We start from the raw sequence: 57,671 nt of genomic DNA, 5'->3' as shown, positions 1-57,671 counted from the left end.
AGATGGAGAGACTGATTTTGGTGCCTCTTCTGGTTCTCGGTCTAAGGGTGACTCGAATAACGATGTATCCTCTGTCATCAAATCTGCACAGACCAAGGGATACCCGGTGTATACGATTGGCCTGAACCATGATGGCACGGTAAACCGGCAAGAACTCGAACGGATCGCTTCTCAAACGGGAGGAGCTTCTTTTATTACGAGTAGTGCTGAGGATCTGCCGGAAATTCTGAATCGTATTTTTGCCAGTCAAATTCGCTCCAAGCTCGTTCCAGTTGCTGCAATTACGACCACTGGCGAGATGCAAGAATTAACGGTGACTCTACCGGACTCTAGTATGGAGGAAGCCAATCTGGTGCTTTTGTCGGAGCATCCCCTGCTGGAAACCCAGCTATACTCCAATTCAGAAAATGTCCGTAGGTACAAGTCGAGCCGATATGCAATTTTGAAAATTGAGCATCCACAAGCAGGTAAAGTGAAGTTGAAATTACGGGGCATACGCGGAGATTTGGTTAAAATCAATTTACTTGGCAGCTACCGACTGGAAGCTGAAGCTACTATAAGAGGAACGCAAACAACAGCAACTCATGGCGGCAAGCCTATGCAATTGCTGAAGGGACAAGCGACACCATTTCAAGCTCAGCTCCTATTACCGGATGGCCAAAATCTTACAGATGAGGCCGTATATACATCTCTTCAAGCCCATATTATAGTTACCCCTGTAAAAGGCGGTACAGCTAAAAAGGTGCCTATGACCTATAAGTCAGGAGCCTTTCATACCGAATATGCGTTCCCACAAACGGGTGATTATACATGGCAGCTATCTCTGGATAGTCCGCAGTGGTACCGTAAGGGAATTGTACATAAAGTTCACGCCACCAATGCAGCACCACAAGCTTTAAACGACCTGACGATACATCTGGTAAAAGAAGACGGTGATTCCCGTCGAAGTTTAGAGGATTTTATTGTTGATCCCAATCATGACAAGCTGAATTATAAGCTGGATTCAGGAGCCTCTGAGGATACAATTAATGCCGAGATTAACGGTAATGATCTGCTGCTATCTAAGCTTCACACAGGTGACACGAAGCTAAAGATTACCGCTACCGATCCAGAAGGTGCATCCAGTAGCGCTACACTGACCGTTTCAGTCCAATCCCGGTATACAGCCATTAAATGGACGGTAGCCATCAGCATTGTGATAGCTGCTCTTCTGTATTGGTTCTTGCGACCGAAGCCGCAGTTTGCTGGAAGAATCGAAGGATATTTTCTCGCTACAGCGAGTGGACAGGAGATTCCGGTAAAATCTTGGCCGCTGACCTCCTTTCCGGGTCATAAGGTCAGCTTGCAGGAGTTATTCCGTACGCTTGACGTTCACGAACCATTACCAGAAGCGGAACGAATCCTATTTTCCGCAGGTAAAAAAGGAACTCTGATCGTGAAACATGATACACGCTGTGCCCTGCAGCATGGAAAAATCAGATTGACTCGCAACAAAAAAGCGGTCATGGCGTATGGTGATAAACTGTACATCACGTTTGAGGACGGCGTCACTGAAATTGAGCTGCGGTACAAGGCGATTAAGCCGAACACTTCAGTGTACACCGACCATATTCAAGCTCCGACAGGATAACGCCCGTCGGAATAAAAAAGAGAAGCACCTACTCTTACGATTAACGAACCGTAAGAGTAGGGCGCTTCCCTTTTTTTATCCAATATTCCGCACGTAGTGCGGCTTTAAACCATCGAAGTGAGCGGCAACGCTTGTTAGCCTGTACCTCCAGGCCACGCCGAATCACGTACGGCAGTAGTGAAATCCCTGCATTTTCGATCCGAATCCGTTCGGTCCGATCTGCAAATAATCTGCCTGGCACGTCCGGTGGAGGTGATCCTTTTTGGCAATAATACAGCGTGGCGGCCAAGCTATAAATATCCGACACAGGTCCCTGCCGCGAACGGTTAGAGTAAAATTCCAGCGGAGAATAGCCTGCCGTCGTGAAGATCGGATGCTCCTTGCCTTCGAAATGCACAGCAGAGCCAAAATCAATCAGCTTGACGTTGCCATGTTCCCCAATCATAATGTTGCCTGGCTTAATGTCCCGATGAATAATTCCTTTGTTGTGTATATACTCCAAGGCATCAATTAAAGGCAGCAGCGTTTGGTACAGAAAAGCAGGATCAGACGTTGGCACAGCCTCTTCTTGCATCATTCGATCCAGCGTCTTGCCTGCACAGTATTCCATGACCAGATAAGCAGTTCCATTTTCCTCAAAGTGATCTATATAACCGACAACCCCCGGATGATTTAATTCCTTCAACATTTGCCCTTCACGCAAGAAATAATGCATAAACTCTACATATTTGGATTGCATAGAAGCGCTACAAGTGACCGTTTTTCGATCCATCCCCCGCAAAGCCAGCGCATTCGGAAAAAATTCCTTTACAATCACCTTTTCTCGGTTATCCAACAGCCTTGCCGTATACACGATGGCCAGCTCACTGCGGGACAAGGCGCTTCGAATTTGATATGTATTTCGCAGCTTCGTATTGCGGGCAAGCAGATTCCCGCTTGTATCCACGATCATGACTCGTCCTCCTGTCAGGTTCTTAGCTTATGTCTTTTGTATATATCGGCTTATTACACGTCTTTTTATTATACCGTAAATCAGGTTATTGGAAAAACAAATAACCTGCCATAATCTCCCTTAGAGAAATGATGACAGGTCTTTTGGCATTTATCTGGTCCTATTTTCTCAAATCGTTTAACCTAATTTTGTACCTGGCTTCATGCTGCGCACACCGTTGGTATTTTTCTTCCGTTCGCTGCGCAGTTTGCCTTTACCTTGTTCTGGAGTGCGAATGGTGAGGGCAATCAGGAACGATACGACGCACAGCACAGCAATTGTGGTAAAGGTCGGGATAAATCCGCCGAGCAAGGCAGCGATAAATGACCCCGCCAGCGCACCAAGGCCAAAGCCCTGATACACAATACCATAGTTTTTGCTTTGGTTCTTCAGACCGAAGAAATCAGCTACGATGGCAGGAAAGACGGTAATATTGCCACCGAAGCAAAAAGCAATTCCTGCTACACAGGCAAAGAACAGACCAAAATTCAGGGGTACCAGACTCAGTACTGTAACTGCAACTGCTGTTGTTAAAAGTGCACCTGCTACCACTTTCAGACGACCTACCTTGTCCGATAGCGCACCTAATATAATCCGACCCGCCGTGTTGAAAATAGCGACCATAGCGACCGCATTGGCAGCTGTTGCTACATCCAAGCCAGCCATCCGTACGCCGATATCTTTGACCACTCCGATCAGGTAGAGACCACTCATACAAGCGGTAAAGAACATGACGAACAGCAGGTATGCCTGCTTGGTGCGCAGCATTTCTTTAACGGTATAGTCCCGCTGTACAGCCCCATTTTGTTCCGAAGGTTTGTTTATGACTACTGCTTCTTTCACCAGGAAAGAACCACCGACGATCATGATCAGCACGATGATACCCCAATACAAAAATGCCTGCGATACGCCAACAGACTGAATCAGCGAACCGTTAATATACTTGAATATCAGACTGCCTGTTCCGTAAGCCCCAACTGAAATACCGGAGATAAGTCCTTTCTTCTCGGGAAACCATTTAATCAGATTTGACAGTGATGTAATATATGCCGTTCCATCCGCAAAACCTACGACAATACCTGCCAAAATGTACAGCAGCGATAACGAAGTTACCTGTGAACTGGGCATGAGCCCTGCCCCTAACACGACACCTGCACACAAAATCAGACGACGAAGTCCCCATTTATCCTGTAGCTTGCCTGCAAATAATGTAGCAAACGCCAGTGCAAAACTGGTAATTGAAAAGGTAATAGCGACCGAACTGAGGTTCCAGCCAAAGCGGTCCACCAACGGTTGATTAAATAAACTCCATGTGTAAATGGTACCTAATCCCATTTGAACAATAATCGTTCCCAGTACGACCAGCAGGCGATTTCCGCTGTTTGATTTCATATTGATCTCCTCTTTTCATTCCGGCTCTACAGCATCCATTTGTTATGATGATAACCGTGAATCCAGTACGCTTTGCGCCTGTGAAAGAGCAATTCTGTAAGGATTCTGTTTACACGGTTATTATAACCCTGCATGTCAGCTAGAAATCGTTTGAGGAATGAAATGCACATATAGCGGAATGAAATGCCTTTAAAGTCGCATAATTTGCCGAAACTCCTTGGCCTTACTGCGACTCACCGGAATTTCTGCTTCTAGTCCACGCAAGCGCAGGAGATACGTATGATTGAACCAAGGTACAATTTCACGGATTTGCGACAGATTAACCGTATACGATCGGTGACAGCGAAAGAAGTCCTGCTGCGGCAGGCGGGCATGAAATTCCGAAATGCTCATCGGCATCGTATATTCTTCGTGCCTTGTAAAGACACGAGTTACCTTTTCCTGCGCACACGCATAGTAAATATCGTTTGCATCCGTTACGATAATTTTGTCATTTTTCAGCAGATTAATACGCCCCGGAGCAGCAACGGTACTGGTTTCAGCAGCTCGGGGTTGCCCTGCCTGGACAGGTTCCTGTATTTGAGCGTTTCGCTGCTCATAAGCATTTTCGAGCTTATGCAGCATGGATGCGATCCGTTTTTCATCATATGGCTTGAGAATGTAGTCGAACGCCTCCAGTTCAAAAGCCTGCGCCGCATGTTCTTTATAGGCGGTCGTAAAAATAATATAGGGCTTTTTAGCAAATTTGCTAATGTTCTGTGCCAATAGCATCCCGTCCAATGAAGGAATGTTAATGTCCAGAAAGATCGCATCCGTCTCCTGATCTTGCAGAAACCGGAACACATCCAGCCCATCCTCAAAACTATCGGTCACCTCAATGTTGCTATGAGTCTGAATAAGATACTCCAGCTCTTCACGCGCTGGAAGTTCGTCTTCTACAATTATGGCCTTCATGACTTCTCCTTTGGTATGTCAAAATATACTTCGGTGCCCGGATCATGTTTAAGAATAATGACTCCTTCACCGTACATAAGCTTGAGTCTTCTGTGCACATTGTACAAGCCGATCTGTTTAGCCGGAACTTGATCATGATATAGGTTATCCACTACATCGTCCCGTATACCCACCCCGGTATCAGCTACAGAAATACGCACCTTTTCGCCACGGTCTTTTACAGAAATGGTTACTGTACCTGGCCCTTTTTTCTTGAGGATTCCATGATTAATCGCATTCTCAACTAGGGGCTGGATAATTAGGCTCGGAATACGCACGGACACCTCATCCATTACATACTCCACCTGAAGCCGATTGCCGAAGCGAGCTTTTTCAATTTCTACGTAATCCGACACCTGTTGAAGCTCCTTGTGAATTTCGATCAAATCATCATTCAGCTCCAAATTATAACGCAGATAGCCTGACAAATTGATAATCAGCTCTCGCGCCTTATCCGGTTTGGTGCGCGTCGTTGAGGCAATGGCATTCAACGCGTTGAACAGAAAATGAGGGTTGATCTTCGTCTGGAGTGCCTTTAACTCGGCCTTATTCGCCGCTTCCTTAATTTGCTCCACACGCGACACTTCCATTAACGTGGAAATGATCTGAGACAAGCCAATCGCCATCGTCTGCAACGGATACGTGATTTTATAAGCTTTTCGGTAGTAAATCTTTAGGGTTCCGGTTACTTCTCCCCGCTCCTCTAACGGGATAATGAGCAGAGACTGGATTTGGGGCGTTTTGTCGTCAGCAATATGGTTGCGGATCGTGATTTTACCACTGCGGATCGTCGATTTAGTCACATCGCTAATAATTTCATCCCCGATATGATAGCGTTCTTCGCCAAATCCGACATAAGCCAGCACATCTCGGGTATCCGTAATTGCCACCGCGTCTGCCTTGATGTCTTCTTTTATAATCGAGCAAATCGTATGCAAGGATTCCGCATTAATCGAACGAAAATAAGGCAACGTCTTGTTGGCAATATCCAATGCCAGCTTGGCCTGTCTGGCTGCGATATTCTCCTTTTCCCCCTCTACACTTTGGATCAATAGAACGATTAAACCGATACTGACCTCTCCGATAATCATCGGTAGACCGATCTTGGAAACGATGTCCACACCAAGGCCGTGAGGTTGTGCCATTACCAGAATGAGCAGCATCGTCAACGCTTCACAGACCATACCTGCGGCGATACCAACCAGCCATCTCTTGGAACGATTCACCCGGCGACCGATATATCCTGACACCACACCTGCCAGAATACTTGTAATCAGACACGGAATCGAGGTCACTCCCCCGATATCAATTAGATAACGATGGATCCCCGATACAATACCTGTAATGATCCCAACCCAGGGTCCGAACAAAATACCGCCCGCCATAATTGCAATGATTCGAACGTTAACCAGCGAGCCTTCAACTTCAATCCCGGTGTAGGTACCAAACAGGGCAAACATACAGAAAATCAATGTTAGTAAAGTCAGCTCTGCCGGAGAATGACTGTTCTTCTGCAAGGTTTCCTTAAATCGAGGGATACGTGTAATAAAAAACAAACAAATCAGCAACAATGCTGCGCGCTCAAAGAGCTGCATCAGCATTTCCAGCAAGGCGTTCACATGCGTTCCTCCCAAATAAAAACGGATATGCCTACATAGGTTGTATTAATAAAAAACCACTACTCACATATTTCAATTCCTACCCTGCCATTACGGGCACGAATAAGCACCTTCCCGCCAATCGGATATGTAAACTGCGGCGTGGTATGACCAAAATCGACATCTGCAATCACAGGAATAGATGTCAATTCTCTTTTCGAACGAATGATTTGCCGCAGCAATTCTTCTGTCATATGCGAAGCCTTCTGAAATCGACCTATGATGATTCCTTTAACCTGATCAAATTCAGGCTGGTGCAACAATGATTGCAAATCCCGGTCAAATGTAGCGGGAGAGCTTTCGTAATCATCCTCAACAAACACTATAGTTCCTTTTAGACTTGGCATGTATGGGGTTCCCTGTAACAAATTCAGAGTACACAAGTTTCCGCCCACAATTGTACCCTCTGCTTCGCCTTCATGAATCGCATATGGACCCGCATTGCGGTGAAAGCTTCTTTGATCCTGATCCAGATACCAAGTATCGTCACTCCACTCTGGCGACGATTGGATTTGAATGCTCCCCTCTTCCAACATTAACCTTTGGAAATAAGTCGTCGTATATTCATTTCCTCGCAACATGGCGAACGTCAAAAAGTGAGGTCCTGCATACGTGATAAGCCCTGTTCTGGCATAAATCGCATGGCTTAACGCCGTTATATCCGAATAGCCACATAATCGTTTAGGATGAGCGCCGATCAGATCATAATCCAGATGGGCTAGAAGCTGATTGGCATTATAGCCCCCAATTGAGGTCAGAATGCCCTTTACCTTTGGATCGACAAAAGCTTCGTGCAAGTCAGCTACTCTAGACTCTATCGAAGAAGATGCAAAATCATCGTTTTCCAGCACATGCTGCGAAAAGCTCACTTTAAACCCAAGCGTCTCGAGTCTATCCTGAGCAATCAGTCGATTTTCCTCAGAAACAATAGACAAGCTTCGGGATGGCGAAAGAATACGTATCTCGTCTCCAGCTTTTAATTTAGGTGCTTGCTTTCCCATCATCATCGTCATTTCCCCTTGTTCCAAAGCATTTAAACTGCCACAAATTATACCATCAACTTCCATCTAATTATAGCTTCTAAAACTCCCCACTTCATTCCCTTCTTCCCAATAAGAAGTAAAAAACCGGGGATACCGCTTGTTAGCGATAAGCCCCGGATCTCTAGTCCGATGATGATGCTTTTCGGTTATTTACTTTTGCCGATTTCACTAGAGCTGTTGTTCTCATTCTGATCATGGACCAGCTCTTTCAACTGAATAATCAATGCCTCCAGCTCACTAAATCCCGCCACCATATTGGAGGTTATATTTTGCTGCTCTTCTACTCCAGCCAAAATTTGTTCAGACGCTGCACTTGCTTGTTCTGTCACACTGGAAAATTCCATCATCTCTTGAACGACCTGAGACGAAAATTGTTGCATACTATTCGTACTGGACTCTACCTCCACAGCCTGCACCAATACTTTATTGGCATTTTGCAGGATATCTTCCAGTACAATTTCGGTCGAATGTGCCGACTCCATGCTTTGCTGTAATCTTTCCTGTCCCATGTCAAATTGGCTTACGACGGAATCCATCTGAGTTCTCAGCTGCTCCAAAATACCCTCCATCGCCACTGAGGTGTTCCCAACCATTTCAGCCAAATTACGCACTTCTCCAGCCACGATCGCAAATCCTTTTCCATGCTCTCCCGCTCTGGCGGCCTCAATGGATGCATTCAAGGACAGCAAATTGGTTTGCTTTGAGATTTGAGTAATATCTTTAAGCATGGCAGACATATTGTCACTCTGCAATTTAAACTCATCCAATTCTTCTTTGGTGCGACTCATCACCTGACCCAAATCTTTAATTTGAGATGTTAATGCAAGCAGTTGACTGCTGCCTCTACCGCCGGCATTTTTCGTATCTTCGGAGAGCTGCTTCAGCTCCCGGGAATGATCGGCAACCTCGCGCACATGCCGGTCAGACTGAGCCAAGTTATCGGTTACCTCAGTGATATTTGAAGCCTGCATCTCTACCCCTTCGGCAACCTCCTGAAACCCGATGGCGACTTCATTCGTCACAATGCCTGTAGCATCCACTTGATTCCTGAATCGTTCTGTAAAGCTATGTAATCCCGCTACAGCTTGCCTCACTTGCTCAAACAGAAATTCAATACGTTGCCTTGTGGCATCCATATTTTTATTTTGTTCCTCCGTTATCTTAAACTGCTTTTGGTTTAACACCGATACCACTAGCAATAGTAACCCAATCAGCCCTACAATAATAAATTCATGTACATAACGCAAAGAACCGGTAGCTGGCAGAGTTGCAGGCGTACCGATCGTAATTTGTATAAAAATATTACATAGATTTAAAGTCATAGCTACCAGAAAATATGGATAAGATGGGTAGAGTAACAACAATGAACAAATAAAGATCGTAGTCACTACCTCCACGCTAGATAAGTTCACAAATATACATATTAATGCACTATAAAATGTAATAATCCAAGGAATAAGCCGGATTCCTATCTTTTGTATATTCAGAATCGTCAAAACCGCCGCGACTACTAATCCTACACCGCTAGATATCCACATCGAGGGATTAGATATTGCCGGGACGATGCTGCTCAAAGTCATAATCCAAAAAATAATGATCACCAATTTGTTTCTTTGCCACAACAATTCATTCGTTCTGTCCATGATTGTGTACGCGCTCCTTAGAGATATATTAGGTATTTTTAAAATAAAAATGTAAATGCCATACTATATATATCGTCATATCAGAACGCGTATTGAATGATGGTCGTACTTTAAAGACAAAAACCGCCCCCTAACAGGGAACGGTTTTAATTCACGGTTTGATCATCTTCTTTAATTGGCAGACGTTCAATGTGCCTGCTGAATCCATTAAGATTCCTTGTTTTCGGAAGCCTCTTCAGCGCCTTCAGTTGCCGCTGCATCACCTTCCACAGCAGCATTTTCTACTTCGACTGCACGCGGAACGATCACGGATGCCAGCAACTCCTCTTCAGAGACATGCAGCGTCACGCCTTTAGGAAGCTTCAAGTCGCTTGCGCTCAGCTTGTCGCCAATATCCAGTGCGGATACATCCACTTCAATGGTGGACGGCAAGTCAGAAGGCAAACCTTCAACCTCGACTTCTGTTTCTTGAACTTGCAGAATACCGCCTGATTTTGTACCTATAGGTGTACCCTGATAATCAATCGAAACACGCACACGAAGCGGTTTGTTTTTGGAAATCTTCAAAAAGTCGGCATGCAACCATTGGTTGTCACGCTGTTGATAATCTTTAATAATGACTGGAATCGTTTCTCCGCCTTCTACTGTGAGATTAAAAACCTCTGAACGTCCGGTTCTGATTACTTTATTAAATTCCTTGGCATCGACATGTACAGGGGTTCCCTCGATTTCAGAGCCGTAAACCACAGCTGGAATCCGTCCTTTTAACCTCAATCCACGAATGGCCGAACCCTTCTTCTCTGTTCTCGGCTGGGCGGTTAGTTGAATACTTCCTCCATTAGAACTCATGATATACAACCTCCTTCAGGTTACCTTACAAATGATTTTCCTCCAAGAATCTTGCTTGTTTACCAGTCGTACTACAGAATATAAGCCAGCAAGCTGGCAAAACTAAACAAGTCCATAATTCTATTTTACCCCTTTTTTCTGAAACTGACGCACATTTGCATAAAAAAATAGCATTTCTCGAAATGATCGAAAAATGCTATTTCTCGTGTATATATGGCAACCAGGCATACAAGTCTATCCCGCCCGGTTATCGTTAACCAGTAATAAATATTCCTCTCTGCCACTATGAATCAATACCTGCATCACAGACTGGGTCGGATCTACATCAATATATCGATCTGCCTCCACATCCTTGGCATCCCAGTGATTCAGGCGGACAATGTAGCCAATTCGCTGTACATCAGGAGCCACCCGAATGCGGGCTACTGCCCGACCATCATCCCAATCGTGAAATTCAACATGTCCGTCCTGGTGTCCGGTGCCCCATACCCACACATTCCAGCCAGAGTATTGCCGGTCTGCACGCTCGTAGATCAGTTCAATCGTACGAAACGGAATAACCGCTCTATCGTTTCCTCGCTGGGCATCTGTCATTGCTGTACCTGCAATCTCTTGATTCGTCCCCTCATCTAAGCCCTTCGTTTCGTTATCCACTTGCTCGTTAGCTTGATCTTGCTCAGTCAAAAAGGAGGCTTGGGGAGGTCCAGCCTGATCATACAACACCATCATCGACCAGCGCGATACAGTCACACGATGGCCTACCACTTCATAGCGTGTCTCATTCCCGGCCCCGTGTGCATCCACGACCACATGCCAACGATCCGATTCCGCAGGCAATGATATTGTCTGCTCTGTATCCGAACCGTTATAAATCACCACAATATGATTCCAGGCATCGCCGTTAGCATGATGCCTCAATGCAAAAGCCACCACATGCCCACTGCTTTGTAAGACTTCCATATGCTGCTCCACCAGCTCACGCTGATCCATACGGAATGCCGGGTGACTGCGCCGCAAAGCAATTAAGCCCTGGTAGTAATCAAACACGGATCGAAACCTCGCCTTGTTATTCCAACGGATGGCATTCACTACATCAGAGCTTCGGTAGCTGTTATGGTCTCCATATTTGGAACGCAGCAGTTCATCCCCTGCATGGATAAAAGGAATACCTTGCGATGTCAGAATCATGCCGTTAGCCAACAGAGACTTACGTACAGTTTCGTTTTCAAGTAGGTTACTTTCATCCAGTTCCTGATACGGGTCTGCTTCAGCTACGGCTTGTTCGGCTGTCCTTCCATCTTTGGGGTTCCCCTGCTCCCATTGCGGAAAACGACAGTTCTCCCGTACATGTCTCACCGTCAAAATTTTATCCCACAAATTGAGATTATCGTGGGCCGTTACATAATTGACGGACTCTGATGGATGAGCTGTAAAGTCATAGATAGCTCCAAAAGCACCTTGAAGTACCCGTTCCTCCTGATTTTCCGCCCCCGTAGCAAACCCATTCCCGGTACCGTCGCTATCTCCCTTAATGGCAGAGCGGTAATTGTCGTTAAAAACGGCAAAGCCCTTATCCCGCTGCGTTCCTTTTAATGTAAGCAAAGGCTGCGGGGACTCCCCACCCGTCCAAGGCTCACCATAGATCAGCAGATCGGGACGTATTTCAGCGCGAAGCTCTCGGGTAAGCTGCTCTACAGTCGGTGTATCAATTAACGCCATCAAATCAAACCGGAAGCCATCTATGTGATATTCCTCTGCCCAATAGCGTAGTGAATCCTTGATATACTTGCGCACCATCGGACGTTCGGTTGCCAGTTCATTACCTACACCTGATCCATTGGTGAGCTTCCCTTGCTCATCCGTACGGTAATAATATCCTGGTACAACCGGCTCAAACGGACCCTTTTCCACCGAATACGTATGATTGTACACAACATCCATAATGACACCAATGCCAGCAGTATGCAGAGACTGTACCAGCCGTTTCAGCTCTCGTATACGCGTCTGCGGGTCAGCTGGATTAGAAGAGTAAGATCCCTCCGGCACATTATAATGCTGCGGATCATAGCCCCAGTTATATTCAGTTCCTAATTGCGAAAAGTCATTCACCGTATGAAAGTCAGCCACTGGAAGCAAATGAACATGTGTAATGCCCAGCTCCAGCAAATGATCCAGTCCGACACTGTTACCCTTGGCATCCGTTAATCCTGTATACGTAAAGGCTGCAAACCGCCCCTGAGCAGTAGATAAATCTTTTATACCCGTATTAAAATCGGGGTCCATCGAAAAATCACGCACATGAAGCTCATAGATAATAGCATCTGTCGTACGCTCAAGTACGGGGCCCTCATCCTGTTCCCATCCATCCGGGTTCGTTCGATCCAAATCAATGATAGCCGTACGTTGCCCGTTGGCTGATACCGCTCTGGCATATGGATCGGTAGCATAATGAATGCTGTGGTCCGCCCACTCCAGCCTGTACATGTAATAATATCTGTTCCAGTCGCCTTCCAGCTCTATAGACCATACTCCGTGACCATCACGATTCATGAGAAATTCCTGACCACCGCCGTGCTCCTGAACGATTCCTTCATGATCGTACACCCCTGCGTCGGTATACAACGCGATATGAACCTGCTGTGCAGTCGGTGCCCATACCTTAAATTTGCTGCCCGCAGGCGTATAAGTAAGACCCAAATCATAGCCTTCATATATGGGATATGCTGTGTGCTCAAGTCCCTTGAGCTGATTGAAATTAGACATTCCTGTTCACCACCCATTTCTATACATCGGCTTATAGCCTCTGTTCATCCATCATTTATGATGTTTATGACTTGTCAATATACCTCAGGATTTGCAAAATCCTCACCTCATAGGCTATCAAAATAAGACAAGCTTGAAAAGCTGGATGATTTAAATAAGGATGACGCTCCCATTTCAACACGCACACTCCATTTTATGACAAAACGATGAACAGGCTACAGCTTTCGCCTTCAAAGCATCACATTTATTTCCCAGCTTTCATCACGTTCAGGAGAGTCGGCGGTTATCCATTTGAAAAATTTCGTCAGCCATTCGCATAGTGGAGTTTCGATGCGAAACAAGGATAATCGTTTTGTCTTGTTGCTGTTCTTTTAACGATTTTAAAATAATCGCTTCGTTCAAACTGTCCAAATTGCTAGTTGGTTCGTCCAGCAGTAAGAGGGGCGCATCATGAACAAAGGCTCTGGCCAGCCCCAAGCGCTGGCGTTCTCCCCCAGACAGCCTGTCCCCCAACTCTCCGATTCGGCTGTCATATCCTTGAGGCAATGTCATAATAAAATCGTGTACTGATGCCTTACGGGCTGCTTCCACAACCTGTTGATGTGTAGCATCCGGCTTTCCAATTTTGATATTAGCTGCTATGGAATCGTCAAACAGGAATGTATGCTGATCGACGTAGCTTTGCAAGCTTCTCAAATGTCGGGTCTCAATGTCCTTCAAATCGTGGTCAGATAGTAAAATCCCACCCTTCTGCGGGTCCCTGAATCGCATCAGCAACTTCAGCAACGTTGACTTACCGGACCCACTTTTACCCTGAATACCTATAATTCGCTTGTGTGGTATCGTGAGACTTACATCATTCAGCACCGTTTGACCATCGTACGCAAAAGTCACCTTGTCTATCTGCGCTCCAGTAAAGCCAACGGTCATTCCATTCATATTTTCTTCTACCTCCGGGGTCTCCTCCAGCAGACTTAGCACTCGCTCCCCGCTTGCCAGCGTTTGAAGCAAATTGTTGGACAAATTGCTCAGTGCGACCACCGGACCAAATGAACTAAACAGAGCAATGACTGAAATCAGCATACTTGTAAAATCCATCTGTCCTTTAGACATGCCATACAATCCAGCTAGCAGCATCAAGAATGAAAATCCGACTACAGCTGTATCTGTGACTGCTCTTGTGATGCCTTCATGATGCTTCAAATCCTTCTGCTTGGCATCTAACTGATCCGTACGACGGTTAATTTCATTTAATCGTTGTTCCCCTTGCCCATATTGCACAATTTCCTTCATACCACGTAAGCTGTCCAAAAAATAACTGCTCAGCTGGCCGAAGCTGCTCCGGTATTCCATCCCTTGGCGCTTGCCGATACGTGACGTAAGTAGGGGAATAAACAAACCGACGGTTATGTAAGCAAGCGCAGCGATCCAGCCTAGTAAAGGCTCATAAGAGCCTATAAAAAATACCATGAGCAGTGAAGTGATGATGCCAATCATAACAGGCGCTATCGTATGCGCATAAAATACTTCCAGCAGCTCAATATCACTTGTAATCAGCGATATCAGATTCCCTTTGTCCTTGCCTTCAAGCTTGGCTGGAGCCAATCTGCGCAAAGCTTGAAGCACCTTGTCTCGCAGCACAGCCAACAGCTTGAAAGCGAGATAATGGCCACTCATTTGCTCGCCATAACGAAATACACCGCGCAATACAGCACATAGCACGATGACAGTCAGCAAAAATGTCATGCTGTAGCCTGTCGTGATGCCCGTTGCTGTCAGTAGGGCAAGGGCCCCGTACACAATAATGCCAATAGCACAAGCAAAGCCAAGCACTCCTGTAACAATCGTGATAAGCAGCACAGGTAAAAGAGGTCCTGCCAAGACCAACAATTGACCCATGATTCGTAAACCGGGTCTACGCATATACTGCACCCCCTTTTACAAACTGTTCCATCTGATGCTGACTGAGATACATCTCCGCATAATGTCCCTGCTTGCTCAACAGTTCCTGATGCGTTCCGGATTCTGCCACCAAACCATTTTGCAGCACATAAATACAGTCAGATTGGATCACATTTTCCAGTCTGTGAGAGATGAGAATCACTGTTTTTTGACCTGCCAGTGCATGTATGACCTCCATGATTCCTTCCTCACTCTCAACGTCAATGTTAGAAGTAGCCTCATCAAAAATATATACATGACTGTCGTGCAGCAACGCTCTGGCCAGTGCTAGACGTTGACGCTGTCCTCCTGACAGATTCGCTCCCTGCTCCTCTATCTCTGCCTCCAATCCTCCCTCGGAGAGAATGAAATCATACAGCTTCACTTGCCGCAACGCCTCCAGCATTTGTAGCTCATCCGCGTGCTCATTGCCCATTCTCAAATTTGCTTCGACGGTGCCTTTAAAAATATAGCTGTTAAAACCGATCCAGGTCATATGACGCATGCGGCTTTCTTCCGAAATGAAGGTCAGTTCGGTTCCTCCGATCGTCAGGCTTCCTTGATAACCCTCATGATGTCCAACGATCAATCCGGCTACCGTACTTTTACCTGAGCCTGATTCTCCAACAATGGAAACGAAGCTGCCTTGAGGAATGTCCATGGTTATATTACGCAAGGTATCTCTTTCGTCGTAAGCAAAATTTACCCGTTCCAATCGAATGTCTGTAGCTTCTATGCTTTGTTGTCCTTGTACAAGATCCTCTGTACTCAACATTTCGAATATTTTGTCACTTGCTGCCATTCCGTTCATGGCAATATGAAAGTAGGAACCGAGCAGACGAAGCGGGATGAAAAACTCTGCCGACAGCAACACAATGATGAGCGCTCCCGCCAAGCCAATGTGACCCGAAGAATATTCGCTAACCGCGACCAGCACACCTGCGGCGGCACCACCAAATGCGATAAGATCCATGACAGCTACGGAGTTTAACTGCATGGTCAGGACTTTCATTGTCATTTTGCGAAAATCCTCAGCCGCTGTGTTCATTTCCTGATGTTTATTCTGATCTGTCCCATAAATTTTGAGCGTAGTCAGACCTTGTACATTTTCCAAAAAGCTGTGGCCCAAATTGACGTAGCTGCCCCAATATTTCCGAAACAGCTTTTTAGCCATCCGCATAATAACAATAATGGACACTGGAATTAAGGGAACGCAGATCAATAGAATGATAGCCGCTTTGAAGCTGACAAAAGAGAGGGTGATGAACAACGTTACAGGTGCAAGCAGACTATAAAATAGCTGAGGCATGTATCTACCAAAATAGGTTTCAAGCTGCTCCACCCCTTCTACAGCAACCTGAATAACCCCTGAGGTGGAGGTATGATCCGTATAAGAGGATCCCATCTTTAACAGCTTGCTGTAAATCTGCGAGCGCAGCGTTTTTTTAGCATTGATTGAAGCCCGATAGGACAACATACTGGCTGCGTAATTACTCAGGAAGCGAACGGCAATGGCAGCAATAACAATGACTGTCATGGATAGAATTAGCTGGCGAGTTACTTGTCCTTCCCATGCTTGCTGCATCACAAAGGCCATAGACAAAACGGCGGCTATACTCCCTAAAAGACCGATCCACTGTACGAGCACACCCAAGATGATATATTTTCGAGAATGCTCCACCAGGCCTAGTAGACGACTGTCGACCATTTTAGACCTTTTTTTCGGAGTAGGGACGGCTTCAGATGAAGACGGAGTTTCCGCCTTACCTTCCCTCACAGTTCCGACTCGGAATATAAAATAATAATATTTGAACAGGATGACCAAAACGATGAGCGCCTTGCCCCACACAATGGGGGTAAAGATAAAGCCTGTAATGAGCATAGCTGACGCTAAGCCCAATGACGTAAATTTTGTAGACAGCTTCAACGACCTGGTTTGTACAAAACTTTCCAGATACTTATGGTACAAAGATGTATTCGAAAACCACTGATGAATCCTTTCAGACCCCCGCATAAAGAAAAAGGTTGCCAGCAGCAGAAACGGTGTAGTCGGCAGCAACGGCACCACTACGCCAATCACTCCAAGCGCCAAAAATAAAAACCCTAAGGTAATATAAATCGGTTTCACTGTAATCCCCCTAATATATATACTGTTAATGATATTTTATAGATAATGATAATCATTATCAATATATATAATTTAGTCAGGTTGTTATGTGATGTAAATCACGCATATAAAAATCCTCTTGAAGTTCAACTCTACAGAACACTTTTGTGCTCATGTAGATGTTTTGTCTTCAAGAGGATTATCAAAATAAGTGCGTGTTATTGCGTTGTTTTACGAACTTATAATATCATATTGCTCCAATATCTGCCGATGTAACGGGTCATCTGCAGGTATGGACGTATAACGTGTCAGCGCTTCACTCACCCCTTGGCTGCGAATCACCTGCTGAAGCTCAACCGCTTCGGGGTCTTCTGTAATATCAAATTTACAGGCGGCAGCCATTCCCAACGCCAGATGATCGGTCGGGATACCATACTCCTGCGCTTGCAGCGCGGGACGTACAAGACGGTCATTGGGAGACAGCTTGCGCAGCGGTGAACGTCCGACCCGAGTAACCTCGTCTGTCAGATTAGGATTGCGGAAGCGATCCAAAATTTTAGCGATGTACTTCTTATGCTCCCCTTGATTCAAACCGAAGCGCTTTACAAGCACCGCTCCTGTTTCCTCCAGCGCCCCGTGTATGGAGTCCACCACCTTGGTATCCTTCATGGCCTCCTGGATCGTGGCATAACCTGCGACATAACCAATATAGGCTGCCACGCAATGGCCCGTATTCACCGTGAACAGCTTGCGTTCAATGTAAGGCTCCAGATCCTGCACGTAAAGAATGCCTTCAATCTCTTGATGATCAGGAGCCATTTGCGAGCGATCCACAACCCACTCGTAAAAAGGCTCTACCTGCACATGCAACGGGTCCTCATGATGCTGAATCGGCACAATCCGGTCTACAGCGGCATTGGGAAAATAAACCGAAGCCTCTGCCTTGGCACGAGTCGCCTCATCCAGTAGCGCAAAAACATGCTCTTTCAGTTGGGCGCTGCCTCCAATTGCATTTTCGCAAGCAATCACATGCAGCGGGCCTGCCCCTCGCTCTACCCGCCGCGCTATGCCCTCGGCAATACCTGCTGCAATATGCCTGAGGATGCTAACTCCTACCGCGGTCGTGACCAGATCAGCATGGTCTACCGCGTCTGCTACAGCCGATGCATCTCTGCCGTCAATCGCGGTTACATTCGTAACTGTCTCCGTATCCTTCGTGTCATTCGCCAACTCTACCGTATACTGCTTGCGGCGGCGTAACTCAGATACAAGGGTCTCGTTGACATCTGAAAAGACAACCTCATAGCCTGCACGCGACAAAATCAGCCCAATAAAGCCACGACCGATATTTCCTGCTCCAAAGTGAACGGCTCTCATAACTCCAGCTCACTTTCGAACAGATCTATAATTTCCTGTGCGGTCACCGCGTTGCGAAGTTTGTCCATATTCTCTTCCTCCGCACATACCACAGCGATACTCGTCAAAATCTCCATATGATCGCCGCCTTGGGCTGCAATACCGATCACCATGTATGCTTTTTCTTCCCCGAAATCTACGCCTTGCGGGAACTGAACGATGGAGATGCCAGTGGATTGAACAAGCGTCTTGGATTCCTTGGTACCATGTGGAATAGCCAGCCCGTTCCCAATATAGGTGGATACGATCTCCTCGCGTTCAAGCATCTTGTCAATATACTCACTTGTAATATGTCCTGCATCCAGCAGAATTTGTCCTGCCATACGAATCGCCTCATATTTGTCTTTGGCGGTTGCGTTCATTTTTATTTTGTCTATCGTCATAATACTCACGTTAGATTCCTCCCTGTCCCTAATTTACTGTGGAAAAATTCAGCCAGCTCACTCGATATATAATTGGCAATCTGATCCCTGCTACCGTGTTCCAGTAGCGTAATCATGTCTTCCTGCAACAGTAATGCACTAATCTCGCTCAATACCTCCAAGCTTTCTTTCGGCAACTCACGAGGTCCCAACATCAGCAGAACGCATTCTACCTGCTCATCTACATCCGCCAGCAGCGGCTCAGCCAGCCTATACAAGGTCAGCGAAGGCTGGCGAACATAGGGACTGCGCGTATGAATCAAAGCAACGGAGGTATCAGAAATCACCTGACTCCCTTGACGCTCTCTTTCTACAAGTTGTTCAGCAACAACAGAAGGCTCTGTGACATTTCCCCGCACTGCCTCCAACATGCAGATAGCCTCTATAGTGGCTGACATATCCATCCCTTGATTTTCCAGCGGGTATACTTGAAATTGCTGTACAATGTGTACAATCTCCTCAAGGCTTTTCCGTAGACCAGTAAGCCACTCCATGCCCTGACTAGGCAGAACAGCCTGTTCCTGACGATGGTCATTGAGTTGATTGAGTGTAATATGCTGGATGAAATGACGCAGACGGTCACTCTCCTCTTGCGTTAGCAGCGGGCTGATTTTGAGATATCGATCCGGTTCAAGCGGCAGCTCCACTGTCGAAATGATCAGATCATAATCCTCCTTGGGAATTCGCGTCGCCTCGTACCATGAGGCCCTATCCACGATTTTGATCTGTGGCAGCTCCTTGGCCAGTCTGGTTGCCAGAAGTCTGGAAGATCCAATCCCGCTCGTGCAGACTACGATCGCCCGCACCTCCCGTTGCAACTGTCTCAGCCGCTCCAGCGAAGCGCCAAAATGCATGACCAGAAATCCGATCTCTTCATCTGGTACTTCCATTTCGGTCATATCCGCCGCAGCCTTTTTGACCGAATCGAATAAACTGCCGTAATCCTTGCGGATTTGCTGAAGGAGGGGGTTGCGGATGGACCTCCCTTCCCTCAAACGTTTGAATACTGGAGTCATATGGGCAATCAGCCCTTCACGCAGAACGCGGTCCTCTGCCAATGGTGTGCCAGTCTCTGCCTCCACACGACGAATCAACTCATGAACCGACTCCAGCAGTACAAGATCATCCAGTGGCAGCAAGCGGGTGGAATGATCCTCAGCATCACGGAACAGCAGCCCGAAATAACATCGCTCCGATTCTGGAAACTCAATATCCAGCGCTGCTGACAATTCTCCACATATGCGTTCCACCATAGCTGTGCGCAGCATGATATTCTCCTCTGAATCTGTTTTCGAATACGAGAGACGATGATCTACAACGTACCCGAGTCGTAGACGTGCCAGTGACACGCAAATTTGAATCAGCAACTCCATATATTTGCTTTCCACCATGTTTTTCAGCCATTGATCATGAGGCTGCCAGAGGGCGTTCTCCACGGTTAGCAAGTTCTCCCTGCCCATCATCTCCAGCAACTTTTCAGTGACACGTGTCACCGGACGAAGCTCCTCACGACCGGAAAACAGAGCCGATTCATCCAAATATTCGAGAGCCAGCTCAGAAATCGCCCGTCTTTTGTCTATCTCCCGTCCTGTAATCTCGACACCGTATCCCCGTCTGCGCACTAGCACGAGCCCTCGATCTGCAATCCAGCCTCGTAATTCGTCCAGATCATGACTGACCGTAGTTACTGTGACTTTCAAATCCGATGCCAGCGCCAGTAACTTGATCGGCTCCTGTGTATCCAGCAGCATGCACAGCACTACAATCTTTCTCTCCTCAGCCGAGTAATCGTCTGACTTCGTTTGCAGCAACTGCTCCCGTAGACTTGCAAGCTGATTCGGGTCGGCATCCACATAGATACCGATCCCTGATTTTTTCTCCAGCTTTACCTCATGAGCCGCCAACCAGCACTCGACTGCGCCAAGTTCCCGATGGACCGTCCTTGTGCTGACATTAATCTTCTCGGCAATTTCTCCGGCCGTAACCTCATGGGGCTGCTCCAAAAGATACTCCACGATGTCAGATTGTCGTTTCGTAATATTCATAAGCGCATACCGTTCCTTCCCAAGCTCTATTCCCTTTCAGCAGGAAATACAAACTGTACACAGACGGCTGACTTTATAGGGATTAAGAGTCGGATTTCAGACGGTCAACCAGCGCTTCGTATTCAGGGCTTTTCAGAAAATTGTCAATGGAAATGTGCTCAGCATTCGGGGCTACCGTTTTAGCCCGGTCTGTTAATGTTTTTTGCGTAATGACAATGTCTGCATCCTGTGGAATTTCACTGATTGCCGTATTCGTTACCGTAACGCCCACGCCCGCCTGTTTCATTTTTTTGCGTAAAATTGAAGCTCCCATGGCACTTGAACCCATACCTGCATCACAGGAAAAGACAATTTTGTTCACTTCGGATTTATCCTTGAGCATTCGATCTCCGGCAATCTCAGCAGCACGATCAGATGCGTGGTTATCTTCCATTACAGTGGCGTTAGCACTTGCACCCTTGCTTTGATTTTTCATATCTTTCAGGCGGGATGCAGCTTCCTCCAGCCCCTCTTCCTTTTGCTTACCTGTCTTGAGCAATACTGCGGCAACAGCAAAGGATACGACTGCAGCAGCGATTACACCGCTCAGCATCGGCAAATACCCGCCTTTTGGTGTCATCAGGAAATAAGCAATGATACTGCCTGGTGAAGGAGCAGCAACCAGTCCGGCACCTGTCAACATAAAACAGAAGGTTCCCACAACGCCCCCTGCTATAGCAGCGAGAATTAGAATCGGCTTCATCAAAATGTAAGGGAAATAAATTTCATGAATCCCGCCGAAAAAATGAATGATAACTGCACCAGGAGCAGACGACTTCGCAGAGCCTTTACCGAACAGGCAATAGGCCAGCAAAATGCCGAGCCCCGGACCAGGATTGGATTCAAGCATGAACAAAACGGATTTTCCTGTTCTTGCAGCTTCCTCCAACGCAATCGGGCTCAATACTCCGTGATTCAATGCGTTGTTAAGAAATAATACTTTTCCGGGCTCAATAATGAGGTTGACAAGCGGCAAGAGCCCTGCATTTACGAGAAACTGTACCCCTGTCGACAATACTTGGCTGATGGTTTGAACGACCGGACCGATCGCTACATGCGCTAGCAGTGCTAGAATGGCACCGATAATCCCAGCCGAGAAATTATTGACCAGCATTTCAAAGCCTGATCTGACTTTGCCTTCAATGGCCTTATCGAACTTCTTCAATATCCATGCAGCCAGCGGACCAGCTACCATCGCACCCAGGAACATCGGGATATCGGCCCCCACAATGACACCCATCGTCATAATGGCACCGATCACACCTCCGCGCTGTCCGTGAATCATCGTGCCTCCTGTGTAACCGATCAGCAGCGGCAGCAAATAATTTTTCATCGGATCAACCAGTTGTGCAAAACCCTCGTTCGGGAACCACCCGGTCGGAATAAAGAGTGCTGTAATTAATCCCCACGCAATAAAGGCTCCCATATTCGGCATCACCATACCGCTGAGAAAACGGCCAAAACGTTGTACGGCGACACGAGCGCCACCGTTTGGACTGGACTTTGTGTCCACTGTGCTCATATTCATATCCTCCTTGTGAGTAAATAGCATCACTACCTTTTCTTAAAATTCATACTAAATGACAGCGCTATCTTCATCAACGAAATGAAAACGTACTTTCGTCATGAACGTTGATGACAACATTTAAATTTAAAATAACGTATTATACCTGCATAATTCTTCTTAATATGAACGATAACAATAGAAATTAGTCGAAAAAACAGTGCTGTAAATCTGCACCTTATGTAGAGGAGCTCACCTCTAAATCTAATAATCGACGTAATTACGCCTTCTAAAAGACAACAAAAAAATAGCCGCCATGTCAGATCATAGCGACTATTATATACACAAAACGAGCGGACTAACGATGCTTTTATTCAATTCAATATCCATATAAAAATTTAGAATAAAGCGCTAATATTCCATCTTATATTGCTCATTATTGTTCATCCGAAATCAACTGCTCGTACTGATCCGCAGACAGCAGCTTGCTCAGAGCTTCCTCGACATCATTGCCCATCTCTACTTCAATCATCCAACCCTTTTCATAGGGAGATTCATTCACCAGCTCAGGTGTGCTTTCCAGAGCTTCATTTACTTTCAATACGGTTCCCGCCACCGGAGCAAAAAGGTCGGATACGGTCTTCACCGATTCAATTGTACCAATCTCTGCCCCCTGTTCAATCGTTGCTCCCGCCCCAGGTAATTCCACAAAAACAATATCACCCAGTTGATGCTGTGCAAAGTCTGTAATGCCGATCCGCAACGTCCCGTCTGCTGTGCGCTGAACCCACTCATGTTCGTCTGTATACCAAAGTTCCCGTTTCACTTCACTCATCCTGCTTTCGCCTCACTTCCACATGAATAAAATGCTTTTAATCACCTGTATTAGACAGGTTAAGATTATGACAACATGAACACTCATGTCAATAATACTAACAAAAATACTTCATGTTATCTCATATAGCATAGAATATTAAAAAATGATAACTTGTAACAAACGCTTACATATCCTTATTTATACATTAAATGTTTTTTGGATTGTTTTATATGACATTTTTATTGACATTTTGAATGAATTTGCGTATTAATGGGTTATAGCAAATGCTTTTGGAAATACCCCGACAACTGCAAACGCGGATGAACGCGGAGGGAGAGACTACCCAAAAGATTCGCATAGCTGTTGTCGTTTCTGAGACAGTTGTGCACGCGAACTCGGATCAAGTTGTTACCTGCAAAACCGGGTAACCTACCGTTGATCCAAAAGGTAGCGCCGAAGGAGTAAACTTGCATTGCAGGTGAATCTCTCAGGCAAAAGGACCTCTGCCGGACGCATCTCTGGAGAGCATTCGCGATTAGAGCGGATCACCCAAGGGGAAACCTGGTTCACACCGGGGTAACTTTCTGGTATCAAGGACAGAGCTGAAAGAAGAGTATGGACTGCCGTCTATACGTTTCTTTCAGCCTGTCTTTTTTGTTTAGCCGATTACACTGGATAGGAGTGAAAAAATGTCTAATTTGCGAAGAACACCATTATTTTCGTCCTACGGGACGCAGCCCGGGGTTCGTTGTATTGACTTTGGCGGGTGGGAGCTTCCCGTTCAGTTTAGCGGCATCCAAAAAGAGCATGAGGCCGTCCGGCAACGCGCGGGTTTATTCGATGTCTCGCACATGGGCGAGTTTTTGGTTGAGGGCAAAGAAGCCGAGGCTTTTTTGCAATGGGTAACCACGAATGATGTCAGCCAGTTGGAACCGGGCCAGGCACAATATTCACTCCTGTGTTACCCCGATGGAGGCGTAGTGGATGACTTGCTTGTATACTGCAAAGGACCAGAGCGCTACATGCTCGTTGTGAATGCCTCCAACATCGACAAAGATTGGGATTGGCTCATGCGCCACGTACCTGCATCGGTTCATCTGGAGAATGTGTCTGATGCGATCGCATTGCTGGCATTACAAGGACCGGAAGCAGCACATATTGCCGCAGCCGTGACAGATGCAGATATTACGAATCTGGCATCTTTCCGATTCCATGAGAACGTGCAATTGTTCGGAGCAAAAGCACTCGTCTCCCGAACCGGATATACCGGGGAAGACGGTTTTGAATTTTATATACCTGCTGAGGAAGCACCCGCCGTGTGGAATGGTTTGCTTCGTTGCGGTGAATCGTATGGGCTAATTCCCGCTGGGCTTGGTGCTCGCGATACACTGCGGTTTGAGGCACGGCTGCCGCTGTACGGACAAGAGTTATCTGCCACCATTTCACCGCTTGAGGCTGGTTTAGGTTTCTTCGTCAAGCTGAATAAAGGAGATTTTATCGGCAGAGAAGCACTGCAACACCAGAAAGAACAAGGAATTCCTCGCAAGTTGATCGGGCTGGAAATGATTGACCGCGGTATCCCGCGCGCTCATTATCCAGTCTTCGCGGAAGGCCAACACATTGGTGAGGTCACAACGGGGACTCAATCGCCCACCTTGAAGCGTAATTTGGGGCTAGCCCTGGTGGACAGTCGTTTTAGCACCCTATCTACACCGTTAGAGGTCGAAATTCGAGGTAAACGCCTGCGTGCGGAAGTGGTCCCAGCCCCCTTTTATAAACGGTCACGCTGATCTTAATCCTCTTCACTCTAAAAAAGCGATCATGTCAGATACGAAATTCTGGATTTTCCAACTACGATTATGTATTAGCTAATTTACTATCTAAATTTTGCTTTTCGAAAGGAGCCAGAACTTATGAAGCAGCATCGCTATCTCCCCATGACCGAACAAGATCAAACCGAAATGCTGCGTGTGGTGGGCGTATCATCCATTGATGATTTATTCAGTGACATTCCAGAGGCAATTCGATACCAAGGGGAACTCCCTCTTTCCTCTCGGCTCGACGAAAGAGCCCTAACTCGCCACATGGCCGAGCTGGCCGGGCACAATGCCAATACAGATACACATGCCAGCTTTCTTGGTGCAGGTATTTATGATCATCATATTCCGTCCGTCATTCAGCACATCACCTCACGTTCCGAATTTTACACAGCCTACACCCCCTATCAGCCGGAAGTAAGCCAGGGCGAGCTGCAAGCCATTTTTGAATTTCAGTCGTATATTTGCGAATTGACAGGCATGGCAGTAGCTAATGCCAGTATGTACGATGGAGCGACAGCTCTGGCGGAAGCGGGCTCACTGGCCGCCGCAGCCACGCGCCGTAAACAGCTTATTGTATCAAGGTCTGTCCATCCAGAGGCACGCCAGGTATTGGCAGCCTATGCGCGCGGATTGGACTTGGACATCGTGGAGATCGGCTGTTCGGACGGCGTAACGGATGTCGATGCGCTTGCCGCGGCCGTATCGGAACAGACGGCGGCTGTCTTGATCCAAAGCCCCAACTTTTTTGGAGCCGTGGAAAATCTGAAGCCGATGGCTGACCTGATCCATGCACACAAGGGGCTAATGGTCGTCAGTGCCAACCCATTGGCACTTGGCTTGCTGGAGGCGCCCGGCAAGCAGGGCGCGGATATTGTTGTAGGAGACGCGCAGCCGCTTGGGATCTCGTCCTCCCTCGGCGGTCCGACCTGCGGTTACTTTGCCGTTTCTCAGGCACATATGCGTCGTATCCCTGGGCGTATCGTAGGCCAAACCACAGACCGTAACGGCAAACGCGGCTTCGTGCTGACCTTGCAAGCGCGGGAACAGCATATCCGCCGCGAAAAGGCCACGTCTAACATTTGCTCCAATCAAGCGTTGCTTGCATTATCTGCATCTGTGTACTTGTCCGTCATGGGGAGACAGGGCATCCAGGAAGTAGCCGAGCTGAATTTGCATAAAAGCCGCTATGCGTTAGAACAATTGCTGAGCTTGAAAGGCGTAACTGCCTCATTTCACGCACCGACCTTTAACGAGTTTGCCCTTAGGCTGCCTGAAGGTACGGATGTGAGCCAACTTCAGGACAATCTGCTAGCTGCCGGATTTATCGCAGGCTATGATTTGGGCCGGGACTATCCGGAACTTGCGGGTCACATGCTGATTGCCGTGACGGAGCAAAGAACCAAAGAAGAGATTGACCAATTTGTACACACCTTGGAGGGATTGCTATGACACACACCGGACCGGACCAGAAACAAGAGCTGTTGAAGGAACACGATCAAGCGCTCATTTTTGAATTGAGCCGTCCGGGTCGCATCGCTTATTCCCTTCCCGAGTGCGACGTTCCTCGTCGCCCGGTGGCAGAGCTTTTGCCGGATTATGCGCTGCGCAGCGAACCTGCGGCATTACCCGAGGTATACGAAGTAGATGTTATTCGCCATTATACCGCCCTGTCCCAGCGCAACTTCGGCGTCGACAACGGGTTTTATCCGCTTGGCTCGTGTACGATGAAATACAATCCAAAAGTGAATGAGGATGTCGCCCGTTACGCAGGCTTCGCTAAAATTCATCCATATCAGCCGGAGAATAGCATCCAGGGGGCTATGGAGCTGCTGCATACGCTCCAAAACGATCTGGCTGCGTTGACCGGCATGGATGCCGTCACGCTCCAGCCCGCTGCTGGCGCCCATGGCGAATGGACCGGGCTGATGATGATTCGCTCGTACCACGAGGCACGTGGTGAGCGACGTACCAAGGTGCTCGTGCCGGATTCCTCGCACGGTACGAACCCCGCCAGTGCAACCGTCGCGGGCTTCGAAACAATCACCCTTCCCTCCACCCCTGAGGGGCTGGTGGATCTGGACGCGCTCCGCCAAGCGGTAGGCAACGACACCGCTGCGCTCATGCTGACCAATCCGAACACGCTGGGCTTGTTCGAGAAGCAAATTACTGACATTGCCGCGATCGTGCATGACGCAGGTGGTCTGCTTTACTATGACGGGGCAAACTCCAATGCCATCATGGGGATTACCCGCCCCGGGGACATGGGCTTCGATGTGGTGCATCTCAATTTGCACAAAACGATGAGTACTCCGCACGGTGGAGGCGGCCCTGGCGCTGGACCCGTCGGCGTAAAGCAGCGGCTGATACCCTATTTGCCCAAGCCGTTTGTCGTACGTGATTCGCAGGGTGTGTACCGCTGGGATCGGGAGCAGGGAGATTCTATTGGGCGGGTCAAAGCCTTTTACGGAAACTTCGGCATTCTCGTCCGAGCCTATGCCTATATCCGCAGCTACGGTCCTGATGGCTTGAAGCGAGTGTCCGAATGCGCTGTACTCAATGCCAACTACATGATGCATCGGCTGGCTCCGCACTTTGACCTGCCTTATCCTGGGCATTGTAAACACGAATTTGTCATGTCGGGGCGAGGTTTGAAGAAATTTGGAGTACGCACGCTGGATGTAGCCAAACGATTGCTTGATTTCGGTTACCATCCGCCTACCATTTATTTTCCGCTAAATGTAGAGGAATGCATCATGATCGAGCCGACGGAAACAGAAAGCAAAGAGACGCTGGATGCTTTTGTCGACACTATGATTCATATTGCGCGCGAAGCCGAGGAGAACCCTGAGCTGGTGCTCAATGCACCCTATACCACTCCAGTCACACGCCTGGATGAAACCACTGCAGCCCGTAAGCCTGTGCTGAATTGCGCATGTAGTTAAGGTTAAATTCAAACACAACCATCCAAAGCATACAAAAAAGCCGGTATCTGTTGAGATACCGGCTGCTGTATGTATACAGCAATTTTTGTTGGAAAAAGATATAACCTTTGAAAATGTGATGCCCTTCCTTATGCTTCGATGCTTTGAACCAATTCAACAACCTGCTCGGCTGTTTGCATATCCAGAGCTTTTGCAGCCAATTTCTCCATGTCCGCACGGGACAACTTAGAGATTTGACTACGTGCTGGCAGAATGGAAGTTGCGCTCATGCTGAACTCATCCAGTCCCAGACCCAGCAGCAACGGAATTGCTGTTGTGTCTCCTGCCATTTCACCACACATACCAACCCAACGTCCTTCACGGTGAGCGGCATCAATAACCATTTTCACCAGACGCAAAATGGATGGATTATATGGTTGATACAGGTAAGAAACCCGCTCGTTCATACGATCCGCTGCCATGGTGTATTGAATCAGATCGTTAGTACCGATACTGAAGAAATCCACTTCTTTTGCGAATTGGTCAGCCAATACCGCTGTGGAAGGAATTTCTACCATGATGCCCAGCTGAATTTCTTCAGATACGGATACACCCTCGGCTACCAACTTTTCTTTTTCCTCCAACAAAACAGCTTTAGCTTCACGGAATTCGTTCAGCGTAGCAATCATTGGGAACATAATGCGCAGGTTACCGTGCACGCTTGCACGCAACAAAGCACGCAATTGAGTGCGGAAAATATCCTGGCGATCCAGACACAGACGAATAGCACGGAATCCGAGGAACGGATTCATTTCTTTCGGCAGATCCAGATAAGGAAGTTCTTTATCTCCACCGATGTCCAAAGTACGGACTACAACCGGTTTGCCTTCCATTCTTTCCAGAACCGTTTTGTAAGCTGTATATTGTACTTCTTCGGATGGGAGCTTGTCGCGTCCCATGTACAAGAACTCCGTACGATACAAGCCAACGCCTTCACCACCGTTGTCTAGAACACCAGCTACATCGTTAGGCGTACCAATATTGGCTGCCAGTTCGACATGGACACCATCGACGGAAACCGTAGCTTCGCCGCGCAGCTTACGCCACTCTTCGCGTTGCTTGTCATATGCCACTTGTTTAGCGCGGTATTCTGCAACGATTTCTTCGGTAGGATTCACGAACACGTGACCATCCAGACCATCGACGATAATCAAATCGCCGCTTTTAGCTTGAGACAATATATTTTTTGTTCCTACAACAGCAGGAATTTCTAATGAACGAGCCATAATAGCCGAGTGTGAAGTGCGTCCGCCGATATTCGTTGCAAAACCCTTAACAAATTCACGGTTCAGCTGAGCTGTGTCGGAAGGTGTCAAATCTTCTGCAAGTACAATCGTTTCTTCGGCAATTTCTGCAGGGCTGACAAAATGAACACCAAGCAGATGATTGAGCACCCGTTTGGTTACATCACGCATGTCCGATGCGCGTTCTTGCAAATATGCACTTTTCATGTTCTCAAACATGGAAATAAACTGTGTAGCTACTTCATTCAAAGCATAGTCAGCATTAAGCTGCTCGTCTCTGATTTTAGCTTTAACCGGATCGATCAATTCAGGATCATTCAGAATGAGGAGGTGAGATGCAAAAATTTCTGCTTTTTTCTCACCCAGCTCACGAAGCGTTTTCTCCTTAATCGATTCCAATTCGGTTTGAGATTGTGCCAAAGCCGCATCCAATCTTGCGATTTCAGCTTCAACATCACCAACCGCGCGTCTCTCTACAGCGTAATTCGGATGCTCCAAGATAAACGCCCGGGCAATGGCTATGCCTGCCGAAGCGGCAATCCCGGAAATTTTAAGCATGAATTTCGCCCAGCCCTTCGTTAACGATTACATTTTCAAGAGCTTTCAATGCTTCAGCAGCTTCAGCGCCTTCGCAGATAATGTTAATAGTATCCCCTTGTTCCAGACCAAGAGACAATACACCCAGAATGGATTTCAAAGTTACTTTTTTACCGTTAGCTTCGGCGAAAGATTCAGCACCGCTGAATTTGTTAGCTGTATTTACCAGCGCAGTTGCAGGACGTGCATGGATACCGTCTTCATCCGTAATTCTAAAAGTTGTTTGCATAATTTGTTCCTCCCACTTTCCTAAAAATAATATTTGTTTACACGCAGCATACCAGATAATTGATCAGACGGCCTAAGCCGCCTAATCAACTAATCCGAAACACATAGAGTTTATTTTATCGTAATTATACCATCTTCGCCAGCCTTCAATACTCCAGTTTTGTTTAAAGTTACCGAAGATCCTTCTGGAAGGTTGGTAAAAATGACAGGTGAGATGATGGATTTAGCGTTTGCCTTCACGTATTCCAGGTCTACTTTCATAATAGGCTGGCCGGCTGACACAAGATCGCCTTCGTTCACCAAAACGTCAAATCCTTGACCTTTAAGCTTCACTGTATTCACCCCGATATGAACAAGCACTTCTTTACCACCATCGGATTGAATACCAACCGCATGCTTGCTTGGGAATACATTAAATACTTTACCATAAACAGGAGAAACAATGGTTCCATCATTTGGCACAACTGCAAATCCATCACCTGTCATGCGTTCTGCAAAGACCGGATCGGGAACGGTCGAGATGTCAACCAATTCACCGTTTACTGGCATCACGATATCTTCCACAACGATTGTTTGCTTTTGTTCTCCGGCTTCCTTTTCCTCTTGTGGAGCTGGTTCTGAAGGAGCAGGTGCAGGTGTACGTCCTGCCATGATATCAGCCATTTGGGTTTTAATCGTATCGGAACGGGTACCGAAGATCGCCTGTACATTGTTACCAACTTCAAGGACACCTGAAGCGCCAAGTTGTTTCAGACGAGCTTTATCCACGTTTGATTTTTCATTAACTTCGATCCGAAGACGTGTAATACATGCATCCAGATGCTTGATATTCGATGAACCACCGAAAGCAGCCAAAATGTTATGTGGAAGCTCGTCACTGCTACCGCTTGCTGCACCCTCCACATTATCTGTAGCTTCTTCACGTCCTGGTGTCTTCAAGTTGAATTTCCGTATGATGAATCGGAATCCGAAGTAGTAAATAACCGCCAAAATCAGACCGACGATAATTACATACCACCATGGCGTACGGGTTGGAATAATCCCGAATATCAGGAAGTCAATAAATCCACCTGAGAACGTCATACCGATTTTAACATTCAAAATTTGCATCGTCATAAATGACAAACCTGCAAATACACAGTGTACTGCAAACAGCAATGGAGCTACGAACAGGAAGGAAAATTCCAGTGGCTCCGTAATACCTGTCAGGAACGAAGTCAAGGCAGCTGAACCCATGATACCTGCTACATATTTTTTGTGTTCCGGTCTTGCTTCATGATACATCGCAAGTGCTGCTGCCGGTAATCCGAACATCATGAATGGGAACTTACCTACTTGGAACGTACTTGCTGTCAGTGCCACGCCGTCGCGAAGCTGATTGAAGAAGATCTGCTGGTCACCGTGAATGGTTTGACCTGCTTTGTTCACATATTCACCAAACTCAAACCAGAACGGTGAGTACCAGATGTGATGCAAACCAAACGGAATGAGCGCACGTTCGATAACCCCGAACAGGAACGCCGACAAAGTCGGGTTGGAATACACCATAAAGTGAGATACTGCGTTAAGCCCTTGTTGAACTGGGGGCCAGATCAAAACCAGTGCCAGTCCGACAATCAGTGAAGATACTGCCGTTGCAATTGGAACAAAGCGCTTACCCGCAAAAAAGCCCAGGTACGAAGGAAGCTCGATTTTGAAAAATCGGTTGTACATAGCAGCGGCCAGTATACCGATGATAATCCCGCCGAACACCCCGGTTTGAAGTGTAGGAATACCCAACACATTCGCATAACCCGGTACTTTTTGAGCAATCAGACCAGGTGTAACACCTACAGCTGTACCCAGCGTAATGTTCATTACGAGGTAACCGATGATCGCAGCCAAACCTGCTACACCTTCGCCGCCCGCCAGACCGACGGCTACGCCGACTGCAAACAACAGCGCCAGATTATCAAAAACAATTTGTCCGGCGTTCATCATGATTGTCGCTACCGATTGAACCCAGCCCGCATTTAACGCAGGGATGTACTGGAGAAAATCAGGATTGACCAGCATGTTGCCGATACCCAATAAAAGCCCCGCAGCTGGCAAAATGGCTACTGGAAGCATTAACGCTTTACCGACACGCTGTAAAACGCCGAAAAGCTTTTTGAACATACCTTCCACATCCTTCTCTGAAATTTAGAACAGAGGCAAAACAACAAAAAAGGCATGAGCCGATTTAAGTATGTTTGAACACAACCTTGAGATATAGCATACCCCAGTAGGCTGTAAACAATCATAACTTAAAACAACTCATGCCTGATCGAATCAGTAACACGTTAAAATGTTTAGTTGTTGTCTTCCTCATTGCAAAATTGATTATAGCACCACGCTAAATGCGAGGCAATACTTTTTTACTCGGGTTTTATCACAGTTTGTTGCTCTCCCTGCTCCTTGCGTTGGGACAAACGCTGCAGATGCATCGTTAAATAGCTAACTTCAGCTGGATACACCGGTTTACGTAGCCTTTTCTCCATAATCTTCGTAAGTTTCCAGGCCAGCATATACATTTCTGGATATTCTTCATTCAAAAGCTTGTCCAATCGGTAAATCTCCTGCACAATTTCTCCTCGTCGTACACGTTCAATCGCAAACCTCAGATGAGTCAGCAGTCGAGAATAATCAAGGGATTGGAGAGGAATTCGATAATCCAGTGTCGTCTCGACAACCTGAACCATGTCAGCAATCAGACGAGAATCCTTCCTAACCTCGGAGATATGTTGGTTCGTCATAGCACTATAAATATGCAGAGCTACGAATCCGATTTCATCTTCTCCCAGATCCACGTCCATCTTGTCCTTGATCAAAGCAACAGCCTGCTCAGCCATCTTGTATTCCTGAGGATATATTTCCCTAGTTTCATACAAGAATGGATTATGAATCGTAATCCCCTGTTTTTGACGGTTGATGGAGAAGGCAATATGGTCAGTTAAAGCTATCAGTATGTGCTCATTTAGAGGCTTCTTTGCTTGAAGCTGAACAAGATGAAGCACCTCACCGATGACCTCAATGAGCTTTTCATCCAGCTCAGGAAGCAATCGTTTGTATTGCTCCTGCTCTTCATGGCTTTTTAATATAAATAATTTTTCAACTGAATCCAACGAGATAAGATCGCCAGCTCTGCGATTGAAACCGATTCCTTTTCCAATCACAACAACCTCATCATGCTCGGGATGCATCCCTATAATCACATTGTTATTCAGCGCTTTGGCCACTTTTAGGCTGCTCACATCCGCACCTCTTTTATCAGAACCTTGATCCTAAGAATTATAGCATGAAGCTCAGAGGAATCCACGTTAAAGTACCAAATATTCCGCTAAAGGTCAATAAAAAGAAAACGCTTTTCATCACAATTTCCAGGAAATGCTGTGATGAAAAGCGTTCTTTTGAAGGCTGAGAATCTACTCCCCAAAGGCTTAGCGTTATTCTTTATCCGTTAGTGCCACCTCAACCGAGGCTGGATTGTGTAGCTTGTTCGCATCATCGGAGGAAGGTACGGAATGAATGCCTTTTTTTCCAGTGGTTAGTCCCTTGATCAACTGCTCTACATCAATACCGGATACACTCTTAAGCATCTCAGGAGCCGTCGCCATCAGTTCGGTGATATAATTGCTGACACGCGTTGCCCCTTCCCCTTTACCCGTATCCACAACAGTCAGTTTATCAATGGATGCAATCGGTTCGGCAATGCGTCCGGCCAAATCCGGCAGCATTTTCACGATAATATCGAGCACGGCGGCCTCTCCAAACTTCTGGAACGCCTCCGCCAGTTTTTCCTTGGCCTCAGCTTCCGCGAGACCACGCAAACGGATGACATCTGCATCGGCTGTACCTTTGGCCCGTTCTGCATCCGCTTCTGCTTGCCCGTTTAGACGTTTTTGTTCAGCTGACGCTTTAGCCTGTGTTTCAATCGAGTATTGCAGCGATTCCGCCTCACGCATTTTACGCGATTTGTCAGCTTCCGCCGCTTGTTCTACTGCGTACCGATCGGCTTCCGCCTTCTTTTTCACTTCCGCATCATATTGCTTTTCACGTACCTGTATTTCCTTGGCTTGAATATCAATCTCCCGTTCCTTACGTACCAACTCGACTTTCATCTGTTCTTCGACGGCAGTCTGCTTGGCACGGGCCTCCTGAATGTGATAAGCCTGATCGGCTTCTGCTCTGGCAGTATCCTGTTCTTTCTTAAACGAAGCCACCTTCAGTTCCTTCTCCTTGGCTGCCTCGGCAATATTCGTATCCCGCAACAGCTCGGCCTTCTGTCCTTCCTGTTCTGCTTGTGCCTTCTGAATTCGGGCATCCCGCACTGCCTCGGCTTCTGCAATCTCTGCATCCCTTTTCACAGCAGCAATTCTCGGCTTACCAAGCGCATCCAGATACCCATGTTTATCACGCACGTCTTTGATGGTGAATGAAACGATCTGCAAGCCCATCTTTTTCAGATCGCGCGCAGCCACGCCCTGTACTTCCTGCGCAAACCGATCCCGATTACGATATACTTCCTCTACCGTCATGGAGCCGAGGATTGCCCGCAAATGTCCCTCCAGCACTTCTTGAGCCTCTCCTCTAAGCGCTTCCAGCGGCTTTCCGATGAACTGCTCGGCTGCTGTGGCTACATCCTCAATGGAACTGCCAACCTTGATGATCGCCACACCATCCGCAATCACGGGTACTCCTTGCTCTGTATATACTTCCGGTGTAGTTACGTCCAATTTGTGAGACAACAGAGAGATAAATTCGGACTGCTGGAAAATAGGCCAAATGAAAGCGCCCCCACCACGTACAATTTTAATCTTGCGACCAGAATCATCCTCGGAAATATTTTTATTTCCCAGAAAAGAACCTGTCACAATCATTCCTTCATCCGGTCCTACCGTTTTGTAACGGGCCCAAAAAGCAATCCCTAATATGACAATAACAATGACAACAATTCCAGGGATCAACACAATATCTTGCAAACTTGACACTCCCGATCACGCTCCCTTCAAGTTAAGCGAATGCGCCGTCTATGTGTCCAGGTACGCTACGCGGACGACGCCCTCTGCGACCTCAACCACGACAATACGGGTTCCCGCAGCAAGCGGTTTGTGATCAAAGCTAGATGCTGTATGTATGGTGTTGCCTGCACCCAAGCGGATCATAACTTCCCCGTAACCAACCTCAGGTACAGGAATGGTGACCTCACCGATTCTGCCAGTTAGTTCACGCATTGAGAAGCCACTGGATACCTCTGAATTCGCCATAGGCTTGATAAACGCAAAAAACACTAGCACTCCAATAACAAGTGCAATCCCTAAAGCAAGCACAACGACCCAGCCCATGGTCAGCCCAGTATACTTTGTCAGTAGTACTCCAGCCCCGCCAAAAGCAGTCATAGCCCCAAGTAGAACGACAGGTCTGAACCAATCAAGGCCCGGCAGTTCTAACGCCCCATCCAGCCAGCTACCGAGTACATCCCCGATCAACACGCTAACCACGGTAAAGATTGCCCCTCCTGCCAATAACCACCAAAATAAGGTTTCCATGCGACTCCTCCTTCCATGCACCTTTTCAGTCTGGTTTCCAGTCTATAACTATGTTTACGTATTCAACCTTAAAAAGTTTCAAAATTTACCTCCTATATTCCAAATTAAACCCAAAAAAGCACGTTCGTACGTCTAATGACGCACAAACGTGCCTATTATGCTCCAACCGCTGTTTACAGGGATGCTTTGTAAATTTCGACTACATCTTCGCGATTGAGCTTGTTAAAGCCACCGAAAGGTCCGAATTTCACAGCTTTATCAGCCATTACATCAATTTGGGACGCATCAATATCGTAATCAGCCAGACGGCTTGGTGCACCAATCGAGCTCCAGAAATCACGCAACGCTTGAATACCCTCCAACGCTACTTCTTCATCACTCTTACCTTCTGGGTTTACATGGAACACATTCACAGCCAGCTGTTTGAAGCGTTCAGGCTTCACATGCAGGTTATGTTTCATCCAGTTCGGGAACAGAATAGCCAGTCCTCCACCATGCGGAATATCATAAACAGCAGACACAGCATGCTCAATATTATGCGTAGCCCAGTCACCTGTCAGCCCCATGTTCAGGAAGCCGTTCAGTGCCATCGTACCACAATACATAATGGTTTCACGCAGCTCGTAGTTTTCCAGATTGTTAACCAGTCCCGGCGCCGCATCTATGACCGTACGCAAAATCGTTTCACACCAGCCCAATTGAACCGGAGTATTGGATTCCAAATGGAAATAATGCTCGAGCGTATGTGACATCATATCCACAATTCCGTAAACCGTTTGATTTTGTGGCAGAGAGTATGTGTTCACCGGATCAAGAATGGAAAACGCAGGAAACGCATGTACGCTACCCCAGCCCAATTTTTCCTGAGTTTTTTCGTTTGTAATAACAGAACCTGCGTTCATTTCAGAGCCGGTTGCAGCCATGGTCAGAACCGTACCTAATGGCAAGGCTGCTTTGGGAGCCGCTTTACGCTCTGCAAAATCCCACATGTCCCCATCATATTTTGCACCGACAGCAATAGCTTTGGAGCAATCCAGTACACTACCACCGCCCACAGCCAGTACAAGGTCGATTTGATTTGTTTTACACAATTCAACACCCTTATGTACCGTAGACAAGCGAGGATTTGGTTCTACACCCGCCAGTTCTGTTACCTCTGCACCAATTTCACCAAGCAATTTTATTACATTATCGTACAAACCGCTGCGCTTAATGCTGCCGCCGCCATATACAAGCAGTACACGTTTTCCATATTTAGGAACTTCACGCTTGAGAGCCTCCAATTGTCCTTTACCGAAGATCAATTGTGTGGGATTATAAAATTCGAATGCTTTCATCGCAAACGTTCGCCTCCAATATTTCTAAAGTTTAATGTTAAGAAACTACTCTATTATAACCTTTATGGTTACAGGAAACAAATTGCTTTATTTTCAGAAAAAAAACCATACTCCTTAAGGAGTATGGTTACATTTCACATCTTGGGAGGGTTCTCGTATTGTATTATGTGGAAACATAAGCAACTTTATTCTCCCAAGGTATAGCCCAATTGTTTCATAAAACGGCCAAACGCTTGCTGACCGGATGGATTCCGTTTATACACTCCTGCGTGCTCTAAAATTTCACTGAATTTCAGTCCAACCTCATTTTGTACGGTACGAACAGCCGTCTCCTTATCAGACAGACGACCGAACCGGGTATTCAACTGGTAAATCCAGTCTGCATGCTTAAACAGTGGATGTCCTTCCTGCTGCATAGCCACGGCCAATTCGTCGTCCCCACACAAGATATCAGCAATTCCATCCAGCTCATCCTTGAGTCGACCTGGTAAGATGGCAAGCCCCATCACCTCGATCAGACCGATATTTTCCTTTTTGATATGATGCATCTCGCGATGGGGATGGAAAATACCTTCCGGATATTCTTCACTCGTTCGATTGTTCCGCAGTACGAGATCCATCTGATATCTTCTTTCAGAATCCCGGCGCACAATCGGCGTTACTGTATTATGCGGAATCGTTTCCCCCTCCAGCTCGGTATGAGAGAGAACGTCTACCGATGGATCACTATAACCCTTCCAGGCTTCAAAAGCAGCATTCCCCGCCTCCAACAGTGCGTCGGGATCTGTTGACGTAAAACGAATGACCGACATCGGCCAGTTTACAATACCTGCCGTAACCTGCGGAAACTCTTCATTATGGTATACGCCGTCCACATCCGCTTTTTCAATTGGGAATGTATGACGACCACCCTGAAAATGATCATGAGTTAGGATCGACCCTCCGACAATAGGCAGATCCGCATTAGAGCCAATGAAATAATGCGGAAACGCTTTCGTAAAGGCCAGCAACCGCCGCAGCGTATCCTTTGTAAGCTTCATGGGTACATGATCATGATGGAACACAATGCAATGCTCGTTGTAATACACATAAGGTGAATATTGAAAAAACCACGGTTCCCCATTCAATTCGACCGGAATAATACGCAAATTTTGACGGGACGGATGGTTTACCCTCCCGGCATATCCAACGTTTTCACGGCACAATTGACATTTGGGGTAAACAGGCGGCGGTAAAAGCTTCGCCATTGCAATTTCCTTGGGACTTTTTTCTGGCTTGGACAAATTAATCGTAATTTCCATATCTCCGTAAGGCGTTGACTGATTCCAGTACACATTGCTGGCTACCCGATCCATTCGAATGTAGTTCGAATCTATGGATAATTGATAAAAAGCATCTGTAGCCGCTTCTATACCACGTTCAGCCTCCGTTTGATGAAAGTCACGGATGACTTCAGACGGTCTCGCCATTAGCTGACCCATGATTTTGGAATCCAGCAAATCACGATACGTATCCGTGTTTTCAGGGATAAGCCCTATGGCAAAACCATAATCTATCAATACATTAAGCACAGGCTGGAGAGCTTCGGGGGCAATAATGCCCCCTGCTTCCCCACCGGAATAAGGCTCCGAAAACCCGAACTGCTCCAATAGCAGATTACGACTGTAATCCGTATCTTGCAGACCAATCAAGCCCTTCTTATGTGCGAATGCAACCAGTTGCTCCACCGCATATAGAGCCGATTGCTGTACAGTTTCGTCGATGTCATGGGCCAGGTGCCGGGAAAGTTCCCGGTCTTGGTCTTTATCTACAGATTGGCGCTCGCTCATATGTCATCGTCTCCCGTCTATTCGTCGCCGTAGCCTTGAGGATGCGACTGATGCCATCCCCATGCTCCGCTAATAATATCCTCCAGTTGGGTACGTTTTGGACTCCAGCCCAGCACCGAACGGGCCTTGTCAGAAGATGCAACCAATATTGCTGGATCGCCTGCACGGCGGGGTTCTGTCACAACTGGAATGTCGAGTCCAGTAACCTTGCGTGCCGTTTCAATAACTTCCTTCACAGAGAAGCCCTGCCCGTTGCCCAGATTGAATATGTTGCTGTCATTACCTTTACGCAAGTAATTCACTGCGCGCACATGAGCATCCGCCAAATCACTTACATGAATGTAATCACGGACACACGTACCATCAGGTGTCGCATAATCCTCACCAAACACAGCGATATGTGGACGCTGTTTTAATGCTGTCTGGAGCACCAATGGGATCAGATGGCTTTCTGGTCGGTGATCTTCACCGATTTTGCCGCTCTCATGGGCACCAGCCGCATTAAAATACCGTAAAGACACGTATTTGATGCCTAATACTTTATCAAACCAGGACATCATGCGCTCCATCATCAGCTTTGTTTCACCATACACGTTAGTTGGCTCAGTACGGTCACCTTCTTCAATCGGCACCTTTTCCGGTTCACCATAGGTAGCGGCAGTTGAGGAAAATACGATCTTGCTTACGCCGGCATCTTTCATCGCCTCCAGTAAGCTCAACGTACCAAATACATTGTTGTCATAATACTTCCCAGGATTTTGCATGCTTTCCCCAACCAGCGAGTTGGCTGCAAAATGAATAACAGCGTCGATTTTATTTTCAGAGAACAGTTTGGACAGAAGTTCTTTATCTCTCAAATCACCTTCATACAACTTGCCTCCAAGTAATGCTCCTTTGTGTCCGGTTTGCAAGTTATCCAGCACAACAACTTCTTCTCCCAGATCCAACAGTTCTGCTACGGTATGCGAACCGATATATCCAGCTCCACCTGTGACTAAAATGGCCATGTTATTCGTCCTCCTTCAGTTCTTTAACTCCGTCTCCTGCCTTGCATACATAAAAGCTGGCTTCCAGCCCTGTACGGGTCTGATAAGCTTCGCCGACTTCCTTCACAAAACGTTCCACATCGTCCTCATGAACCAATGAAACCGTACAACCTCCAAACCCAGCCCCTGTCATGCGAGCACCCAGCGTGCCAGGAATGCGTCGTGCTTCTTCCACCATAACATCCAGCTCGGTGCAGCTGACCTCATACAGGTCACGTAATGAATCGTGAGAAGCGTTCATTAACTGACCGAAAGCTGCAAGTTCATTCGCCGCGAGAGCTTCGACAGAGGCCAGCACACGAGCGTTTTCCTCCACCACATGCTGTGCCCGGCGGCGAACTGTTTCATCTGCAATATGATGCTGGAGCTCTCCAAACCGAGCCTCATCCAGCTGTGCAAGGTATTCCAATGACGACTCCTGCTGCTGCAGAATGGACAGCGCTTCGGCACACTGACTGCGACGCTCGTTATAGGCTGAATCTACCAAACCGCGGCGCTTATTTGTATTGCCGATCACAAGCTTATAAGCTCCCGTGCGGAATGGCACTTTACGGTACTCCAGCGTATCGCACATCAGCAGAATTGCATGATCAGCCGCTCCGTTCGCTACAGCGAACTGGTCCATAATGCCGCAATTGACACCCACGTAATTGTTTTCTGCACGCTGGGATAACAAAGCAATTTCGACTGTGTCGGTTTTCTGCTTCTCGGTAGTCAGGAAAGCGTAGCCGGTCACGACCTCAATCGAGGCTGAGGAGGATAATCCAGCTCCGTTCGGTATTTCTCCATGATAGAGCAGATCGTATCCGCTAGAAGGATACACTCCCTTTTGAGCCAACTCCACCAGCACACCCACCGGATAATCCACCCACTCATCCGTTTTGCTTTTACCTATCTCTCCGCGGGGGATAGGCACTTCGTACGACAGGTTTGTCGAAGCAAAATGAATTTGGTCATCATTGCGCGCACGAAGGATCAGCGTCGTACCAAATTCCAGCGCAGCCGGGAGTACATAACCACCATTATAGTCGATATGCTCTCCAATCAGATTGACGCGCCCAGGTGCATGAAATATCAGCAGTTCATTGCTGCTTTCACCATATTTTTCAATAAAATGTTTCTTTAATTCAGTAGAGTTCATATCCGCATCCACCTCATTTACCGTTAGTAAAAGTCTCCCTGATTTCCCTGTAATATCTTAATCAGGTTGACATCTCTTATGATTTCAGTATAAATGAAAGCGTCACACAATGTAATGCATCCATGTGTTTAAGCTATGGATAAATGTGACTTGGACATGTACAATGTAAGTATACCGCATCCGCTAAACTATTCACAAATGCAGGAAGGATGACTCTATTTTGCAAGCGCATTCATATAGTTATGCTGTCGCCTCTAATCCGGTGTTTTATGAAAATAGCCCGCTGCATGTGCTTTTTGCAGGAGAGAGCCAGACCAAATCCGGTCATGCTGTGGGGCCGAAAATCTATGATTACTATCTGCTCCACTTTGTAGAGTCGGGCAAAGGCATCTTTCGAACAGAACAGCACACATATCAGCTTAAAAAAAACGATTTTTTCCTTATTCATCCCGGTCAGCTGGTGAGCTATACCTCTGATGAAGAGGAACCGTGGCGCTATCGTTGGTCTGCCTTTACCGGACACCATACGGAGCAGGTGGTGCAAGAGGCAGGACTGCGTGTTCATCAGCCTGTTTTCCATGCTGCTGATCAAAGTCCTATTCCCGGTTATCTGGAACAAATGCAATTGGCCTTTTACAGCAGAAAATCTAGCTCTCATCTCTCAGCCTTGGGCTACTTGTACCTAATTATGGGGGAAGCAAGTAATTACCTGAGTGACTGGACTGATCCGTCTGGGGCGGATTCGCAAATTCGACGAACAGTCAAACAAATGGTTCAATATATGTCCACTCAGTACGCACATCCCGTATCCATTGAGCAAATGTCTGAAGGGCTTGGTTATAACCGTGCATACTTATCACGAATATTCAAAAAGGAAACGGGCGTCTCCCCCGTCACCTATCTGCTTAAGCTACGGATCGACAAATCACGTCAACTGCTACGTGAACGTCCTGAGCTGTCGGTCGAGCAAGTGGCTGCATCTGTAGGTTTAACCGATGCTTTATACTTCTCACGTCAATTCAAACGTTTCTGTGGTCAGTCTCCAACCGAGTACCGGAGCAAGGTTAAGCAGTATCCTCAGTTGTAAAGTAAGCTTTAGCAGGTTTCCCTAGCTCCCTGCCAATAACAAACAGCCCGCATCCTTCAAGCGAATGCGGGCTGTTAAGTATATATCGTATAAGAGAATGTGAAATTAGGTTAATGACTCCGAAATGCCTTTTGTCATTAGGCTGTGCCGCCGTCTTGTCCGTTCCCGGCATTTAGAATCGAATCAATCCGGTCCAGCTCTTCCTGTGAAAACTCCAGATTGGATAAGGCCTCAACATTTTCTTCGATTTGGCTTACACGGCTAGCCCCAATCAGGACAGAGGTCAGACGTTCACCGCGTAGAGCCCATGCCAGTGAGAATTGAGCCAAACTTTGTCCACGTGCAGCAGCCATCTGGTTCAAGGCGCGCACCTTGCGAAGAGTTTCAGGCGTCACATGGTTCTCATTCAGGAAAACCGATGTGCTTGCTGCACGTGAATCCTCGGGAATTCCGTTCAAATATTTATTGGTCAGCAGTCCCTGAGCCAGTGGACAAAAGGCAATGCTGCCTATCCCGTTTTCGTCCAGTACATCTTGTAATCCATTTTCAATCCAGCGGTCAAGCAGAGAGTATCTCGGCTGATGGATCAACATCGGTGTGCCAAGCTCCTTCAAAATACGAGCTGCTTCTGCCGTTTGCTCTGCACTATAATTAGACACACCCACATACAGCGCTTTACCGGAACGTACGATATGATCCAGTGCTCCCATCGTTTCTTCCAGCGGCGTATTCGGATCGAAGCGGTGAGAGTAGAATATATCGACATAGTCCAGCCCCATTCGCTTCAGACTCTGATCCAGACTGGATATCATATACTTGCGAGATCCCCAGTCACCATATGGACCTTCCCACATATGGTAGCCTGCTTTGGTGGAGATAACCAATTCATCCCGGTACGGCTTCATATCACTGGCTAACACTTGTCCGAAAAATTCCTCAGCTGAACCCGCAGGAGGACCATAGTTATTAGCTAAATCAAAATGCGTAATGCCCAGATCAAAGGAGCGAGTAATCATGCTGCGACCATTCTCCGCGTTGTTAATCCCGCCAAAATTGTGCCACAAGCCCAGCGAAATAGCGGGCAGTTTAAGACCTGATCTCCCTGTACGGTTATATTTCATACTTTCATAACGATCTTCGCCAGCTAAATAAACCATGCTATCACAGCCTCTCTCGAAACATTGTTATGTCCATCACAACATCATCATAGCGCTTTTATCCGGGCGTTGACAAGAAAACGATTACAACCCCAATTGATGAGCAAGTTTTTCCATAACCTTACCGATCGGTTCAGTGATCAAAAGATCCGCCTTGTGATCATATGAGGTGGGGTCTGTATTCAGCAGCACTGTATGTTTTCCGCGAAAATAAGTAATCAAGCCTGCCGCAGGATGGACTGTTAGTGACGTTCCTCCAATTAACAGCAGATCTGCTTGAGAAATGGCCTGAATGGATTGCATAAGGGTATCTTGATTCAACTCTTCCTCATATAAAACGACATCCGGTTTAATCATTCCTCCATCTAACGGACATTTAGGTACAATCTCGGAACTGTTCATCACTTCATTTAGACCGTAAAAGCGGCCGCATTCCATACAGTAGTTGCGATGTATCGAGCCGTGAAGCTCCATTACATTCATACTCCCTGCAGCCTGGTGTAATCCGTCAATATTTTGCGTCACAACCGCTTTAAGACGGCCTTGCTTTTCCAAAGACGCGAGGAAATGATGACAGCCGTTCGGCTTCGCATCGGGATGCAGCATTTTGCTGCGATAGAAACCGAAGAATACTTCAGGATGCTTCACAAAAAAAGAGCGGCTAAGCATAACCTCGGGAGAATAAGGTAATTTTTCCTCGCTCTGATACAAGCCTGCTGCTGAACGAAAATCTGGAATACCACTTTCCGTCGATGTCCCTGCTCCGCCGAAAAAAACAATATTCTGCGATTGCTGTATCCAATCCGCCAACGTATTAACTTTCATGCTCTACGCACCTCCAGCTCTTTATATCTACGAACCACCTTATCCGCATCCAGCAAATGACCGGAACGCTCCGGTTCCGGCGCAAATCCAATGGCTAGCCGTACTCCGGCACGCTTGCCCATCTGCATATCCCCATTACTGTCTCCGATCATTACCACGTCCGCTGGCGACAGTCCTAGTAACGCGCAAGCTGTTTCAGCCATTTCCGGGTCAGGCTTGCCGTATGTAACCCTATCATGTCCGATGATCTCGTCAAAATAGGATGTCAGTCCCATCCACTCCAGATGCTCTTGTGCAGCCTCTGTACTGTCAGAGGTCACAACCGCCAGCTTCAATCCGGCACGGCGACTCTGCTCCAATAAGGTCCGCAACCCCGGAAACACCTTCGCTGCCCGATGTCGGCGGACGTCAGCCATCGCTGTTTTATTAAATTCGCGGACAAGCCGCACAGCTTCATTCCACGGAACACCGGCAGTATAAAGCTGCCAAGCCAGCACACCTGTACTTTCATCCACCGTCCCCATTGCCAGCGGACCAGAAGGATCGTAACCGATCACACGTCCCTCCTGATCGTGAACAGTGCCTAGAATGTTGCCTTTCTCCATCGTAAAACCGGCTCCCGCCACGACAAGATGCTGCTCCATCATATCCAGTATAGAACGAGCCCAAGGGCCCCACAACTGAATAAAATCCAGTAGTGTGCCATCTTTATCGAATAAGATGCCACGGCATGAGTATCGCTTCCCCTGCACGATCAGCTCAGACATGCATCACACCTCCTTTACGGGTTCTTAGGAGCTGAATCTACACTCTCTTTCATCCAGTCCTGTAAAGCCGTTACCGTCTGATTCCATTGCTCAACGGCGCTAATTTTCGCAGGGTTATCCCCTTTCTGGGCACCGTAACTGCCAAATTGGGCATGGTTCCCCCCTTCGACTGTAAAATACAGCGTGTTGGCAGGTAAATAAGTTCTCCCACTTTGGACATTTTTCATCTGGATGACTCCATCATCACTTCCTAGTAGAGAAATCACTGGCAGATTTTTATCCTTTAAATTACCCTTGTTATCCGGGTAGGAAGCAAGGAAAAATACACCTTTAACCTGATCAGGATGTGCAGCTGCATATCGGGCCGCCATCACACCACCTAACGAATGTCCGCCAATAACAAAGACTTCCTTCGGGTACGCCTTTAGCACTTCATTCGCCAAATCCGGTGAGATCAATGCAAGGTTCAGTGGCATTTTTACAATGATCACATGGTGACCCTTTTCTGCCAGACGGCGTGCCAAGGGCGCATAGCTTTCGGGTTTAACCAACGCTCCTGGGTACAAAATGACTCCTGATCCACTTCCTTCGGTAGGCTCAAAACTTAACCAATGCTCTTGCTCATCTACTTTCACAGTATCTGCTATTTCGGCTAATGCAGCAGCAGCCGTCTCGTCAGGCTGATAAGGCGTAAATACCTTCCATGCTCCCCAACCCGCAATTAGCACAATGACAATTAGGATGCCTAAAAGAATTTTCCATATTTTCCGAGATCCGCGTGTTCCATAGGAGTTGTATGATCTTCTTGTTCTTCTTCTCATCGTATAAGTTCCTTTCGCCTTTCGTACCTCGTGATTCGTAACTTGAATCTAAATGGTGTCGCTGTATTTGTTAGCATAACTATAACCTTGTTAGGGTAACATCGTTGCCTGTACAGGGTCAAATTAGCACACGTTTCCAGACATAAGCCCATCTTTATTCCGTGTTCAAGCTTTCGCCACATAAAAAGGACATGATAACGCTTACTATTGTGAATAAAATCACAATGTTACAATCCAGAGTATCGTACCTTGTTCCATGTAAAGAATTATTTTTTAAATAGTTTAGTCGGCAGAAGCCGTTCGGAGGGAAACACATGACGACAAGCCATGATGTACAAGGGGAAAGCTTTTTTCTCAATTTGCGATTTCTGTTGATTATATGCGTATTTGCAGGAAACGCCCTGGAGCCATTAGTCGGTTCACTTCATCTTGCCCAACAATGGTTCAGCTGGATATTCATGTTTCATATGCCGTTGTTTGTTCTCGTTACAGGCTACTTTGCCAAAACCACTTTGACGGGTCTCGCAGGACAAAAGGTTCTGCTTCAGATCGGTATGCAATATCTAATTTTCCAATCCCTTTATTCAATTTTGGATGTCGTAATCTTTCACGTTCCCCATATCCATCATTCTTTTTTTGCTCCTTATCTGCTGCTTTGGTTCCTTGCCAGCCACATCTGCTGGAGACTGCTGATGCTATCTTTTCAGAAAATACCACCAGTCTTCCAACTGGGTATATCCGTGCTGCTGGGTATCCTTGTCGGATATCTCCCTGTAGACGGTATATGGCTAAGCGTATGCAGAACCTTTGTTTATTTGCCTTACTTTGTAGCAGGTTATCATTTGCATTATGCGGACGTTCGACGCTTCTTCACAACACCTATCCGTATCATCGCCGGTATTGTATCTCTTTTTCTTATGGTACTGGCGGGAACGTCGTATTTTGGCATCCCGGCAGGCTGGCTATATGGCAACATGACTTATGGTGAACTGGGCCATACCGAATGGTACGCAGGGATTTACCGTATCGGCATTTATGGAGTTCAATGGATAGCATCTATGGCGTTTCTAAGCTTTGTTCCAGCCGTCACAGGACGTATAACCGAGATGGGACGACGTACATTATATGTCTTTTTGTTGCATGGCTTAATCGTCCGTTCCGTTGTTGCAAAGGGGGTCTACGAGTATATAGATACTCCTGTGGAAGTCATGTTGATTCTAGTGTGCGCCACAGGTCTGTGCTGTCTGTTGACCATGCCTTGGGTTCGAACTGCAACACGGCCTCTGATTGAGCCACAGGTAGAGTGGATGTTGAAGCCCGCTCCTTATCTTTTTAGACGGTCTGCGTAACTTTTTATCCATTGATATGTCACAATCAGCACGCGACAACCCACTTACAGACGAGAATGGAAGTGGGTCTCCCCCTCTTTACTTCGCGCATAGTGCCTGTTTCATACAGGCAAGATGTGGTAAGTAAATGATACGCGCAACAAAAAACAACTTTTTAATAAGGAGTGATTTGTAATGGCACGTAATCAAAATCAGGGTAAAATGAGTCGCGAAGAAGCAGGCCGTATGGGTGGGGAAGCTACCTCCAAGAAGCACAATAAGGAATTTTATCAGGAGATTGGCAAGAAAGGCGGACAAGCAACCGCAAACTCACATGATAAAGAGTTTTATCAGGAAATCGGCAAAAAGGGCGGCGATGCTACAGCTGAGTCGCATGACAAAAATTTCTACAGAGACATCGGTCGTAAAGGTGGCAGAAATTAAAATATAGTTTTATATTCCACCCCCCTTTAACATAAAAACAAGCCTGAGCCCTTCCGTTTATTACGGAATGGGCTTTTCCTATTTATCCGATAGGCTAATATATCAGGATATCAGAGTTTTGAAGAATCCAATTCAAATCCTTACAGATGCAATATATAGATAAATAAAACTGTTCCTATCTATATATTGTTGCTTACAGAACACTTCTATACTTTTTTCAAAATCCTCATATATGTAGAAATATGCGCACAACTATGATAGACTCTTTAGAAAACATCTGCGCTATTACGGCGTTCATTGAACGCCATACCATTTTTATACTTTGGGGGGAAACCAGCATCATGACAGCTAAGACGAAAATGCGTTCCGATATGATTAAAAAAGGCTTTGACCGCGCTCCTCACCGCAGCTTGCTGCGCGCAGCGGGCGTCAAAGAAGAAGATTTTGACAAACCGTTTATTGCGGTATGCAACTCGTATATTGACATCGTACCGGGCCACGTCCATTTGCAGGAATTTGGCAAAATTGTCAAGCAGGCCATTCGTGAAGCAGGCGGTGTACCTTTCGAATTTAACACTATTGGTGTAGATGACGGCATTGCCATGGGACACATCGGTATGCGTTATTCTCTGCCAAGTCGTGAAATTATTGCAGACTCTTTGGAAACTGTCGTTTCCGCTCACTGGTTTGACGGCATGGTATGTATTCCTAACTGCGATAAAATTACCCCTGGTATGATGATGGGGGCATTGCGTGTTAACATTCCGACTATTTTCGTCAGCGGCGGTCCTATGAAAGCTGGTAAAGATAAGAACGGACGCTCTATTTCCCTGACTTCCGTCTTCGAAGGTGTAGGTGCATTCCAGGCTGGCAAAATCGATGATCAAAGTTTGCTTGAGCTAGAACAATACGGCTGTCCAACTTGCGGCTCCTGTTCAGGAATGTTCACAGCGAATTCTATGAACTGTCTCGCAGAAGCGATGGGACTGGCTATGCCAGGTAATGGCACCATCCTCGCCGTAGCAGAAGAACGCAAAGAATTCGTCAAACAATCTGCGCGCCAATTGATGGAATTGATTAAGCTCGATCTCAAACCACGTGATATCGTGACTAAAGAAGCCATTGATAATGCATTTGCACTGGATATGGCAATGGGTGGTTCTACGAATACCGTATTGCATACATTGGCACTTGCCCATGAAGCTGAGGTTGACTACCCTATCGAACGCATCAATGAAGTCGCGAACCGTGTACCTCATTTGTCCAAATTGGCACCTGCTTCCGACTATCACATTGAGGATGTTCATAATGCAGGTGGCGTAAGCGCAGTGCTGAATGAGCTATTGAAGAAACCGGGCGCATTGCATGGTGACTGTATTACTGTAACTGGGAAAACCCTTCGTGAAAACGTAGAGGGTCAGGAAATTTTGGACACTAACGTCATCCACAAATTGGACAACCCTTATTCCGAGCGCGGCGGTCTAGCTGTATTATTCGGCAATTTGGCACCACAAGGCTCCATTATTAAAGTCGGTGCGGTTGATCCTTCTGTTGGCGGTTATCACAAAGGCCCTGCCATCTGCTTTGATTCACAGGAAGATGCACTGGCTGGCATCGCTAACGGTAAAATTGCCGAAGGACATGTTGTTGTTATTCGTTATGAAGGTCCTAAGGGCGGACCTGGTATGCCTGAAATGCTCGCTCCGACTTCACAAATCGTGGGCATGGGGCTTGGTGCCAAGGTTGGTCTGATTACAGACGGACGATTCTCAGGTGCTTCCCGTGGTATCTCCATCGGTCATATTTCCCCCGAAGCAGCAGAAGGCGGACCTATCGCTTTTGTTGAGGACGGCGATATCATTGAGCTAGACCTGAACAATCGTAAGATTGAGCTTCACATTACGGACGAAGAATTCGACCGTCGTCGTGCCAATTGGAAAGGCTTCGAGCCGAAAGTAAAGACAGGCTACCTGGCCCGTTATTCCAAGCTGGTGACGAACGCAAGTAACGGCGGAATTATGAAAATCTAAGTGCTTTGCCAATATAGATTATTATATGAATTACTAAAAAGCCACTCGACCCCTACAAAGGATTGAGTGGCTTTTTTTATTAGATCAACTGCTTGATTCTGTATCCGCTGTTTGTGAAGCCCTGATCGAAGCATACATAGGGTCACCTTCTTCTATCATTTCACTGTTGAGTGTATGAACAACATCCCTTTGATCAGTTGGATCAAAAGCCTGGTCTGCCCGGTGCGAATCTCCCGGTTGGAAACGATCAAACAAGGTATCAATGGGCATCACGATTAGTTTCGGTATCATGACCTCTTTTTTTTCATTCAATTGTTCTGAACCCGAAGGATGGATAATACGAAATAACAGCTTTAAATATACAGTAGATACATGCTTAAACAGTCCTTGGGGAAGCTCTCGAACTTGAAAGCCTAATTTTTCAGGTCCTCGATGAATCATACTTACTGCATAGATCGCCTTTACACCCTTCATACCAGAATCATGTACAACCCGTTGAGTAAGATCAGGCAGTTGCCTTTTCACAACTCGAATCAATTGAATCGCTAGATGTACCAAGGACTTTGCCGACGATCCCAATTGAAACAACATTTTATTGTCAAAATGAAGCTCAATTATAGGATCCCCTTTTTCCAGCAACCTACCATTCTCCATGTTAATATTGGGTCCATGATAGATACGGCGACGATAATAAAAGATCGTGTTATCCTTGCTAACAGGACGAAGGCGGAACAAGGCGTGAAAAAGGCGCTCGTATTGTAGCCATCCGAATACCATCGTTCTTTTCATCCAATCTGTACTGGACAAGCAGGAGACAGTGGAATGATAGCCAGATTGACGGCAAAACAATGTATCCACGCGGACGCTGCGTAATTGCCGTTCCTGGGCGACCCTCAATAGCTTCTCTAGCGCAATGAGCATATTCTGTGGCGCTTCTGCGTCTGCCCCCAATGTCGTACCACAGTCATGGAGCAGCATCACCTCGCCACCCCTCAGCTTTTTGAGCATTCTTTCTGCTAATTGTTTCGCTCCAATGCTGGCCTTCCAGTCACCAAACATAGAGGACCATAATACGATTCGACGACCATTGTTTTTGGAAATATCAAAAAAGTTCACAATCCCCCAAGGTGGACGATAAAAGGTCGTTCCTTCGCCAGTTACTCGACGAATGACTGACTCTGTCTGGGCAATTTGTCTTCTAACAGTAACAGGCCGCATAAGCCAATTCGATTTGTGCACATAATTGTGAATACCGATCAGATGACCTTCATCATGCATGCGCTTCAGAAGCTCAGGGTGTTTTTCGGCATTCAACCCTACAACAAAAAAAGTAGCCTTGGCATCAAAACGCTTGAGTAAATCGAGCAACTGTGGTGTATAGACTGGATCAGGACCATCATCAAAGGTTAGCGCATATTCTTGGTCACTTTTGCCACGTCTAAACACCCGGAAACCAAATATACGACTCACCAGCGCCGGAATAAAAGCATAAAAAGTTGAAATGTAAAACATCCATAACAGCAAAGTCTGCACGTTTTATCCCCACTTTTCTATTCTGAACTTCCAAGCAGGCCTCCTGAAGAAAACTCACTTACTTATATGTTATCACAATGATGTAAGCATGCCGAGATTTTGCCATTGCTACTGGTCAGCATTGAGATTCAATTTAGTGTACAATAAATAAAAATCTTAAAGGAGTCGTTGTATACATATGCTTCCATTGTACAAAAAATATTGGCGTACGGTTTTTGATATCGGTCTGATCGTATTAACCGTGTATTTAATTATGTTCGTATCCAGCAAACTGTACCAGCTAGCCGCACCTGTGTTCCTTTCATTCGTCGTGTTTTGGTGCATTGAACCTGCTGCCCGTTATTTTCATCGCAAAGGCATGAAAAAGCCTTTTGCCTCCGCACTCTCCGTATTGCTGTTTATCATCTTATTAATGGCTATTTTTTTCGGATTGGGCCTGATCCTGGTTACTCAATTTACAAAAGTCGCGCAAAACCTCCCACATTATACCCAGATTATCCAAACGGAATTCACGCGGATTCTTCATCTTTCTCAAGATAAAATTGCTGCCTTGCCTCCGGGTGTTACCGAACGTGTAAATGATTATTTTGCGACTGCTACCACCATTGCTACGAAATGGGCACAGCTAGGGTTATCTTTTTTCATTCAATTTCTCAGCTCTTTCACTGTTTTTATGGGCAACTTTGCGGTTGCCATCATTTTAGCGTTCTTTTTGAGTATGGAAATTAATCTCTGGAAAGGAATTGCCCGCAGTAAAACACCGAAGACACTAAAAACGGCGTACCTTTTTCTAAAAAATCATGTACTTAAAGCCATTTCCGCCTTTCTCAAGGCTCAAGCCTTACTGGTAGGAATTACCTTTGTGCTCGTATTTATAGGTTTACTCATTTTGCAAGTAGATAATGCCCTATCGTTGGCGCTCGTAGCAGCTTTGTTTGATATTCTGCCGTTGTTGGGTGTGCCTGTTATCTTTATTCCGTGGGCAGTGTATTTGTTCATCACGGGGAATACCGGCTTGGCCGTAGGCTTGCTTATTGTCATGGCTGTCACCGTGATTGTGCGCCAGTTGGCGGAGCCCAAAATTACTGGTAATTCCATCGGCGTCTCATCTGCCTATCTAATGCTTTCCTTTGCCATTATATCGTTATCCATCTTCGGATTGGCCGGATTAATCCTATCCCCCATTCTGATCATTTTGCTCAAGGAATTGTGGCAGCAAGGTTATTTGCAGCAATGGATTCGGTTTCCGACTGAGGAATTTGACGAACCTCCTTTTATCGTCAAAATTCAGGAGGAAGAGCGTGAAGCTACTCGCAGGACTCAAGAGGATTGAGCTAGCAGATCCATGACTTGGCCGAACAGTGCTGTGGCCTGATTTGCAGCATGCGTTGAAGCATTTTGCACAAGAACGGCAACCGCATAACGTGGCCGCTCTATCGGACCGTAACCAATAAACCACTGGTGATTTATGGGGCGACCGTTTTTTAAAGCTTGGGCCGTACCCGATTTACCGGCCAGCTTCCAGATTTTGTTACGCAAGGAGGCACCTGTACCGTGTGTCACAACTTGTTCCATTGCTTCACGAAGCGTATGAGCTGTGGATGTGCGAATCGAGCGGCTGCCTTGGGGTAAAGGAGCAGCGTGAGCAGGTAGCTCCAGCAAGGTGCTTCCGTCTGCGTAGCTGACGCGTTTTACGATGCGCGGTGCATGTACTTGACCATCGTGCAGCAAGGTGACGATGAGGTTAGCTGCTTGGAGAGGCGTCACCAGCACATCACGCTGGCCGATAGCTGTCTGCACACGTACGCCTGGATCAGATGCATTCGTATGGGAGCCGAATACGGCTCCCTTTTCTTCGTGATCCAGCGGTCTGAATTGAGCTAGCCCTGCCAGATCCCGGTCCTGCCAGCCCACGGTTCGACTCAATCCTAGTGCAGAGGCTGCGGCCTGAATTTGCTCAGCGTTAAGCCGTTCGCCGAGATGGGCGAACACACTATTACAGGATACGGCAAGCCCTTCCTCCAGGTTCAGGGTTCCGTGTCCTTCTTTTTTCCAGCATGACAAGCCGTACTTGCCATAGGCTCCATGACAATGAAATTGCTCCTGCGGTTGAACCACACCTGATTCAAGTGCAGCCGCAGCCGTAACCAACTTAAAAATTGAACCAGGCGTTACTGCTTTGAGAGCACGATTAGACCAGTCTGTTTTCTGCTGCGGATCAACATGAGCGGGATTATAAAAAGGACGAGACACCATCGCCATAACATCCGCGTTACCTGCATCAAGCACAACGACTGCTCCTTCTGCCAAGTGGTTAGATTCTGTCAGCTTCTCAATCTGTTCCTGCAACGGGAGATCAATTGTAGTCTGCACCTGTAATGGATAGTGACTATTGGATGGAGCACTGACACGAAGCGGGGCATGAGTCAATGGACGACGTTGAGCATCTACAAACCGAGAGACGAATGTCTCACCAACGCCGCTTAGCAGCGGCTCTAGCGTTCTTTCCAGGCCAGCTGCCCCCATCGGCAGTTCACTTGCTCGTTCACCACGTTCATACATAAAACCAAGCCATTGTCTGCCATTGGGCAAGTCCCTATAACGTTGCGCATACGGTACAAGCTCTATGAGCGAAGGGGCTAACTTCAGAAGTCTGCCCGCTTCATTCGGATGGATTTGTACAGGCTCTCCACGTCCATCCCTCCATATGAGCGGAGATTGCAGTCCCTTCCATTGCGTCAACAGTTGCCCTTTACTCGTATGCAATAACTTGGCCAGTTCCTGTCCATGCGAAGCTGCTCGGCCATCTACATCGGGAAAAAGCACTGGCGTCCATACGACTCCTCCAGTCAAGGGCTGCCCGTGTCGGTCCGTAAACTGTCCACGCCCAGTATCAATAGCGATTCCTTCCTGTCGCTGACGTACAGACATTTCTTTAAGCGAATGCCCCCCATACAATGACAAATGAATGCCTGCTGTTCCCTGAATCCAAGCCAGTCGGAAACATAAAATCAGTAGCGATACCATGATCCCCAGGGCTATATATGCAATTCGACGTTGACGAATGAAACTGCTATGACGCCTAGACACATTCATCCTTCTTTCATCATTTTTCCAGTAGTATGTCCGGTGATGGAAAAAGAAAACCCACTCAACATGTAATGTTGAATGGGTTACCAAATTTATTGGATATCTAGTGATGAATATGGGCTCCAACCTAATATTTCATCTAACGAATAATAGACCGTTATAAAAATAGTAATGGCTAGAACCACCCAGGCCCACTTTGTGTTTGTATTCATAATCTGCTTTCCTTCTCAAGAGATTTCCCTGATAACCTTGATTTTACAACACCTACACTGTAAACCTTGAAAGCTGTTCTTTCAAATTCACTGAAACTCCTTCCAGCTTATCAGACAAGCCTACCAGCTGATTACCGATATTGGCCTGCTCATTACTGAGAGAAGCGACTTCCTGCGAAGTAGCAGAGGATTGCTCGGCTACCGCACTAACATTGGTCATTGCCTCAGACAAAGTAGTCTGCGATTCACTCAGATGATGAATGGAGGCGGTGACTGTTCCCAACCGAAGCGCGAACTCGCCCATTTGCTGCTGCACCGATTGGAAAATGTCCGTCGTTTCTCGTACGGCTCCCATCTGCTCTCGGAACAGCGGGTACACTTCAGATAACGCCTGTACCGTTTCATTCATCTCATTGACGATATTATTCGTAATACCTGTAGCTGTACGAATGGCTTGACGTGATTGTTCTGCCAACTGACGGACCTCATTTGCAACCACCATAAAACCACGCCCGGCTGTCCCTGCTCGTGCCGCTTCTATCGTCGCATTCAGGGATAGAATGTTCGTTTGTTTAGCAATATCCTGCAATACGTCCAGCACCTTAAAGACATCGGAAGTTGTCTTCTTCAGTTCATCTACTTTGCCTACCAAAGCATGCGTAGTTTCTTCCGTAACCTTAGTCTTGCTCAATAGATTTTTCAGCTGAATTGTCCCTTTTTCACTGGACTGTTCAACTTCTTGTGCGACCAGACTCATTTCATAATTAGAAGTCATAACCGTATCCATTTGCTGGGATATATTCCCCGTTAATCCGCTACCACGTTCCGCCTCTGTTGCTAAACTGGTGGCACCATGAGCAATCTCTTCCGTCGCAGCTGCAATTTCTTTGGCTGAAACGGCTGTCTTCTTCGAGGCATCACTCAGTTCCGTCGCTGTATTCAGTACCTCCTGTGCTGATGCATTCGTCTGTTCTACCAGCAGTGTAATTTGCTCCATCATTGTATCAAAGCTAGCGGACAACTGCCCAATTTCATCCTGAGCCTTATAGTTCGTTCGGATTTGCAAGTTGCCTTTGGCGCCTTCAATCATTAAATCCTTCAGGTGTGTCAGTGGACGAGCCACGAGGCGCACGATCCACAGGCCGATGAACAATGCAATGAGTGCAGCCACCGCAGCAAATACCCATGTCGTAGTTAGAATCCCCTTAGCGTCCCTCACCAGCTCAGATACAGGTACTACACCCACGAGAATCCATTTGGAAGTTCCCAGTGTATTATGAACTGTAAGCACACTTTGCTCTTTGCCATCTGCTACCTGCTCCATAATTTGATTTCCTTCGATCCCTTCAAGCTTGGAAACGTAATCCAGCTTTGTCTTTCCCCCGGCCAAGCTCTCATTGTTAGAACCTACAAACTCCCCCTTGTCTGTCACAAGGCTAATCATACTGCCTGAGCCCAAATTAACACCTTTCAACTCGTCCTCCACCGCACTGGCCTTTAAATCCATAACCAGAACATAAGTCCCTCCCAACCCGGACATGCTGTTCATGGATCGTGCCAGACGAAAGGTCTTGCTGCCATTGTCATTCACCTGCGTAGGTAGCCAAACCATTCCCTTGTTTTTCAAAATATCCTTAAACCATGCTTCCTGCCGTACATCCTTTTGTGTTCCGGTACCCATTGCAGCTAAACTGGTTTCTTCCGGGTACAAATACAATGAATCAATCGCTTTATTTGTAAAAGCAATATTGGTTAATTTCTTGTTTACTTCTCCCATAGCAACAAAAGATGCAAAGGGATTTTTATCTTGCTTTACAGCCTTTTGCAACTGATCACTTAATTCAGTATCGAAAAATACCTGTGTCGATGTGTCTTGAAAGCGCTCTAAAATAATATCAAGCTTTTCCGAAGTTTGCTGAACCGTTTGCTGATACGCTGTAGCTGCATTTTGCTCAATCGTGCTTTTAGCTCTGTAGTACGAGAGCATTCCCAAGCTGACCACAAATAACATAATGGCCGCAAAAAAGATCAGAAACAACTTCATCCCAACCGAACGGATCGGATTATAGTTTTTGACTAAATGCATAAAATCCTTACTGTATCTTTCAGGCTTAAGTAAACGCTTTAAATTGTTTGTGCATTTACGTAAGACCTCAGCTACCCAGGGAGTACCCTTCGAAGACATCACAACCGTCTCCTCCCCTTTATCCGTTGTTACTTTACTTCCTTTTAAACCTTTCATTTGATCCTTTTTCTTGGGTTGCCTTTTTGCTGTATTCCCCTCTTTTTTCCGAAAACCCATTCCTCTCACCTACCACTATATAATTAGTTTCTTGTTCCACGTCATCCATTATGTATCTATTATCTATATAGTCTCTATCGGAACTATTCGACAAGGAATGTAGCTTTCCTTTGAGTACCCACTAAATTTTGTGAAACTTTTTTCCTAGAAAACTATTCAAAAAAAAGCCTCTCCAACCGATAGGAGAGGCTTTTGAATCTTTTAACTTGTGACTTAAGACTTATTTACTTCTTTTTACGCATCATATCAAAATATGATACAGGCTGATCTACCTTCATTTTGATTCGTTGAAGCGGATGACGTGCAGCATCTAATTCGTTGCCTTCCTCATCCCAGATCGTTCCGACCGTTTGCTTGAAAAATGTTCCGTTCGGACCGAAAAATTCAATTTCATGACCTGGTTTAAAATGGTTGCGTTGTTGAATCGTTGCGATGCCACTTGCAGCATCGTAGTCCATGACCAGTCCGGCAAAATCATAAGGGACCGCTTTTTCTTCCGGCTCATAAATATGATCCTCATGATCCGGTGTATCATAGAAAAATCCTGTATTTAACGGACGATTGGCTGCCTTGTTAATTTCTTCAATCCATTCTGGTTTGAGTACATAATTTTCCGGATCAGCCATATAGGAATCAATCGCTTGCCGGTAGACATTCACGACCGTAGCCACATAGTGGATGGACTTCATACGTCCCTCCACTTTAAAGCTGTCTACACCCACATCAATCAGATCAGGAATATTTTCAATCATACACAGATCCTTGGAACCCATAGAAAAAGCATTATCGCTCTCTTCAAACAATGGAAGCTGGTTAACGCCAAGCTGGAACTGTTTTAGTACATTGTTGTCCTGTGCCTCTTCCTCAGATATCCAAACCTCACCTGGACGGGCATCCTCAAACAAATCATATTTCCAGCGGCAAGACTGACAACATCCTCCACGATTAGAATCTCGGTCTGTAAAATGATTGGATAACACACAGCGACCGGAAAATGAAGAGCACATTGCACCGTGGACAAAAGCTTCGATT

Annotated in this window: 42 protein-coding genes and 2 riboswitches (2 of these 44 cut by a window edge); of the genes, 9 read left to right on the top strand and 33 right to left on the bottom strand. The window is 46.6% G+C overall.

The genetic code is table 11. The annotated features are described in order from the left end of the window. Window positions 1–1,630, top strand: partial view of a vWA domain-containing protein gene (locus HFE01_RS18270; RefSeq protein ID WP_243208214.1) — the 3' portion only. Its footprint begins 461 nt before the window's first position; only the last 1,630 of its 2,091 coding nucleotides appear in the window; its start codon lies beyond the left edge, outside the window; it ends in the stop codon at window positions 1,628–1,630. Window positions 1,631–1,670: 40 nt separating this feature from the next. Here HFE01_RS18270 and HFE01_RS18265 read toward each other — a convergent pair whose 3' ends face one another. The 15 genes from HFE01_RS18265 to gcvH form a co-directional block, all read right to left on the bottom strand. Then, window positions 1,671–2,582 (bottom strand): serine/threonine protein kinase, encoded by a 912-nt coding sequence (locus tag HFE01_RS18265; RefSeq protein WP_107734588.1) that lies wholly within the window; start codon window positions 2,580–2,582, stop codon window positions 1,671–1,673. A 177-nt stretch (window positions 2,583–2,759) separates the two neighbouring features. Continuing rightward, window positions 2,760–4,013: an L-lactate MFS transporter gene (locus tag HFE01_RS18260; RefSeq protein ID WP_044787230.1), complete on the bottom strand. Its 1,254-nt coding sequence runs from the start codon at window positions 4,011–4,013 to the stop codon at window positions 2,760–2,762. 189 nt (window positions 4,014–4,202) lie between these two features. Beyond that, the gene (locus tag HFE01_RS18255; RefSeq protein ID WP_044787231.1) at window positions 4,203–4,967 is read right to left on the bottom strand and encodes a LytR/AlgR family response regulator transcription factor; all 765 of its coding nucleotides are present in this window, start codon (window positions 4,965–4,967) and stop codon (window positions 4,203–4,205) included. Continuing rightward, entirely contained in the window at window positions 4,964–6,625 is a 1,662-nt protein-coding gene (locus HFE01_RS18250; protein ID WP_174820839.1) for a sensor histidine kinase, read from the bottom strand. The genes HFE01_RS18255 and HFE01_RS18250 overlap by 4 nt, the downstream gene beginning before the upstream one ends. Before the next feature lie 59 nt (window positions 6,626–6,684). Then, complete coding sequence (locus HFE01_RS18245; RefSeq protein WP_044787233.1) at window positions 6,685–7,671, bottom strand: S66 family peptidase; 987 nt, start codon at window positions 7,669–7,671, stop codon at window positions 6,685–6,687. Window positions 7,672–7,853: 182 nt separating this feature from the next. After that, window positions 7,854–9,350 (bottom strand): methyl-accepting chemotaxis protein, encoded by a 1,497-nt coding sequence (locus HFE01_RS18240; protein WP_017426750.1) that lies wholly within the window; start codon window positions 9,348–9,350, stop codon window positions 7,854–7,856. A gap of 207 nt (window positions 9,351–9,557) precedes the next feature. After that, the gene (locus tag HFE01_RS18235) at window positions 9,558–10,199 is read right to left on the bottom strand and encodes a 50S ribosomal protein L25 (protein WP_044787235.1); all 642 of its coding nucleotides are present in this window, start codon (window positions 10,197–10,199) and stop codon (window positions 9,558–9,560) included. A 234-nt stretch (window positions 10,200–10,433) separates the two neighbouring features. After that, the gene (gene pulA / locus HFE01_RS18230) at window positions 10,434–12,962 is read right to left on the bottom strand and encodes a type I pullulanase (protein ID WP_107734586.1); all 2,529 of its coding nucleotides are present in this window, start codon (window positions 12,960–12,962) and stop codon (window positions 10,434–10,436) included. 267 nt (window positions 12,963–13,229) lie between these two features. Continuing rightward, entirely contained in the window at window positions 13,230–14,885 is a 1,656-nt protein-coding gene (locus HFE01_RS18225) for an amino acid ABC transporter ATP-binding/permease protein (RefSeq protein ID WP_107734584.1), read from the bottom strand. Further along, on the bottom strand, window positions 14,878–17,031 hold the full coding sequence (locus HFE01_RS18220; protein ID WP_107734583.1) for a DUF454 family protein: 2,154 nt from the start codon (window positions 17,029–17,031) through the stop codon (window positions 14,878–14,880). The genes HFE01_RS18225 and HFE01_RS18220 overlap by 8 nt, the downstream gene beginning before the upstream one ends. Window positions 17,032–17,241: 210 nt before the next feature. Beyond that, window positions 17,242–18,387: a mannitol-1-phosphate 5-dehydrogenase gene (locus HFE01_RS18215; RefSeq protein WP_019688291.1), complete on the bottom strand. Its 1,146-nt coding sequence runs from the start codon at window positions 18,385–18,387 to the stop codon at window positions 17,242–17,244. Then, window positions 18,384–18,818 carry a PTS mannitol transporter subunit IIA gene (locus HFE01_RS18210; protein ID WP_025365592.1) on the bottom strand — a complete coding sequence of 145 codons (435 nt, stop codon included), beginning with the start codon at window positions 18,816–18,818 and terminating at the stop codon, window positions 18,384–18,386. Before HFE01_RS18210 ends, HFE01_RS18215 begins: the two co-directional genes overlap by 4 nt. After that, a complete protein-coding gene (locus HFE01_RS18205; RefSeq protein WP_019688292.1) occupies window positions 18,815–20,893 on the bottom strand; it encodes a BglG family transcription antiterminator in 2,079 nt (692 codons plus the stop codon). Before HFE01_RS18205 ends, HFE01_RS18210 begins: the two co-directional genes overlap by 4 nt. Before the next feature lie 82 nt (window positions 20,894–20,975). After that, window positions 20,976–22,454 carry a PTS mannitol transporter subunit IIBC gene (locus HFE01_RS18200; protein WP_019688293.1) on the bottom strand — a complete coding sequence of 493 codons (1,479 nt, stop codon included), beginning with the start codon at window positions 22,452–22,454 and terminating at the stop codon, window positions 20,976–20,978. Between the two features lie 418 nt (window positions 22,455–22,872). Beyond that, window positions 22,873–23,271: a glycine cleavage system protein GcvH gene (gene gcvH, locus HFE01_RS18195; RefSeq protein WP_016819056.1), complete on the bottom strand. Its 399-nt coding sequence runs from the start codon at window positions 23,269–23,271 to the stop codon at window positions 22,873–22,875. A gap of 408 nt (window positions 23,272–23,679) precedes the next feature. Continuing rightward, a riboswitch (glycine riboswitch) is annotated at window positions 23,680–23,753 on the top strand. 13 nt (window positions 23,754–23,766) lie between these two features. After that, window positions 23,767–23,863, top strand: a riboswitch (glycine riboswitch). 79 nt (window positions 23,864–23,942) lie between these two features. On the opposite strand from gcvH, the gene gcvT reads away from it, so the two are divergent. From gcvT to gcvPB, 3 genes are all read left to right on the top strand, one after another. After that, window positions 23,943–25,043, top strand: coding sequence for a glycine cleavage system aminomethyltransferase GcvT (gene gcvT, locus HFE01_RS18190; RefSeq protein WP_019688294.1), 1,101 nt, complete (start codon window positions 23,943–23,945; stop codon window positions 25,041–25,043). Between the two features lie 123 nt (window positions 25,044–25,166). Next, window positions 25,167–26,522, top strand: coding sequence for an aminomethyl-transferring glycine dehydrogenase subunit GcvPA (gcvPA, locus tag HFE01_RS18185; RefSeq protein ID WP_019688295.1), 1,356 nt, complete (start codon window positions 25,167–25,169; stop codon window positions 26,520–26,522). Further along, on the top strand, window positions 26,519–28,015 hold the full coding sequence (gene gcvPB / locus HFE01_RS18180) for an aminomethyl-transferring glycine dehydrogenase subunit GcvPB (protein ID WP_019688296.1): 1,497 nt from the start codon (window positions 26,519–26,521) through the stop codon (window positions 28,013–28,015). Before gcvPA ends, gcvPB begins: the two co-directional genes overlap by 4 nt. A gap of 128 nt (window positions 28,016–28,143) precedes the next feature. On the opposite strand, the gene ptsP is transcribed toward gcvPB, so the two are convergent. The 10 genes from ptsP to HFE01_RS18130 all read right to left on the bottom strand — a co-directional run bounded on the left by ptsP (window position 28,144) and on the right by HFE01_RS18130 (window position 41,043). After that, window positions 28,144–29,856 carry a phosphoenolpyruvate--protein phosphotransferase gene (gene ptsP / locus HFE01_RS18175; protein ID WP_016819060.1) on the bottom strand — a complete coding sequence of 571 codons (1,713 nt, stop codon included), beginning with the start codon at window positions 29,854–29,856 and terminating at the stop codon, window positions 28,144–28,146. Continuing rightward, window positions 29,849–30,124, bottom strand: a complete 276-nt coding sequence (locus HFE01_RS18170) for an HPr family phosphocarrier protein (protein WP_007431597.1) — start codon at window positions 30,122–30,124, stop codon at window positions 29,849–29,851. Before HFE01_RS18170 ends, ptsP begins: the two co-directional genes overlap by 8 nt. Before the next feature lie 110 nt (window positions 30,125–30,234). Then, window positions 30,235–32,280: a glucose-specific PTS transporter subunit IIBC gene (ptsG, locus tag HFE01_RS18165; protein ID WP_016819061.1), complete on the bottom strand. Its 2,046-nt coding sequence runs from the start codon at window positions 32,278–32,280 to the stop codon at window positions 30,235–30,237. 239 nt (window positions 32,281–32,519) lie between these two features. Further along, on the bottom strand, window positions 32,520–33,395 hold the full coding sequence (gene glcT, locus HFE01_RS18160; RefSeq protein ID WP_019688297.1) for a glucose PTS transporter transcription antiterminator GlcT: 876 nt from the start codon (window positions 33,393–33,395) through the stop codon (window positions 32,520–32,522). Between the two features lie 192 nt (window positions 33,396–33,587). Continuing rightward, window positions 33,588–35,123, bottom strand: a complete 1,536-nt coding sequence (locus HFE01_RS18155; protein WP_019688298.1) for a flotillin family protein — start codon at window positions 35,121–35,123, stop codon at window positions 33,588–33,590. A 48-nt stretch (window positions 35,124–35,171) separates the two neighbouring features. Continuing rightward, window positions 35,172–35,690 (bottom strand): NfeD family membrane protein, encoded by a 519-nt coding sequence (locus tag HFE01_RS18150; protein ID WP_013372583.1) that lies wholly within the window; start codon window positions 35,688–35,690, stop codon window positions 35,172–35,174. A 173-nt stretch (window positions 35,691–35,863) separates the two neighbouring features. After that, window positions 35,864–37,027 carry an iron-containing alcohol dehydrogenase gene (locus HFE01_RS18145; RefSeq protein ID WP_019688299.1) on the bottom strand — a complete coding sequence of 388 codons (1,164 nt, stop codon included), beginning with the start codon at window positions 37,025–37,027 and terminating at the stop codon, window positions 35,864–35,866. Between the two features lie 185 nt (window positions 37,028–37,212). Further along, window positions 37,213–38,856 (bottom strand): UDP-glucose--hexose-1-phosphate uridylyltransferase, encoded by a 1,644-nt coding sequence (locus HFE01_RS18140; protein ID WP_107734582.1) that lies wholly within the window; start codon window positions 38,854–38,856, stop codon window positions 37,213–37,215. 17 nt (window positions 38,857–38,873) lie between these two features. Beyond that, window positions 38,874–39,863, bottom strand: a complete 990-nt coding sequence (gene galE / locus HFE01_RS18135) for a UDP-glucose 4-epimerase GalE (protein ID WP_107734581.1) — start codon at window positions 39,861–39,863, stop codon at window positions 38,874–38,876. A 1-nt stretch (window position 39,864) separates the two neighbouring features. Then, window positions 39,865–41,043 carry a galactokinase gene (locus tag HFE01_RS18130; protein ID WP_029515173.1) on the bottom strand — a complete coding sequence of 393 codons (1,179 nt, stop codon included), beginning with the start codon at window positions 41,041–41,043 and terminating at the stop codon, window positions 39,865–39,867. Window positions 41,044–41,263: 220 nt separating this feature from the next. On the opposite strand from HFE01_RS18130, the gene HFE01_RS18125 reads away from it, so the two are divergent. Next, complete coding sequence (locus HFE01_RS18125; protein WP_019688302.1) at window positions 41,264–42,130, top strand: AraC family transcriptional regulator; 867 nt, start codon at window positions 41,264–41,266, stop codon at window positions 42,128–42,130. A gap of 137 nt (window positions 42,131–42,267) precedes the next feature. Here HFE01_RS18125 and mgrA read toward each other — a convergent pair whose 3' ends face one another. From mgrA to HFE01_RS18105, 4 genes are all read right to left on the bottom strand, one after another. Beyond that, window positions 42,268–43,287 carry an L-glyceraldehyde 3-phosphate reductase gene (gene mgrA / locus HFE01_RS18120; RefSeq protein ID WP_016819070.1) on the bottom strand — a complete coding sequence of 340 codons (1,020 nt, stop codon included), beginning with the start codon at window positions 43,285–43,287 and terminating at the stop codon, window positions 42,268–42,270. Window positions 43,288–43,371: 84 nt separating this feature from the next. Continuing rightward, window positions 43,372–44,112, bottom strand: a complete 741-nt coding sequence (locus HFE01_RS18115) for an NAD-dependent protein deacylase (protein WP_016819071.1) — start codon at window positions 44,110–44,112, stop codon at window positions 43,372–43,374. Further along, a complete protein-coding gene (locus HFE01_RS18110; RefSeq protein ID WP_019688304.1) occupies window positions 44,109–44,879 on the bottom strand; it encodes an HAD family hydrolase in 771 nt (256 codons plus the stop codon). The genes HFE01_RS18115 and HFE01_RS18110 overlap by 4 nt, the downstream gene beginning before the upstream one ends. A 14-nt stretch (window positions 44,880–44,893) precedes the next feature. Next, window positions 44,894–45,700 (bottom strand): alpha/beta fold hydrolase, encoded by an 807-nt coding sequence (locus HFE01_RS18105; protein ID WP_019688305.1) that lies wholly within the window; start codon window positions 45,698–45,700, stop codon window positions 44,894–44,896. 314 nt (window positions 45,701–46,014) lie between these two features. On the opposite strand from HFE01_RS18105, the gene HFE01_RS18100 reads away from it, so the two are divergent. From HFE01_RS18100 to ilvD, 3 genes are all read left to right on the top strand, one after another. Continuing rightward, a complete protein-coding gene (locus HFE01_RS18100; RefSeq protein ID WP_019688306.1) occupies window positions 46,015–47,049 on the top strand; it encodes an acyltransferase family protein in 1,035 nt (344 codons plus the stop codon). 174 nt (window positions 47,050–47,223) lie between these two features. Then, complete coding sequence (locus tag HFE01_RS18095; protein ID WP_013372595.1) at window positions 47,224–47,472, top strand: KGG domain-containing protein; 249 nt, start codon at window positions 47,224–47,226, stop codon at window positions 47,470–47,472. Window positions 47,473–47,813: 341 nt separating this feature from the next. Beyond that, on the top strand, window positions 47,814–49,502 hold the full coding sequence (ilvD, locus tag HFE01_RS18090; protein WP_016819075.1) for a dihydroxy-acid dehydratase: 1,689 nt from the start codon (window positions 47,814–47,816) through the stop codon (window positions 49,500–49,502). An 84-nt stretch (window positions 49,503–49,586) separates the two neighbouring features. On the opposite strand, the gene HFE01_RS18085 is transcribed toward ilvD, so the two are convergent. Further along, a complete protein-coding gene (locus HFE01_RS18085) occupies window positions 49,587–51,035 on the bottom strand; it encodes a polysaccharide deacetylase family protein (RefSeq protein ID WP_019688307.1) in 1,449 nt (482 codons plus the stop codon). A gap of 178 nt (window positions 51,036–51,213) precedes the next feature. Between HFE01_RS18085 and HFE01_RS18080 the strand changes: the two genes are divergently transcribed. Next, window positions 51,214–52,368 carry an AI-2E family transporter gene (locus HFE01_RS18080; RefSeq protein ID WP_016819077.1) on the top strand — a complete coding sequence of 385 codons (1,155 nt, stop codon included), beginning with the start codon at window positions 51,214–51,216 and terminating at the stop codon, window positions 52,366–52,368. Here the strand turns inward: HFE01_RS18080 and HFE01_RS18075 are convergent. The 3 genes from HFE01_RS18075 to HFE01_RS18065 all read right to left on the bottom strand — a co-directional run. Further along, window positions 52,356–54,131 (bottom strand): peptidoglycan D,D-transpeptidase FtsI family protein, encoded by a 1,776-nt coding sequence (locus tag HFE01_RS18075; RefSeq protein WP_206704139.1) that lies wholly within the window; start codon window positions 54,129–54,131, stop codon window positions 52,356–52,358. The genes HFE01_RS18080 and HFE01_RS18075 overlap by 13 nt on opposite strands. Before the next feature lie 258 nt (window positions 54,132–54,389). Next, entirely contained in the window at window positions 54,390–56,639 is a 2,250-nt protein-coding gene (locus tag HFE01_RS18070) for a methyl-accepting chemotaxis protein (RefSeq protein WP_025676139.1), read from the bottom strand. Window positions 56,640–56,863: 224 nt separating this feature from the next. After that, on the bottom strand, window positions 56,864–57,671 hold the 3' portion of the coding sequence (locus HFE01_RS18065; RefSeq protein WP_019688310.1) for a peptidase U32 family protein. It continues 524 nt past the right edge of the window; only the last 808 of its 1,332 coding nucleotides appear in the window; its start codon lies beyond the right edge, outside the window; it ends in the stop codon at window positions 56,864–56,866.

The organism is Paenibacillus sp. EKM10P (assembly GCF_011800655.1).
In the GTDB taxonomy this organism is placed as follows: domain Bacteria; phylum Bacillota; class Bacilli; order Paenibacillales; family Paenibacillaceae; genus Paenibacillus; species Paenibacillus polymyxa.
The sequence above is the reverse complement of the archived record's forward strand: the minus strand, read 5'-3'. Positions and strand labels throughout refer to the sequence as shown.

Coding starts and splice junctions, on each gene's coding strand:
- HFE01_RS18235 (WP_044787235.1), bottom strand. CDS start 10,199: ATGAGTTCTAATGGAGGAAGTATTCAACTAACCGCCCAGCCGAGAACA.
- HFE01_RS18130 (WP_029515173.1), bottom strand. CDS start 41,043: ATGAACTCTACTGAATTAAAGAAACATTTTATTGAAAAATATGGTGAA.
- gcvPA (WP_019688295.1), top strand. CDS start 25,167: ATGAAGCAGCATCGCTATCTCCCCATGACCGAACAAGATCAAACCGAA.
- HFE01_RS18100 (WP_019688306.1), top strand. CDS start 46,015: ATGACGACAAGCCATGATGTACAAGGGGAAAGCTTTTTTCTCAATTTG.
- ptsG (WP_016819061.1), bottom strand. CDS start 32,280: ATGTTCAAAAAGCTTTTCGGCGTTTTACAGCGTGTCGGTAAAGCGTTA.
- HFE01_RS18265 (WP_107734588.1), bottom strand. CDS start 2,582: ATGATCGTGGATACAAGCGGGAATCTGCTTGCCCGCAATACGAAGCTG.
- mgrA (WP_016819070.1), bottom strand. CDS start 43,287: ATGGTTTATTTAGCTGGCGAAGATCGTTATGAAAGTATGAAATATAAC.
- gcvPB (WP_019688296.1), top strand. CDS start 26,519: ATGACACACACCGGACCGGACCAGAAACAAGAGCTGTTGAAGGAACAC.
- HFE01_RS18225 (WP_107734584.1), bottom strand. CDS start 14,885: ATGCGTAGACCCGGTTTACGAATCATGGGTCAATTGTTGGTCTTGGCA.
- HFE01_RS18150 (WP_013372583.1), bottom strand. CDS start 35,690: ATGGAAACCTTATTTTGGTGGTTATTGGCAGGAGGGGCAATCTTTACC.
- HFE01_RS18105 (WP_019688305.1), bottom strand. CDS start 45,700: ATGAGAAGAAGAACAAGAAGATCATACAACTCCTATGGAACACGCGGA.
- HFE01_RS18145 (WP_019688299.1), bottom strand. CDS start 37,027: ATGAAAGCATTCGAATTTTATAATCCCACACAATTGATCTTCGGTAAA.
- gcvH (WP_016819056.1), bottom strand. CDS start 23,271: ATGAGTGAAGTGAAACGGGAACTTTGGTATACAGACGAACATGAGTGG.
- ilvD (WP_016819075.1), top strand. CDS start 47,814: ATGACAGCTAAGACGAAAATGCGTTCCGATATGATTAAAAAAGGCTTT.
- HFE01_RS18255 (WP_044787231.1), bottom strand. CDS start 4,967: ATGAAGGCCATAATTGTAGAAGACGAACTTCCAGCGCGTGAAGAGCTG.
- gcvT (WP_019688294.1), top strand. CDS start 23,943: ATGTCTAATTTGCGAAGAACACCATTATTTTCGTCCTACGGGACGCAG.
- HFE01_RS18115 (WP_016819071.1), bottom strand. CDS start 44,112: ATGAAAGTTAATACGTTGGCGGATTGGATACAGCAATCGCAGAATATT.
- pulA (WP_107734586.1), bottom strand. CDS start 12,962: ATGTCTAATTTCAATCAGCTCAAGGGACTTGAGCACACAGCATATCCC.
- HFE01_RS18095 (WP_013372595.1), top strand. CDS start 47,224: ATGGCACGTAATCAAAATCAGGGTAAAATGAGTCGCGAAGAAGCAGGC.
- HFE01_RS18080 (WP_016819077.1), top strand. CDS start 51,214: ATGCTTCCATTGTACAAAAAATATTGGCGTACGGTTTTTGATATCGGT.
- HFE01_RS18245 (WP_044787233.1), bottom strand. CDS start 7,671: ATGATGATGGGAAAGCAAGCACCTAAATTAAAAGCTGGAGACGAGATA.
- HFE01_RS18200 (WP_019688293.1), bottom strand. CDS start 22,454: ATGAGCACAGTGGACACAAAGTCCAGTCCAAACGGTGGCGCTCGTGTC.
- HFE01_RS18075 (WP_206704139.1), bottom strand. CDS start 54,131: ATGAATGTGTCTAGGCGTCATAGCAGTTTCATTCGTCAACGTCGAATT.
- HFE01_RS18170 (WP_007431597.1), bottom strand. CDS start 30,124: ATGCAAACAACTTTTAGAATTACGGATGAAGACGGTATCCATGCACGT.
- HFE01_RS18140 (WP_107734582.1), bottom strand. CDS start 38,856: ATGAGCGAGCGCCAATCTGTAGATAAAGACCAAGACCGGGAACTTTCC.
- HFE01_RS18070 (WP_025676139.1), bottom strand. CDS start 56,639: ATGGGTTTTCGGAAAAAAGAGGGGAATACAGCAAAAAGGCAACCCAAG.
- HFE01_RS18240 (WP_017426750.1), bottom strand. CDS start 9,350: ATGGACAGAACGAATGAATTGTTGTGGCAAAGAAACAAATTGGTGATC.
- HFE01_RS18110 (WP_019688304.1), bottom strand. CDS start 44,879: ATGTCTGAGCTGATCGTGCAGGGGAAGCGATACTCATGCCGTGGCATC.
- HFE01_RS18215 (WP_019688291.1), bottom strand. CDS start 18,387: ATGAGAGCCGTTCACTTTGGAGCAGGAAATATCGGTCGTGGCTTTATT.
- HFE01_RS18260 (WP_044787230.1), bottom strand. CDS start 4,013: ATGAAATCAAACAGCGGAAATCGCCTGCTGGTCGTACTGGGAACGATT.
- HFE01_RS18205 (WP_019688292.1), bottom strand. CDS start 20,893: ATGAATATTACGAAACGACAATCTGACATCGTGGAGTATCTTTTGGAG.
- ptsP (WP_016819060.1), bottom strand. CDS start 29,856: ATGCTTAAAATTTCCGGGATTGCCGCTTCGGCAGGCATAGCCATTGCC.
- galE (WP_107734581.1), bottom strand. CDS start 39,863: ATGGCCATTTTAGTCACAGGTGGAGCTGGATATATCGGTTCGCATACC.